A 57,671-nucleotide genomic window follows, 5' to 3' on the forward strand; every position below is an offset into this window, starting at 1 on the left:
GTAATAATATGTTATGTAATAATATGTTATTTTTTGTGGATAACCTTTGATCGCAATTAAACTATTCTACGATGTTAGGTTTGATGCATGCTTAGTGTGTTTTACATCGTTACAGATGTCTCAGCCGAGGCTGTCTCGCGCTGAAACGAAGATTTACATCGTTGCAGATGAAAACAGTGCTGGCTCCCGCGCCGCGTGCAACTTGTAACGATGTTTTACATCGTTGCAGATGTCTCAGCCGTGGCTGTCTCGCGCTGCAACGATGATTTTCAGCGTTGAGATGAAAACAGTGCTGGCTCCCGCGCTGCATGGTACTTGTAACGATGTTTTACATCGTTGCAGATGTCTCAGCCGTGGCTGTCTCGCGCTGTAACGTTGATATTCAGAGTTGCAGATGAAAACAGTGCTGGTTCCCACGCTGCGTGCAACTTGTAACGATGTTTTACATCGTTACAAGTTGCACGCAGTAGTTGGGAGGGGCTGTTAAACGAAGGACCTGGCTAATGTCCAGGGTTATCTTGACATTGATTTACGTAGAAGTTGGTGTGTGTGTGTGTGTGTGTTGGCACAAGGCTAGAAGCCATAGAAAAAGAAGCCTTCAACTCCACGTTAAAGTGGATTGAAAGGCTTCTTATTTGTATATTTTTAGGCTAGCTCATTCCACTTTTTGAGATACGGAACCATTTGCTTCATAACCAGCTTCAAGCAAATCGAGTCGACCTGACTCGGGATCCATGATGAGGCCGTGAACCGGTAAATTTTTTGGAAGCAAGGGATGATTTCGAATGATGTTAACGCTTTTCTCAATGCCTTCGCGCACATGATTAAAGCCTGTTAACCAGCGAGACAAGTCGATGCCTGAATGTCCCAGTGTCTCAATGACATCATCGGAGATGCCTCTGTTTTTCGCTTTCTCAATCACACTCTCTGAGTTTAATCCCGTCATACCGCAATCGTAATGTCCAATAACGAATATTTCATCCGCTTCCAACTGGTAGACAGCGACGATAATACTCCGCATAACACTCCCGAAGGGATGTGAGACAATCGCTCCGGCATTCTTAATGATTTTGGCGTCACCATTTTGAAGATTCATGGCTTTGGGCAGCAGTTCGACCAGCCGCGTATCCATACAGGTAAGAACGACCATCCGTTTGTCTGGGAATTTCGTAGTCAGAAACTCTTGATACTGCTTCGTTTCTACAAATTCCTTATTATAGTTCAAGATTTCGTTAATCAAAGACATGGTTTCCCTCCAGGTAAGTTGATGTGCTGCTTGTCTATATTCTTCGCAGCTTTATCTTTTGTCGACTAAGCTCATACCCGCATTATAAATTTGATTATTACTCTTAAGTATATAGGATTTATTTCCTTCATGGTAGTCGATTTTCATGTTTTCTTCAAAAAAGATTTCATCCTTAGCTTTATAAATGAGCTTGAAAGTCTCGGTTTCAGCGGTAAGATCATCATCATTTGCTTGGGAAACCAGCCAAAGGGTAGGCACTCCGTTTACGGAACAGCCGCAGTCTTCTGTATCAAAAACTAGCTTTAAGATAGCTTCATTCTGGTCAGAAGTAAATGGTGTCAATCTATGAATAGCTGTATCGGTAAACGTGATTTTCATAAGAGTCATCTCCTTCAAGTGTTTGCACAGTTAGGTTTCTTACCTAAGCTTGTCATTATTCTATCATACCCCAGCATAAATTTGATTCTGAGTAGGGGACGAAGTATGATAAAATAAGAAACTTTTGGGAGGAGATTAGAGCATGAGTGTGCAAGCAGCCCCAGCAAAGCTGGAATCTTTCAAGGCCTATGTCCGCAAAATGAAGCAGTACGAGGAGGCCATCGCCTTAATTTATTGGGATATGCGTACCGGCGCTCCAAAAAAAGGAATAGAAACTCGTTCTGAAGTCGTCGGAGAGCTGTCCACCGAAGTTTTCCGTATGTCTACATCCGATGAGATGGGAAGTTATTTGGACTTTTTCATGCAGCCTTCTGAATTAGAGAAGCTAGATGCCATTTCCAAAAAAATGGTCGTAGAATGTAAAAAAGAATATGATCGCAGTAAAAAAATACCGGCCGAGAAATATCAAGCCTATGTCGTCCTTACCTCGCAAGCAGAATCCGCTTGGGAAGATGCGAAGCATAACTCCGATTGGGCTTCGTTCCAGCCATATCTGGAGAAAATCGTTGCTACTACTCAAGAATTTATTGAGCTGTGGGGCTACGAAGGCAATAAATACAACACCTTACTGGATATGTATGAACCGGGAATGACAGTTGAGAAATTAGACGAAGTTTTCGGTGCGCTGCGTGAAAAAGCGGTTCCCTTACTTCAGCGTATTCAAGCTTCAGCCAATCAGCCTAGTCGATCCTTTTTGGATCAACAATTTGAAATTAGCAAGCAGAAGAAGTTCTCACTTTCCATTTTGAAGCAAATGCAGTATGACTTTGAAGCGGGCCGATTAGATGAAACGGTGCATCCATTCGCAACAGCACTGAACCCAGGCGATGTTCGGATCACAACACGCTATTTGCCGAATGATATCACATCCGCTTTGTTTGGAACAATTCATGAGGGTGGACATGCGCTGTATGAGCAAAACATTTCCAAAGATTTAGTTGGTACGAATCTGTGCACGGGGACATCGATGGGTATTCACGAGTCACAGTCCCGCTTCTGGGAAAATGTGATCGGACGCAGTAAAGCATTCTGGGATCGCTACTATGGCGAGCTGCAAACGACGTTCAGCGGACAAATTGATGATGTAGATGTGGATTCCTTCTATCGTGCTATAAACCATATCGAGCCGTCATTAATTCGTATAGAAGCTGATGAATTGACTTACAACTTACATATTATGATTCGCTATGAGCTGGAAAAAGGGTTATTCAACGGTACGATTGCCGTAGCTGATTTGCCTAAAGCTTGGAATACCAAATACGAAGAGTATTTGGGCGTGGTTCCAGCGAATGACGGCGAGGGTGTACTGCAGGATGTCCACTGGTCTGGTGGCGCATTTGGTTATTTTCCGTCCTATGCACTCGGTAATATGTACGCGGCGCAATTTACGCATACCCTTCGCAAAGAGCTCCCGAATTTCGACAGCTTGATTGCCGAAGGCAATCTGGTACCGATCAAGGAATGGCTAACAGATAAAGTTTACCAGCATGGCAAGCTTTTGACGCCGAATGAAATCATTCGCCAAGTGACTGGTGAAGATTTGAATCCCGACTATCTTGTCCAATACTTGGAAGAGAAGTACCAAACGGTTTACGGTATTTAAAGTGATTAAAGCAGCATCTTGAGGCAGGAATATTGCCTTGGGCTGCTGTTTTTTTTGCCAATAATTAGATAAATATGGATTTTCTCTTATCCGGATAGGTTTTATAATGAAATTGAGAGAAGTGTAACAAGTGAAAAGTAATATCCTGAAGAACGAAGTAGTTTCTTATCTGGGGTGGGTTTGAGGGGGCAGCTTCAAATTAGGAAGTGTACATGATCATTTAGTTCCAGTTTATACCGGGAAGTTATATAACATACAACAATTCGCACCGGTTTCTTCTCACGAAGCAGGAATTGTTGCATTTTCTGCAACAATTCAAGCCGTATTCTTTCCAAGTGGATCCTTTTGAAAGAAATTGTTGTATTTTTTACATCATTCGTAGGAATTAAGCTGTTTTGCTTGGCTAAAGTTGCACATTAGAGTCAATTTCATAATTCAAACCTCTTGCTACATAAGGACTTATAGCGCATTCAAAAACAGTCACCTACCCAAGGCATCCATTAGGTKCCAAGATATCATGTTATTCTCCGTTTAACTAAAACGGATAAATCCCTTTCTGAATTCTGTAACTACCGAAACTACACTTCACTTAAACGTTAAGAGTCTCTAGGGACTCCTATTTTTACAAAATACGGTGAAAATGAAGAAATAGCAGTCTCTAAAGGCTCTTATCCGATTGCTTTTCTACCGAATCTACACTTCACTTGAAGGTTAAGAGTCTCTAGGGACTCCTATTTTTACAAAATACGCTGGAAATGAAGTCTTATCCGATAGGCTCTTATCCGATTGCTTTTCTACCGAATCTACACTTCACTTGAAGGTTAAGAGTCTCTAGGGACTCCTATTTTTACAAAATACGCTGGAAATGAAGTAATAGCAGTCTCTAAAGGCTCTTATCCAACTGCATTTCTTCCGAAACCATACTTAGAAAAATCGGACTTTTATTATGAAATTGACTCCATTATACAACATTGCTTGAGTGATCAAATATGGCAGGATACGGCACTTGATCTTCTACCCTCCATATTTTCAGAAAACAATATTAACCGACTTCTGGGCTCCTGCATAGGATACATTACTACTTTTATCGGAGGGACGTCCATGAACAATCGGAAAAGATGGGGATTCACATTATCCGCCGTCCTACTGCTCAGTTTAATCGTTTCGGCGTGCGGAACGAAAAGCGAAGAAACAACAAAGGTGCGTATTGGTGAAGTCACGCGATCCATCTTTTATGCACCGCAGTATGTGGCTTTATCGCAAGGGTTTTTCAAGGATGAAGGGCTTGATGTTGAATTGACCACCACACCAGGCGGCGACAAAACGATGACAGCCTTACTGTCAAACGCTATTGATGTAGCTTTAGTTGGATCGGAAACTTCGATCTACGTATCACAACAAGGCTCGGATGATCCGGTTATTAATTTTGCGCAGCTAACCCAAACAGACGGGACCTTCCTGGTTGCTAGGAAGAAAGTGGATAAGTTCGACTGGAACTCGCTCAAAGGCTCTGTTTTCCTCGGTCAACGTAAAGGCGGCATGCCTCAGATGGCTGGCGAATTCACATTGAAGAAGCACAACATTAATCCTCAAAAGGATCTCCAGCTCATTCAAAATATTGAATTTGCTAATATCGCGTCCGCGTATGCATCGGGAACAGGGGAATATGTACAGCTCTTCGAACCGCAAGCTTCCATTATTGAAAAAGAAGGCAAGGGCTACGTTATGGCTTCCTTCGGTGTGGAGAGCGGACACCTGCCTTACACGGTATTTATGACCAAACAAAGCTTCTTGAAATCAAATGCAGGAACGGTTCAGAAGTTCACCAATGCGGTACAACGCGCTCAGCTTTGGGTTGCCGCGAAAAGTGTGGATGAAATCACGAATGCGGTTCTGCCTTATTTTAAAGATATCGATGTAGAAATTGTAAAAAGTGTTGTTAAACGCTATAAGGATCAAGGATCATTCGCGACGGACGGCATTGTTGATGAACAAGAATGGAACAATTTGCTAGATGTGATGACTTCCGCAGGTGAGTTGAAAGAAAAGGTAGCTTGGAAAAAGCTAGTGAACAATAGCTTTGCAGAGAAAGCGAAATCGAACGTAAAACCGTAGTATTCAGCATTAGGCATGTCGATGAATCGAACAAGAGGGGGGTACGAACATGGATACAGCTGTGACTGTAAAGGACGTAACACAAGTTTATGTGACCGAGGAACGAGCTACACTTGCTGTAGAGCAGATCAATTTTGCTATCCAGCGGGGTGAATTCGTTAGTCTGATCGGTCCAAGTGGCTGTGGGAAGACAACTCTCTTGTCGATCATTGCCGGGCTCATTCGTCCGACAGTGGGTACGGTGACTGTTGCGGGAGGGAACGTAGACGGTCCATCGACAAGGGTGGGGTATATGCTTCAGCAGGATTATTTATTCCCATGGCGGTCGATCGAAGACAATGCTTGTATGGGTTTAGAAATTACAGGAACGTTAACCAAAGAAAAGAAACAGGAAGTGCTTCATTTATTGGATGAGATGGGGCTGCTCGGCTTCAAAGATTATTATCCCGCTCAGCTATCCGGGGGCATGCGTCAGAGAGTCGCGTTAGTACGAACATTAGCCACTGAGCCTGAACTGCTTCTGCTGGATGAACCGTTCTCCGCGCTCGATTATCAAACCAAGCTTCAGTTGGAGGATTTGGTTGTAGAGACTCTTCGTGCGAAGAAGAAGACAGCACTCCTTGTGACACATGATATCTCTGAGGCAATAGCGATGAGTGATCGTATTATTGTGCTGGATCCTAATCCGGGACGAATTCGCAAAGAATTTATAATTCCGCAGGAAATTCGGTCCTCCGTGCCTTTCGCAGCGCGGGAATTGCCCGATTTCCATGTGCTTTTTCGATTGATATGGCAGGAGTTTGGGGGCGTGCATCATGAGTGATGGTCAGCAGCAGGCGCGTCTCAACGAAAATGCGGACGATACGCTTACACAGCAAGTTCATCAGCAATTTTTGGCTGAAAGGAAAAAGAAAACGAAGTATGTAAGACTTGTTCAACTAGCCATCCTGCTCTTATTTTTTATCTTCTGGGAAATGGCGGCCCGTCTGAAGTGGATCGATGTGCTGCTTTTTAGTTATCCAACGAAAGTTTTTAAGCTGCTCTGGGATAAACTCCTTGATGGCAGCCTCCTTCCGCATGTGGGCGTAACGGTCGTCGAAACCATTATCGGCTTTGTGTTAGGCACTTTGTTCGGTACGGCATTAGCGGTTGTGATTTGGTGGTCGCCGTTTCTCTCCCGTGTGCTTGATCCCTATATTGTCGTGCTGAATAGTATGCCTAAAGTAGCCCTTGGACCGTTATTTATCGTTGGTTTGGGACCAGGCTTGCTCTCGATTATTGCGACTACACTTTCGATAACTGTTATTATCACAACCCTAGTCGTCTATGGGAGCTTCAAAGAGGTGGATAACAACTATGTGAAGGTCGTCACTTTATTTGGGGGTAATCAGCGAAAAGTGTTCTTAAAAGCTATTCTACCCGCTTCATTCCCAGCCATCGTCTCGACTTTGAAAGTAAATGTAGGTCTGGCATGGATCGGTGTGATCGTAGGCGAATTTCTCGTATCGCAAATGGGTCTTGGTTATTTGATTATATACGGTTTTCAAGTGTTTAATTTTACACTGGTTATCTCTACATTGTTCGTCATTGCGATTGTGGCTACAGTTATGTATCAAATTGTGTCCAATTTGGAAAAAAGAATGACAAAACATAGATAAGTCTTGCCACAGTTTGCCCAAAATGAAATAATGAGCCCATAGTTAAAACCAATAACGAGGTGAAAAAGCTATGGGCTTTCGTGTGCTCAAAACAGCGCTAGCGGTCGTAATAGCGATGTATCTAGCGCACGTATTCGGGATAAAAACGCCTGCGGCAGCGGGACTTCTTGCTATTCTAGGTATAGAAGTGACGAAGAAAAAAGGGATTCAAAGCGCATTTCATCGGATATTAGCTTCCATGCTCGCGCTTCTCGCAGGCTCTCTTCTTTTTATGGTATTGGGGTTCCATGTGTGGGTTGTCAGTATATTCATCCTCGTCGTGTTTCCCGTCCTGCATAGGCTGCGGATTACGGAGGGGGCGGTGACCGGGGCAGTTGTTATGCTGCATCTTTTCGCCTATGAAACTGCTGGATGGATGGCGGTTCTGAATGAAATGTATCTTCTGCTCATAGGATTGGGTACAGCGACACTCATCAATATCGCCTATATGCCTAAGACGGATAAAGCGATCGAGGGACATAAGCAAAGAATCGAGGCGCTATTTTCGGATATTTTCGTAAACATGGCTAAGCATTTGAGAGATAATACAGTTGTGTGGGATGGCAAGGAGCTTTTGGAAGTTAGTGAAGAGATTGATCAAGGGGCAGGGCTAGCTAAACGTACGATGGAGAATACACTCATTTTCGGAGGAGACCCCTACTTGCAGGTATATTTCTTTATGAGGGAGGAGCAGTTGGAGTCGATCCACCGAATGATCGATCTGGTTGCCCAAGTGTATCAAACTTTGCCGCAGGGGGAGTGGGTGGCAGCGATTCTTGAAGATATTAGTCAAACCGTTAAGGAAGACTACTATACTGGTGAAGCGGAGAAAGAATTGCAAGTTCTGGATGCTCGTTATAAACAGCTGCCTTTGCCGGAAAGCCGGGAAGAATTCGAGGTGCGATCTGCCATTTTACAGCTTAACAGGGAGCTTATGCAATATTTATCTATAGCCAAAAAGCAAAAAAAACAGCGCCCAGAGGCGGGTTGACTCTTAAAGATATGAGTATTTTTATATCGTAAAAATAATATAAAATAATTGTCACTCTAGACTGCTGTCCTGCATACACTTGTAATGAATGATTGTATGGAGGAGGTTGAAAGGATGTCATTAGATAAAGATTTGCAAAGCAGAGAGATCATTACAAAAGCTGTCTGCGGTAAAGGTCGCAAATTTTCGCATGTAAGTCATACCGTGACTCCGCCCTTTTCTCCGACCAGTATATTGGGCGCTTGGATTATTAATAACCAATTCGAGTCGATCCAATCTGGAGAGGGCGTAGAGGTAGTTGGTACTTATGATATCAACATCTGGTATTCTTACGATCGTAACACCAAAACAGATGTAGCAAAAGAAACCGTTTCTTATGTAGAAATTGTTGGGCTAAGTTATCTGGACAAAAAACATAGGCCAACAACTGCTGAAGTATCTGCTGTCGCAACGCAAGAGCCGAACTGTGTGGAAGCAAGTATCTCTTCTAGCGGCGACAGCGTAGTCATTCGGGTGGAACGGGAGTTCCAAGTTGAGTTGGTCGCTGAAACGAAAGTCTTCGTCATTGTTAGCCCCTACGGCCCCAGTGACTTCGACGACAAGCATGTAGATTTCGATGACAACGGCGATGGAGATTTCGAGGATCTGGACGCCGATCTGCTTGAGGATGATTTGGATTAAGGAATCTTATACACCAGTGTATGCGGGTGAAAGAGGTTCGGCAGAGGGCATTTGCCCTCTTTTTTGTTTTATTTCAATAAATGGGCATTTCAACCAGATGCACGGACTGTGAGGATGGAATGAGAACGGAGAAGGGGCAAAATGGATGGAAACATTCTTACTGCACGCACAGGAAAAAGAAGCGCTGGAGCTAGCGGATCTCATTCGCATACCCAGTGGTTCAAGGCTGCCGGCCGATTGGCGAGGTCAGGTCATCATCCATTGGGGAACTGCTCATGATGAGTGGCCGCTGAAGCCGGCGCTGCAGCCAATCAGGGCGATTCTTAGAGCTCAGATACGTTCGAAACGGGAAGAACTGCTTCATTTGCACGGCATTAAGACGGTAGCTTGGCAGAATGGCCGAAGTGCCAAGGATGAGCGATTAGCATTCACACATAAATATAAGGTAGCTGTATTTCATTTACAGACATTGGCTGTTTATGAGAAGAAGGAGACACTTCTGTTGTCGGAGAAAGCTCTCTATGATCAAAGACAATTAAATGCCAGTTCGGTTTACATAGAAGTTACACCAGATCGTGCCAATTTTCATGTCCGAAGGGCTAGCCGTGAGTCTCTAAAAGCTGTCTATGCGCTCGGCCTAGACTATGGCCTTGTCACCATAGGTGTATTGCCTAGCGGGCACACCTTGGTATTGGATGTGGATCCCGTTCCTAAGCTGAACGGGAAGCTGGCCCAGTTGTTCGCGCAGGCGATTGATCGCTATGAGATCGCTATCGCGAAGGAGCTGCGGCGCAAGGAACGGGCGATGCTCGGCAGCGACCCTGAGTTCCTGCTGCTCAGCCCGCAGGGCAAGGTCGTCTTCGCCGACCGCTTCCTGACGCGGGACGGCGAAGTCGGCTGCGATGCCGTCGTGCTCAGCGGACATCGCCTGATCTTGCCGCTGGCGGAGCTGCGCCCGCAGCCAAGCATAGACCCGCGCGAGCTGGCGAGGAACCTGCGATCTACGATGCAGCTCGCCGCGCGGAAGATCGACGACGAGAGCCTCTCGTGGCTCTCGGGCGGCATGCCGGTGGGGGGCTACCCCCTCGGCGGACATATCCACTTCAGCCGCTGCTGGCTGAATGGGCATTTATTGCGCGCGCTCGATAACTACCTCGCGCTGCCTTTGATCTTGATCGAGGGCGACACGACGCGAGAGCGCCGCCCTCGGTACGGCTTCCTTGGCGACTTCCGCAAGAAGTCGCATGGTGGCTTCGAGTACCGTACTCTGCCAAGCTGGCTGCATTCGCCCGATATCACGCGCGGTGTGTTCGCGCTAGCCTCGCTTATTGTTGATAACTACTGGCTGCTGCCTCGGCAGCCCTTGCAGGATCCGGAGATTCAAGCGGCCTACTATCGTGGGGATAAGCAGCGGCTTCAAGCCACAGTTGCGAAGCTTTGGCAGGATCTTGAACAGCTGAAGGGCTATGACGTATTCGCTGCCGTTCTGGAACGTCTCCGAGCAAGAATTATGTCAATGGAGCCATGGAACGAAAGAGCTGATTTTCGCAAAGCTTGGAAAATTGCACCCTACCATCGTAAAGAAGCTTTTGAAGAACAAATCATGTTATAATAGTGTATCTATAAGAGATTTGAAATGGTTTTAATCTGTGCATGGGGATTCATATTTGGATGGTGCATTTACAGTTGGATAAGAGCCTTCATAAGCTGCTATTTTACATAAAAGCGTTGCTGGTTGATGGATAGCAGACTTTAGAGGCTCTTATTTCGAGAAATCATTGGAAAATGAAGCGTATCTGATAAGATAAGAGTCTTTAGAAGCTTCTATTTTCGCTAAAAGCAATAAAAGTGGATGGATAGCAGTCTTTAGGGGCTCTTATTCCAGGGGTTCATTGGGAAAAGTTATTGAATAACAGTCTGTAGAGGCTCGTCCTCTGACATTCTTTTTTGCACACATATGAAAATAAAGTTTGGTAGTTTCATAGATTTTGACAATGAATATAGTGATTGGTTGGAGGAACGCAAGGTGGCCCAATATACGCCGATGATTCAGCAATACTTGGCCGTGAAGGCGCAAGTCCCGGATGCTTTTTTGTTTTTTCGTCTGGGTGATTTCTATGAAATGTTTTTTGATGATGCGATCAATGCTTCACGAGAGTTGGAAATTACGTTAACAGGTAGAGAAGGCGGCGGCGACGAGAAAATTCCAATGTGTGGTGTCCCTCATCACGCTGCGGACAATTATATGTCTCGGTTAATCGAGAAAGGGTATAAAGTCGCCATATGCGAGCAAGTTGAAGACCCTGCAGAAGCGAAAGGTGTCGTGCGGCGTGAGATTGTTCGTATCGTTACGCCGGGGACCGTTATGGATAGCAAGCTGCTAGGCGAATCGAGCAACAATTACATCGTTTCCCTAGTGAGTCAGGAACACGGTTATGCTTTTACGGCATGCGATATTTCAACGGGGGAGTTATATACAACACGGCTTTCTAATTCATGGGAACTCGTCGTTGATGAACTCAATGTGTACAACCCTTCGGAGATTATTACGGATAATGGTTTATTAACGACAATTCGGGAAACAGGCCTCACTTGGGGACGCAGTACGGTGCTAACGGAATGGACGCAAGTGGATGAAAAGCTGCTGGATGAGCATTTTGCTGAGGATGCCGCACTGCCTACTTTATCCGCTTTGAACCGTCAAGGCGTTGCTTTGCTGCTTGCTTATTTAAAAGAAACGCAAAAACGAGCATTGACCCATGTGAAGCATATCCGGGTATATGAGCCCGATCAATTCATGACGATGGATCCTTTTACGCGTAGAAATCTTGAACTCGTTGAAACGGTACGTGAACGCGCGAAAAAAGGTTCTTTGCTTTGGCTGCTCGACAAAACAGTAACAGCGATGGGCGCTCGGATGCTGCGCCGTTGGATCGAAAAGCCGCTCATGAGTGTATCACGCATCGAAGAGCGGCTGGAAGCTGTCAATCTGCTCTACAATCAGCTCATTATCAGAGAAGATGTGAAGCAAGCGTTGAAGGAAGTCTACGATTTGGAGCGTTTAGTTGCTCGTATTTCCTACGGGAATGCGAATGCTCGCGATATGATCGCTCTCAAGCACTCTTTGCAGCAGGTTCCGCTGCTTCAAGAAGTATGTGCAGCTTCCGGTTCGGAAACGCTTCGCAAACTCGTCGAAAATATGGATGCCTGTGAAGATGTGATGTCGTGGATTGCTAGCGCCATTGAGGACGAGCCTCCTGTATCCATTCGGGATGGCGGAATGATCCGTGAAGGCTACCAGCCATACTTAGATCAACTACGGGAAGCAAGTAAGAACGGAAAACAGTGGATCGCGGAGCTCGAGCGTCAGGAGCGGGAGGCAACGGGCATCAAGTCGCTCAAAATCGGCTACAACAAGGTGTTCGGTTACTTTATTGAAGTCACCAAAGCGAACATGTCCGCACTGCAGGAAGGCCGCTACGAACGCAAGCAGACGCTTGCGAATGCCGAGCGCTACGTAACGCCGGAGCTCAAAGAGAAAGAAGCGCTTATTCTGGAAGCGCAGGATAAAATGGTTGATCTTGAGTATGAGCTGTTTACGGAGCTTCGCGACCGGATCTCCGAGCATATCTCCAGATTACAGAAGTTGGCGGAAGTGATCGCTACCGCCGACGTGTATCAGTCGCTGGCCACGGTCAGCGCGGCGCATCACTACCGCAAGCCGGAGATCGGCGAAGGCTTCGATCTCGAGATTGAAGAAGGCCGCCATCCTGTGGTGGAGGCGGTCATTCAAGACGGCTCGTTCATCGCGAACGAAACGAGCCTGCTGCTGGATGAGGGCCGCATTCTGCTTATTACCGGACCGAACATGGCCGGTAAGAGTACCTATATGCGGCAGGTCGCCGTGATCTGCCTGATGGCGCAGATCGGCTGTTTCGTACCTGCCAGATCTGCGCGCATTCCGGTCACCGACCGAATCTTCACGCGGATCGGCGCTGCCGATGATCTGATCGGCGGTCAGAGTACGTTCATGGTCGAGATGATGGACATCCAAGTGATGACCGAGAAGGCGACGAGCAAGAGCCTCGTCATCATCGATGAGCTTGGCCGAGGCACCTCGACCGGGGAAGGGATGGCGATCGCGCAAGCGGTCATCGAGTTCCTGCATGACCGGATCGGCTGCAAGACGCTCGTTTCGACGCATTTCCACGAGCTTGCGCATCTGGAAGAAAGCCTTGGGCATCTGCGTAATCACTGCATGGCTGTGAAAGAGAGCGGCAGGCAGGTGACCTTCCTGCGCAAGCTCATTCCCGGGGCAGCGAGTACGAGTTACGGCATCTACTGTGCCGAAATCGCGGGGCTGCCCGAAGACATCATTCAGCGCTCCTATGAGCTGCTGAATGGGTTTGAAGAGCGGGCGGCGGGCGCTGCGCAGATCGCCGCAACGACGGCTGCCGTCCCGCAGGCGGCAGCTCCCATCCAGCAGCTGTCCCTCTTCGAGGAAGACAGCACGGCAAACACGGCTGTCAAGAAGAAGCAGCCGGACAGCAAATCTCAGCTGGTGCTCGACCAGCTGAAAGGGATCGATTTAATCAATATGACGCCGCTGCAGGCGCTCAATTTAGTATACGAATGGAAACAAAAGCTGCAATAAGCTTGTTGATGTAAGTTTTTATGGTTTCGCAGTTCATTTTTACAACATTTCAGCCTAATCATATATTCGAGGAGAGACGCGCATGAAACAACCAAGCATGAAAACAATGAAGGTTACACTAGCACTGGCGTCGGCTCTTATGACGGTTCTGCCCTTAAATGCGTTGGCACAAGAAGATTTACAAACACAGCAAGTCAGAGAAATCATTGGGAAGCTCCATGTAAGTGGTGTAACAGAAGAAGCGCTAGCTAATCAAAGCATCAAGCAAATGGTAGAAGGTCTGAAAGATCCATATACGGTATTTTTCAGCCAAGAAGAATATGGTCAGTTCTCCAGCTCCTTAGAAAATAATTACGTCGGCATGGGTGCTCGAATCGGGATTGATGACAAAGGTGTGTATTTATCCGAGGTTTTTGCAGGTTCATCAGCTGAATCAGCCGGCTTGCAGCGTGATGACTATGTCCGCGCGGTGGATGGCGTCCCAGCTTCTATAACGTCTATCGATGAAGTCAGAAACAAAATCGTTGGTGTAGCAGGGACGAAAGTTAAAGTTACCGTACAACGCGCTGACAAAGAATTAACCGTTGAGATTACTCGTAAAGGGATTAATGTACCTGAAGTGTATAGCAAGAGCTTCACGAATGGTGTTGGTTACATTCAAATTACGGATTTTTCCAGCGATGCGGACGAGGATTTTGGTAAACAGCTTACGGATCTGCAGGCAAAAGGTTTGAAATCTTTGATTCTAGATGTTCGTAATAATCCAGGAGGTCTTGTGGATACGGCTCAGAACATTGCCAAGCATTTTGTTAAAGAAGGCGTTCTGATTCATACTAGAGACCGCAATGGCGTGGATGATCCGGTGTTGATCACGGGCGGAACGGAATTGTCCATTCCTGTTTACATTTTAGCCAATGAGTATAGCGCAAGCGCTTCGGAAGTGCTGTCAGGCGCTCTGCAAGACTACAATGTTGCTAAAGTGATCGGCATGCAAACGTATGGCAAAGGTAGTGTACAACAGCTTTATCAATTGGATAACAATAGTGCGCTGAAAGTGACCGTTGAAGAGTACTTAACGCCGAATAAGCGTAAAGTGAACAAAGTCGGAATCACTCCGGACATCAAAGTGGACGGAGCTTCTGCTCAATTAATTACAGCTTTACAGACAGTGGGGATTACAGATATTAACGTTGAGATTTCCAAGCACAGTGTGACTTATAACGGCGTGGAAATAGGAAGCGGATTCGGTAATTTCCGTGAAAATGGCAAATTATATGCATCAACACGCGGCCTGGCGGCACTTATTGGAGCTACAATTACATGGAACGAGACGACGCGTACAGTCGATATTTCCGATAATAAAGGAACGCATGCCATTCCTGCCCAGGCAGACAAGCTAATCATTGAAAACGGGACTAGCTACGTCAATGTTGATCTTTTCGATGATTATTTTCCGCAGCTGCAAGTGAAGGATCAAGGGGAGAATGTTTCCTTCCGCGCTGTAAAGGGGAACTAAGAATTATGGGTAAAATCCAACTCTTAAGCGAACATATTGCGAACCAAATCGCCGCAGGGGAAGTAGTTGAACGACCTTCTTCTGTGGTGAAAGAACTCGTCGAGAACTCGGTGGACGCCGGCAGTACTCGGATTGATGTGACGATTGAAGAGGGCGGTCTTCAGCTGATTCGGGTGTCCGATAACGGCTCCGGTATGGCTTTGGAAGATTGTGAATTAGCCTTTCAGCGTCATGCGACGAGTAAAATCGCGACAAGCAAAGACTTATTCTCGATACGAACATTAGGCTTCCGCGGAGAGGCTTTGCCGAGTATAGCGTCCGTGTCTAGGCTTGAGTGTGTGACTAGCTCTACGAATGATGGACTGGGGCGGAAAATTTCCATTGAGGGCGGCACGATTCGCAGTGTCGAAGAAACAGCTGCTTCACGCGGGACTGAAGTGTCGGTGAGGGAATTATTTTACAACACACCGGCACGGTTGAAATATATGAAAACGATCCAAACCGAGCTTGGCCATATCTCAGATTATTTGTATAGATTAGCGCTGGCTCACCCTGGTATCGCCTTTTCGTTGAAACATAACAGCAATCTCCTGCTGCAAACGTTGGGCAATGGAGACTTGCTTCAGGTCATCGCAGGCATCTACGGCACAGCAATCGGCAAGCAAATGCTTCCTCTCCAAGTGGAAAGCTTGGATTATACCATCACGGGCTTCGTGGCGAAGCCCGAAATGACCCGCGCGAATCGTGGCGGCATCTCGACCATTGTGAATGGTCGTTACGTGCGCAACTTCGCGCTGAATCAAGCGCTGCTGCAGGGATATCATACCCTGCTGCCGATCAACCGTTATCCGGTGGCTGTGCTTCACATCGGGATGGATCCTGCCTTAGTGGATGTGAATGTACATCCATCTAAGCTCGAGGTCCGCTTTAGTAAAGAAGCGGAACTAACCGCTTTAATCGAAGCCGAAGTGAAACGGCTATTTGGAAGGCAGGTGCTGATTCCGCAAGGGATGAAGCCAGCCGCACCTAAGGGCGCATACGTACAGGAACAGCTGGATCTTACTAGGACGGTTGAGCCGACAACTGGATCAAGCTCTTCCACGCCGGCAGCTTCTTCTGAGATACCTACACCGCTTCTTGATTCTACGATACAACGTGTATCCGTGGATTCGGACAGCATGGTTTTGCCGCAAGTGAAGGAGGCCGGTACAGCGTACCGACCAGAATCGGTGTCAACTTCCCGGCCACCAATCGTAGAGCCACTGAGAAGCTCCACAGCTTCCACAGCTTCTGTAACTTCCGGAGCTTCATATTCGAGCCGTCCGACATCACCATCAAACAACAGCTACTCGTCTGCTGCTGGGAGTAATCCCAGAAGTACGTCCATTCAGCAGCAGCGCCGGACGAACGAAGCGTTCATGGACCTACTGCCTTCCAAACAGGAAGGCGAGGCTCCAGCGCTTCCCGCTTTTCCAAGATTGGACCCGATCGGTCAAATGCACGGCACTTATTTGGTCGCCCAAAACGAAGAAGGCTTGTTCCTGATTGATCAGCATGCTGCGCATGAACGAATTAATTATGAATATTATTACGAGCGTTTTGGCAATCCTGCTGAGGCAAGCCAAGAATTACTCGTTCCTATTACTTTAGAGTTTACACCGTCTGAAGCAGGTATTATTGCCGAGAAGCTGTCGCTTTTTGAGCAAGCAGGGGTGTATATGGAGGCTTTCGGAGGGAATACGTTTCTGGTCCGTGCGCATCCTCACTGGTTTCCATCAGGAGAAGAGAAGGGGATCGTCGAGGAAATGTGTGAGTGGGTTCTCAGCGAGAAAAAAGCTGTAGACATCGCCAAACTCAGAGAAAAGGCGGCTATTATGTGTTCTTGCAAAGCATCGATCAAAGCCAATCAAGGACTAAGTGTTCTTGAGATGGAAACGCTGATCGATCGGCTAGCAGGCTGCCGTAATCCTTACACTTGCCCGCATGGACGACCGATTGTCGTCAGCTTTACGACTTATGAACTGGAAAAAATGTTTAAGAGAGTGATGTAAACCTGTGCTAGTGACAACTTCGTATAATCCGTCCAGTGATTTATTGGACAAAGCCGTGCGATTGGCTGCTGCGTATGATGGCCGAGTCGTATCCCGAAGGAAGTATTCTTTGGAACATCTTAGGAATAATTATAAGGATGATTCCCTTCTGCTTGTGACCAGAGATGAGATCAGGTACTATGGAGAAGACCAACCTGCATACTTTTTTCATCCCAGTATGGCCCTCGTTCGAGTCAAACGTATGCAGCGAGGCGAAGTCGATTTATTAATTGAGGCTTCTGGTGCAGCTTTTGGCGATGATATCTTGGATTGTACAGCAGGTTTAGCGTCGGATTCTATCGTGTTCTCCTTTGCTGTTGGCCCCCAAGGAAGCGTCACAGCACTCGAAAGCGAAAAGATTCCAGCTATGCTGATACAAGAAGGTTTAGCCGTTTATGAATCGGAAATTCCCGAGCTAAACGAGGCTATGAGGCGCATCACGGTTAGAAAGACACATCACCTCGCGTATTTGCAGCAATTGGCACCGCAAAGCGTAGATGTTGTCTATTTTGATCCGATGTTTCGCAGTCCGATTGAGGAATCTCAAGCGATTTCTCATCTTAGACGCAATGCGAACGATGAAGCTATCAGTATGGCATCTATCGAAGAAGCTAAAAGAGTTGCACGCAAGAGCATTGTGCTCAAAGAAAACAGAGACAGTAAAGAATTTGCCCGGCTCGGATTCGAGCATGTATTGCGATCGACGACCAAAACAACGTATGGAGTGATTCGACTGTGTTAGCCCCATCAGCCAAGCCGAAATTACTCGTGCTACTAGGTCCCACGGCAGTTGGTAAGACCAAGCTAAGCTTAGAAATCGCTCAGAAGTTTGGCTGCGAAATTATTTCCGGAGATTCCATGCAGGTGTATCGAGGTATGGATATTGGAACTGCCAAAGCGAGTGAAGCTGAGCAGAAGCTTGTCCCGCATCATTTGATTGATATTCATGATCCTTCCTATCCCTTTTCGGCGGCTGAGTTTCAAGAACGTGTTAAGGCTTTGATTCTGGACATTCATTCGCGTGGAAAGCTTCCATTTATTGTAGGAGGTACAGGCCTTTATATCGAGTCTGTATGTTACGATTATCAATTCACCGAAGTCAGTATGGATGAAGCGTTCCGCCAAGAACAGGAAGCGTATGCCACTGAGCATGGGGATGAGGCGCTGCATCAGAAACTGCGTGATATTGACCCTGAGAGCGCTAATCGACTTCATGCCAATGATCGTAGACGTGTAATACGAGCTCTTGAGATTTACTATATCTCAGGTGAAACGATGACAACCCATTTGGCGTCCCAGAAAAAAGAGTCTCCTTACGAACTATGTATCATTGGACTGACGATGGATCGTGCACTGCTGTACAAGCGTATTGAGGAACGTATCGACGCGATGATGCAGGAGGGGCTTATCGAGGAAGTTCAATCGATCCTTGCCGCAGGCTGTCCCAAGCAAGCGATTTCCATGCAGGCTCTCGGATACAAAGAAATCGTCAGCTACCTGGAGGGTGAGTTGAGTTTAGAGGAAGCGGTAACGCTGCTCAAGCGTGATACGCGCCGATTTGCGAAGCGCCAATTGTCATGGTTTCGGCATATGAAAGACATTCATTGGGTGGATGTGACGGAATCAGCAAATTTTTCTGCCCATTTCCAAATTATTAATGATATACTAGCAGGAAAGTTTGTACATAAAATTGAATATAATTAACAAATACACCAATAGAAAATAGCGCCTTCTGGCGATAGTTTCATTCCATTAAGGGGGACCACTGATGAACAGATCCATTAATATCCAGGACAATTTTCTTAATCAACTGCGTAAAGAAAGCATTCCCGTTACCGTATATTTAACCAATGGGTTTCAAATCAGAGGACTAATTCGCGCATTTGACAACTTCACGATCATCATTGACAGTGAAGGACGTCAACAAATGGTTTACAAACATGCCATCTCCACCTTCACGCCGCAACGAGCTGTTTCTTTAATGGCTGCCGCTGAAGCTTCGGAATAATCCGTACTCGTACGTTTAGTTTTGCAACTTTTCTATGGACTGAATCGTCTAACCGAATAGAAACTTGTGGGAGCAACCTTGTTTAAGGTTGTTCTTTTGTTGGTTACTACTAGAGAAATGAACAGCGAGGGAGTCGATGGATTTGGAGAAACCTACGAGCAAGAAAACAACTGCGAATGCAAAGACGAAACCACAAGGAAGCAACAAAGGCTCTAAGAAAAAGGGGTTTAATGTTCGACAATTTATTATGGGTTCGATTATTGCTGCCATTTTGGCTATTATTTGTGCAATGGGTATTTATATCGTCGTTATTATGAACGGCTTTAAGATTCTCGATAACAACATTGATAAGATTGATACAGCGAGTGAATCTACACTCATTTATGCGCAAGAAGAAGGAAAAGACAAGGAAATTGGAAAAATATATAAAGGTGAAAATCGAGAGAGTGTGAACATCAAAGATGTTCCCGATCGATTAAGGAATGCATTCATTGCCACGGAAGATCGTCGGTTTAACGAGCATTCGGGTGTTGATTTAAGATCCATTGGCAGAGCGCTTGTCAAAGATATAATTCATATGAGCGCTGTAGAGGGTGGAAGTACAATTACCCAGCAGCTCGCTAAAAATGTGTTTCTAAGTTCCGAGAAAACAGCTTTTCGTAAAGGGACGGAAATGTCTATCGCTTTTGCTTTGGATGAACGGTTTAGTAAAGATGAAATACTCGAAAAATATTTAAATCGTATTTACTTTGGCAGTAATGCTTATGGCATTAAAGCGGCAGCGAAGGTGTATTTCGGTAAATCCAACCTGAATGAATTAGAGGTATGGGAAATTGCGACGCTAGCTGCTCTGCCAAAAGCTCCGTCGAGATATTCGCCACTAACTCATCCGGACTTATCGAAGGAACGTCGTGCTGTCGTTCTTAAGCTGATGACCGACCAAGGCTATATTACAGAGGCCGAGCGTGCGAAAGCAGAAACAGTGGATTATGTACCGCCTGCAGCGGCTAGTCAAGGCGCCAAAGATTACGCGAGTTTCTTGGATTATGTTGTAGATGAAGCGGAAAGTATGTATGGCATCGAAGAAGATGAGTTGCTCACCAAAGGCTACCGCATCTATACGACAATGTACCCAAAAGCGCAAAAAGTGATGGAGCAGACTTATGCGAATGCAAGCTTTTTCCAGAAGGACGCTTCTGATGGTCAAAAGATTCAAAGTTCCATGGTTATCGTGGATAACAAAACAGGCGGGTTGATGGCGTTGATAGGCGGCCGGGATTACAAACAAAAAGGCTTCAGTCGCGTGTATTCCAAAAGACAACCAGGCTCTTCGTTCAAGCCGATAGCGGCATACGGTCCTGCACTTGAGAGCGGGAATTATACGCCGTATTCCATTCTCGATGATACGCAGACGAGTTTCGGTAACGGGACTTACTCCCCGCGTAACTATGACCGTGTGACGCATGGGCAAGTCACGATGTTTGAGGCAGTTAAAAAATCTTACAATTTGGCTCCTGTTTGGTTATTAGATCAAATTAAAGTGCCTAAAGCGATTGAATTTGCGAATAAGATCGGGACTCCGCTCAATAAAGAAAAGGATCAAAACTTATCCATTGCGCTTGGCGGACTTACAGATGGCGTTTCTCCTTTACAAATGGCGACGGCTTACACAGCTTTTGCTAACCAAGGGATGCAAAATAAAACACATGCGATTCTACGCATTACAGATGCGCACGATAAAGAAATAGCCGTTTATAAACCAGAGAAGAAGCAGGTAATTCAACCTAAAACTGCTTATTACATGACGCTGCTGCTTCAGGGTGTTGTAGAAACAGGCGGTACGGGGACCAAAGCGAAGTTCAATCGTCCTGTAGCCGGCAAAACGGGTACAACTGGACTGGACATCAAGGGCATTGAACAATATGATCGTGATGTTTGGTTTGTCGGCTATACGCCGGAGTGGACAGCTGCTGTCTGGGAAGGCTTCGATAAAGTGGATGCGAAGCACTATGTCACAATCGGCAGCGGAAGTCCATCAGCTATCTTTAAAGAAGTGATGTCGAAGTCGCTGGAAGGCCGACCTGTGACGAACTTCGTGAAGCCTGATAGCGTGCCTAATCTTACGGAACCGCCAAAAGGGATTACGGATTTAGCTGCGGTGTATGTACCAGAAACGAAGTTGGTTAAATTAACTTGGTCATCACTGGGTGAGAAGATCGCTTATCAATTGTATCGCAAAGGTGCTAGTGAAGCAGAGCCAAAGATGCTGACTCAATCAGTTGTACCTGGGGTGAATGATACTACAATTAGCAGTGAAGAGACGTATCAATATTACGTTGTACCGATTAATTTGGACTCAAATACAGAGGGCGCCAAATCCAATGTAGCTTCTGTCGAAATACCGAAGGATGGCACACTTCCTGACGGTACCAAGCCGTCACCTTCACCATCGGTCTCGCCATCTACATCACCAGGCAAGAATCCGCTAGAGCCAACGCTGTCACCGGGTACGAAGCCTACGCCATCGCCCGGAAGCACCAATAAGCCTGGCACAAGTCCAACGCCAAGCATCAACCCAAGCCCTACCCCATCACCGGCTGATAAGCCGGTTGATGGTTCCGAGGGAAAGCCGAAGGATGGCAAGCAAGACGGGGGACAGATTATTGTGCCGAAGATATAGTGACTTGTTGCTTGACCGGAGGTCTTTTGGACCGAAATGATACGAACACGGTTTGATCTTAAGTAGAGATGAACATGCTAGTTAGGGATGAATTTCATTCTTAAAGTCCATAGGACTAGCCTAAAATCCTATTTTAACGATGAAAAGCAGCTTTATGAGGGAACAGCAGACCCGCATTTCGCGGGTCCCACACTAAACCTACATACTATTGACGGAGGAATTTTCAATGAACTTGCATTTCAACATGCTTAAATCAACTAAGCTATTACCGGTAACGTTGATCGCGTTAACTTTAATCGCGTCGGCTTGCGGCAACAAACCTACCGAATCTGCCGGCGGCACAGCAACGCCTAAGAGCGGCGCAACAGCACCTGCTCCTACTTCAGCAGCATCTCCGGCGGCATCGCCAACTGCAGCTCCTAAGCAATGGAGCAAAGCGCCGGATATGACGATTGATCCTAACAAAACCTATCAAGCTGAAGTAACAACGTCCAAAGGAACGTTTACCATAGATCTTTTCGCTAAGGAAGCTCCGAAGACCGTTAACAATTTTGTATTCTTGTCCAAAGAAGGCTTTTATAACAATGTGACGTTTCATCGCATTATCAAAACGTTCATGATTCAAACAGGAGATCCGCTTGGAACAGGCAGAGGCGGTCCAGGCTACAAGTTCGCGGATGAGCTGAAAACATCGCATACATATGAACCCGGCATTGTCGCAATGGCGAATTCCGGTCCCAATACGAATGGCAGTCAGTTTTTTATTTGTTCAGGAGAAGACTGTGCAAATCTCAATAAAAAGCCTGACTATTCGATTTTCGGCAAAGTAACGGCCGAAGGCATGGCAACAATATCTAAAATCGCTGAAACACCTGTTGAGATGGGTGGCGAGTCCTCGCCAAGCAAGCCAAAAGAAAAAGTCACGATTAACGCAATCGTCATTAAAGAAAAATAGAATATCATATTCTAAAAAGTGAAGGATGGATAGGAGAGAAAACCGCGTGAAACAACCATGTTTATTGTTCCATGGATTCACCGGTGGACCTTATGAGGTTGAGCCGTTAGCACGGCATTTACGTGAACGCGGGCAGCTATGTGAGGTTCCGCGACTTCCATGGAACGGAGAATCCAGTCATCAATTAAAAGAAGGACATTGGGAAGATTGGGTACGCGAAGCTGAAAAGCATGCAGAGAGAATGACGATCCAGTATGGATCATTTGATATGGTAGGCTTCTCGATGGGAGGTCTGCTGGCCGCTTATTTATCCGTACGATATCCGGTTCGTAGACTGATTCTTTTGAACACGGCAGTCATTTATGTCAGCCCTAGAAGGATGCTGGATGTCATTCGAGATGAGTGGAAATATCAAAGGAAAATCAGCTTTATTAAAGCGAAAACCACGCCGCTGCGAGCTACCTGGCAGTTTACGCGACTTGTACGCCATTTGAAACCAGAACTAAGTCAGGTAAGCATACCAACACTCATCGCACAGTCTGAAAAAGATCAAGTTATTCATCCGCAAAGTGCGCGATACATCTATAGTAAGCTAAAAGGACAGCGCGAGCTCCATTGGCATTCCAGATCTAATCATTTGATATGTCTGAGTGAGGATGCAGGCACGTTGTTTCGTCAAGTTAGTGCATTTTTGGATAAGGAGTAGCAAGGATGACTGTACAGCCAAACATGAATAAGAAACAACGAGCCTTTACTCCAACACCGAAAAAACGCCGACGAACTGGGCAAAAATCTACATTTAACCGAATGCTTGTGAGAGTGTTCCGAATCGTGGTTACCGTGTTCCTCTTGCTTGTCGCTTGGATCGTCTATATCCAGTGGAAGGTTCAAATCGCTCCTGATCAAACACTGCCTAAGCAAGTAGACGTGGGTATCGTTCTTGGTGCTTCTTTACGCCAAGATATCCCGAGCCCTGGTCTCCAGGAACGTCTAGATTTGGCTGTTGATCTTTATAAAGAGGGTCGGTTCAAACAACTGATCGTCTCCGGAGGTCTGGATCATAACGGCTCCAAGCTAACGGAGGCAGAGGGAATGCGTAATTATTTGGTTAAAAAAGGGCTTCCTGCCAAAAGCATTTTGTTAGAGCCGCGGGCGACAAGTACCTATGAGAATTTGCTATACAGCAAGCAAATTATGGACGAGCAAGGTCTTGTAAGTTCGATTATTATGACCCATCAATTTCATGGTTCTCGTTCACTCGATATTGCGGAAACGATCGGCTTGAAGCAGCCTCTCATTTCATCAACGAAGTCAGAGGTTCTTTTCATGCCTTACCATGAAGCGAGAGAAACGTTAGCTTATACCAAGTGGTATTGGACAAAGCTGTTGTTGATGGCAGGCATATGAGATAACAAAGAAGCATGACCTGTAAGCGGGATTTTCCCGCTTGCTGGCCATGCTTTTTTTGATTGTTCCTTGGTTATCCGTTTACAATGGCTCCACCGTTCACATGTAAGATTTGACCAGCCATATAGGATGAATCCTCACTTGCGAGGAAAACATAGCTGGCAGCGAGTTCACTTGGCTGACCGGCACGTTTCATTGGTGTAGTCGAGCCGAACGTGGCAACTTCCTCTGCGGTGAACGTAGAAGGAATGAGAGGCGTCCAGATTGGACCTGGAGCTACGCCATTCACTCTTATGCCTTTAGCGTTCAGTTGAAGAGATAGGGAGCGTGTGAAGGTGACAATGGCCCCTTTCGTAGCGGAATAATCGAGCAGCTGCTCATGGCCGTGATAAGCCGTAATAGAAGCCGTGTTGATAATTGCGCTCCCGGATTTTAGGTGGGGTAGTGCAGCCTTGGTTAAATAAAAGAAAGAGAAGATATTGGTTCGAAACGTCCGCTCCAACTGCTCCGAAGTGATATTCTCGATGCTAGGCTGAGGATGCTGTTCTGCTGCATTGTTAACTAAAATATCGAGTTTGCCAAACTTCCCGACAGCTTGCTCAATGATTTGCTTGCAGAAATTCTCGTCGCCAATGTCTCCCGAGACATGCAGACACTTACGCCCTGCCTTTTCTACATGACGCTGCGTCTCCTCCGCATCGGTATGTTCGTTCAAATATACCAATATAACATCAGCACCCTCTTTGGCATAGGCAATCGCGACCGCGCGGCCAATTCCGCTATCGCCACCTGTAATCAGGGCGACTTTATCCTTAAGCTTGCCGGCTGCTTTATACCCCGAATGCTCAAAGACAGGAGGAGGATTCATCTGTGACTCAATGCCTGGCTGCTGGTTCTGATGCTGGGGCGGGAATGCTGGTTTCTTTTCTGTTGCTGTTGCCATGTGTATTGCTCCTTTCATCCTAGACAAATTCTTTGTTAGGATGATACAAGGGGCTGCAAATCATACTTAATTCGGTAATGATAGCCATATCTGGCTTGGTAACCAAGCTTTTCATATAATGTTACCGCGGGAATATTAGAAGTAATAACCTGCAAATATTGTTTGGTTGCACCGTGCTCCAGACTCCATTCCGTCAGTGCGTGCATGAGGACGTACCCAAGTCCTTTGCCTCGATGGCCTTCATGGATAACGACGTTTACAAAGCCTGCCCATTCGCCCTCTACAATAGCTGTACCTAACGCGATGATTTGGTCATTTAGTTTCAGCTGGAGAAACCCTTTCTGAACTGGCATTCGCTCAAAAAGACCGCTATAGAAACCTCTGCGCTCTTCGGGAAACTGTTCAAGCATAAGGAAAGCGTCAAGCCACTCTGCATCCGCTGCATCTGCCCATTCAATTTGAATAGACGACTTCTTATGCATCATCTTATTGTTCGCGTTATCGGAAACTTGCCGACTGGTTGCAGTCATCAACAGACATGGCGTATCAATCGCATAGCCTTTTGTTTGAAGAAATCCATCTAAACCTTCAGGAGAAGCATCGCTAATATGAAAAATTGCGGGTAGACCTAATTCTTGATAGAATTGCTCAATCCTTGCAAGCCAATTAGGATCATTTGGATATTCGCCAATGGCAAGCACACTGTTTGCACGTTTAGTAACTCCACGGGAGGTCCGTAGGAGCCAATTGTCAATGGAAGTGGATGACTCGGCAGGCCACGTGTTTGATGCCACCTTATCGATGGCGATATAAAAATCTATTTTTTCGTTCATTTCTAGCGATCTCCTCTTCAAGTAAGTTTCCAATATTATAAATAAATTTATAGAGTTATGTATATAAAATAATCATTTGCCTTTTACGCTGTTAAACATCCTTTAGGATGTTCGATGCTCACTCGCCCCCCCGCAATCTGCTGCTTTAACGATGAAAAACATCGCTAACTCGCCAGGCAGCTCATATATTCCGATTGTAACGATGTAAAACATCCTTAAAGTCGCTCATTCCTCACTCGCCCCCCGTCATCTGCTGCTTTAACGATGAAAAACATCGCTAACTCGCCAGGCAGCTCATATATTCCGACTGTAACGATGTAAAACATCTTTAAAGTCGCTCGATACCGCAACTCAGCAACATCGATTTCCTCAACTTTATTCACGAAACCCAATCACCCTCGCCCGCCCGCCAACGCGCTCCGCCAAAGTGGAAAAATTTCATCCTTTGATGTAAGCTATGAAACAACAGGAGGAGGATTTTTTTCTTGGAACTTATCATTCGTACCGCACAATTAGAAGATTACGAGGCCGTAAATGCCATTATTCGAGTAGGGCAGGAAGAACATGCGGATGCATTGCCGGAGCGTTTTGCCAGGTTGGATCACGTTGTGGCTATGGGTTGGTACCGAAGCTTTTCAGACCAACAGAACAAAGTGATTTTAATCGCGGAGAAAGAGGGCTTGGTCGTTGGAGTAGCTATGCTGGAGATGAAGAAATCTCCTACCTATGAAGCGTTAGTTCCTCGTACTTATGCGTATTTAAATGAACTAGCCGTCTCAGCGGACTTTTTGCGTCAGGGCATTGGTACAAAGCTATATGAAGCTTCTATAGCCTGGGCTAGGGAGCGTTCTGCTGCTTCACTAGAATTAAACGTGTGGGAATTTAATGAGCGTGCCATTGCCTTTTATAAATCCTTAGGGATGCTTACCTTAAATCGCACCATGACGACACATATATGATCAGTAATGAAGGAGCATGATTATGCTATTTATCGATAACGAAGGAATCACAGATCCCCGGATTAATTTAGCCATTGAGGAATATGCCCTAAGACAACTCCCTAACGATGAGAGTTACTTGCTTTTTTACATCAACGAACCGTCCATTATTATTGGCAAAAATCAAAATACAATCGAAGAAATCAATCCCGAGTATGTCAAAGAGAATAACCTGCATGTGGTTCGCAGATTATCGGGTGGCGGAGCCGTGTATCATGATTTGGGCAATCTGAATTTCAGCTTCATTACACGGGATGACGGGAACTCTTTTCACAATTTTCAAAAGTTTACTGAACCCGTTGTTGAAGCACTTCGTAAGCTTGGTGTTGAAGCGGCTTTAACGGGCCGCAATGATATCCAAGTCGGTGTGCGCAAAATTTCGGGCAATGCACAGTTTGCAACTAAAGGCAGGATGTTCAGTCACGGAACACTACTCTTCGATTCAGAAATCGAAAACGTTGTATCTGCCCTTAAAGTTAATCTTGATAAAATTCAGTCCAAGGGCATTAAATCGATTCGCAGCCGGGTTGCTAACATCATAGAGTTCCTGAACGAGCCTATTACGATGGAGGAATTCCGAAATAAGCTGCTTGCTTCTATTTTCGGTGCCGAGGAATCCGAAGTTCCCATGTACAAGCTTTCTGAGGAAGACTGGGTTCGTATTCACGAGCTATCTAAGGAGCGCTATCAGAACTGGGACTGGAACTACGGAAAATCCCCCAAAAGTACCGTGCAAAACTCTAAACGCTTTGAAGGCGTTGGTACAATTGATGTGCGTTTAGATATTGAAGAAGGCCATATTCATGATTTAATAATATATGGTGACTTCTTTGGAGCTAGCGATGTAGCAGAACTGGAGGAAACGCTGCGTGGTTCGCGGTATGAGGAATCTGCAGTACGAGAACGGCTATCAGGTATGGAATTGCAGCGTTACTTTGGTGCGCTGGATTTGGAGTCTTTTGTAGCTTTAATGATGTTAAATTAGTGCAAGGAGGGGGGCTGGCGATGACAAAGCTTTATTTAATCCGACATGGGGAAACGATGTGGAATGTGGAGCGCCGAATGCAAGGTCACTTGGATTCACCACTTTCAACTTTAGGGGAGCAGCAAGCCTCCTGGTTGTCAGATGCTTTGAAAGATGTTCACATGGATGTTCTATATGCGAGCAGCAGCGGTCGTACTTTGCAAACGGCGAATATCGTGAAAGGCTCGCGTGACTTGGCGATACATACCTCGGATGAGTGGAAAGAAATGAATCTAGGTGCTTGGGAAGGACGGATATCTTCAGAAATTGCGGATTTGGATCCTGACAACTTCCATGCCTTCTGGCATGCGCCTGATCTGTATAGACCAACGCAAGGTGAGTCCTATGCAGATTTACAGGCACGCGTTTTACCTGCAATTGTGCAGCTGTTAGAGGAACATGCAGGGAAAACAATAGGCTTAATTTCACACACAGTCACATTGAAAATCATCATGGCTTTCTTCGAGCGAAGAGCTTTAGCAGACTTGTGGAACCCGCCGTATTTTCACCCTACATGCTTAAGTCTTGTCGAAATGATTGATAACGAGCCTCATATCCGGCTTCACGGTGATACGTCCCATTTTCAAGAGGAAGCATTCGGTTTCTAAAATACGATATCAATAGGAGGAATTATTCATGATCTTAGAAGTAGCCATCCTTCCTGTAATTGCAGGGAAAAATGCGGAGTTCGAAGCAGCATTCCGCCAAGCATCATCCATTATTTCATCGATGAAAGGTTATATTTCTCATGAGCTGCAAACGTGTATCGAGGATAGCAATAAATATTTGCTGCTCGTTCACTGGGAAACACTGGAGGATCACACTATAGGCTTCCGCGGCTCTGAAGAATACCAGGAATGGCGGAAGCTGCTGCACCATTTCTATGACCCATTCCCAGTGGTCGAACATTATACGCTGTCACAAAAGTATCATTAATGGCTGTTGCGGTCTAAAATGCATCAAACGAGCGTAGGATGGATTGATACGAACCATCAAACCATCCTGTAAACGAGGTGATCCTCATGAGTGGTCGAAGCTTGCCATCCAGACAGATCAACATCGTCTTACGGCAGCCAGAGCCTGGCATGCAAAGGCGAGCCGTTGATGGAGTAGGCAACCAGACTCACGCTTCGCCGCTAGCTGATGCCGAGCCGCAGCTCACAGGAAAGAAGACGCCTCTCGAGGGTCCGCTTTCGGATGTTTTCAAAGAGCTGAATCAACTGATTGGCCTTGATAATGTCAAAGAGTTGGTGCATGAAATCTATGCGCTCTTACAAATTTCGCAATTTCGCGCAGAAGCCGGCCTGCTCAGCAATGCGCACGTGTACCATATGATTTTCAAAGGAAGTCCTGGAACTGGTAAAACGACAGTGGCTAGACTGATGGGTCGTATGTTTCATGCCATGGGTGTTCTGAGCAAGGGTCATTTTATTGAGGTGGAACGTGCAGATCTGGTAGGAGAATATATTGGACATACTGCTCTTAAGACTCGTGAGTTGATGAAAAAGGCGATGGGTGGCATCCTTTTTATTGATGAAGCCTACAGTCTGGCACGTGGAGGAGATAAGGATTTTGGCAAAGAATCCATTGATGCGCTGGTCAAAGGTATGGAGGATAAGAAGAATGAATTCATCCTTATTCTAGCAGGGTACAGTGACGAAATGGAGCAATTTCTGGCTACGAATCCGGGACTCCCTTCTCGATTTCCTATCCAAATCGATTTCGAGGACTATCCGATTGAACAATTGATTCAAATTACCGAACTCATGGCTAAGGACAGAGAATATGTTCTTCTTCCGCAAACGATTGTGAAGCTGAAGCAGCATCTAACCGATGAGAAAGCCGCTACATGGCGTGCATTTAGTAATGCGAGGTATGTTCGAAACATTCTGGAGAAAGCGATGCGGCATCAAGCCGTAAGGTTACTTAGTCAATATGTAAACGCACCTTCCAAATTAGAATTGATGTCAATAAGGCCTGAAGATATGAAATTTAAATGAAATTTATAAAGCCATTTAACTACAAACAGTTAAATGGCTTTTTTTTCTTGAATAAAACAATTGACAGATTGCTTGAACGTAGTAAAATAGACAGAGTGATTAAATGATTGATAATGATTATCAATATTAACTTGGTTGAATTTGGGTTTTATTTTTCTATAGGGAGTCGTGATTCATGCGCAAAGTCATCATAGTGAGTTGGATAGTGCTGCTAATGCTGCTATCTCTTCCTTTAACAGTAGCTGCTAAGGCAGAAGATGATCTGGCCAAAGCTGATGAAGGTATCGTTCACGCCATTCAAGCTGCAGAAAGCGGAAAGTTGGAGGATGCCTCCAAGATGTTCGAAACATTTCAACTAAATTGGTTGTCCTATGAAAGTGGTATTAAAGAGCGTTCATTGGCAGCCTATCAGAAGATTGAGCAAGCGATGGGTGAAGTATCCTTCCAAACGCTCAAGCAGCCAATTGATTCGCAGAAATTGGTTGCAGGATTGAATAATCTTCACAATTTGAACAAGAGTTTTATAGATGGCAACATGGATGCTTTCGGTAAAGTGGTTCAGGGCAGTGGTGATATTACTGTGAGTTCATTAGTTGAGTTGCTGGAGAAAGCGGCGGATCAAATGAAGCAGAATGATATCCAAGGTGCTTCCGCAAGTATCCAAAAGCTTCGAAATTCCTGGTTGCAAATCGAAGGTATTGTGCTTACACAATCCTCATCCGTCTATACATCGATGGAACGAGACATGGTTACTGCTTACGCACAGCTGACCGCTGTTCCTGCTCAGTCAAGTGAGGCTTCCGCTACAATTGCGCGAATGCACGCTGAACTGCAGCCTTTAGCGGCCAAAACAAGCTACTCCATGCTGGATGCAACAACTATTTTGCTCAGAGAAGGGTTGGAAGCTTTGTTAGTGGTTATTGCTTTACTAGGTTTCCTTAATAAATCGGGTCATGGTGATAAGAAACAATGGATTTGGTATGGCGTACTCGGAGGCTTGCTCGTCAGTATGGCGCTTGGTGTTGTCGTTCAACAGTTGTTTTCTACAAGTGCATTTGGGAACAACAATTTCTTAATTGCTGGATGTACGGGGATTTTCGCCGCTGTCATGCTGCTATATATGAGCTACTGGCTGCACAGCAAATCGAGTGTCTCTAATTGGCAAAAGTACATACGGGATCAGAGTGTAAAAGCATTGGCAACCGGAAGTCTAGTTTCTCTCAGTTTGCTAGCTTTTCTAGCTGTTTTCCGTGAAGGCACAGAAACCGTCCTCTTCATGATCGGTATGGCGTCTTCGATTTCCTTAAGCTCTCTTGTAGGAGGCATTGGGATTGGTGTTGTCATCCTACTTATTGTAGCCTTCTTAATTCTAAAAATTGGCCTGCGTATTCCAATGCGTCCATTCTTTCTAGTTTCAAGCTTCTTTGTATTTTATCTTTGCTTTAAATTTGCGGGGATGGGTGTGCACGGGCTTCAATTGGCAGGTTATTTGCCTGCGACGACAGCTTCCTGGCTGCCAAGTTGGGACTTTATCGCGCTGTATCCAACGTTAGAAAGTGCTATACCGCAATTTGTTCTCCTGTTATCCGCGTTGTTCGCGGTCATTTGGGACCGTCGTAAAACGATCCAAATGCGAAATATGGCATTATCCAAATAATATTATTAGAGAAAAGCGGAGGGAACCATCCCATGAAGAAACGTCAAAACCTTATAATTCTAGCAGCTGCTACAACACTTATTCTCGCAGGGTGCGGTAAAACAGAAACAACAGAAACAACAGAAGTGACCAAAGTACCAGTCAAAGAAGGCTCAGCAGCGCTTCTTACAAGTCTTGATCAGTTGAAGGGTCAACTGGACTCAAGTAAGGTTAAAGATCCGAAGAAGCAATCCACCCTACTTGAGAATCAGTGGGCCAGCTTTGAAGATGAAGTAAAACCGAAATTTCCAGAGTTGTATTTTAAAGTAGAGAAATTTCTGACGCCATTAGAAGCAGGATTGAAACAAGACAAGCTGGATTATGCAACATTAACTGCACTCAATAATAATTTGAAAGCAGCAATTACGGAGCTCAGCACCTCACTCGCTGATAATAAAGGTGCGGTTAATAAAGATGTCATCACCGCATCCAAAGAGCTGCAAGAGGCTGCTAAAGCTTATAATAAATACGTTCAGGAACAAGGGAAACAATTAGTCGCTGGACTCGAACAGCTGGATGCTGCTGTGAAGAGCGGCGATCTGAAAAAGGCACAAGATTCCTATGGACAATCGCGGATGCCCTATGAGAGAATTGAGCCTATTATTGAGACTTTTAGCGAGCTTGATGGTGTAATGGATGCTCGTGTGGATGATTTTAAGAATGAAAAGGATCCTGAGTTTACAGGGTATCATCGTATAGAGTATTTGTTGTTTGTTAAAAAGAATGTGAAAGAAGCTGAAGCTTTCTCCTCACGTTTACTAGAAGACGGCAAGAAGATGCAGCAAGCAATCGCGGCAACTACCATAGAACCTTCTGATTTTATCGCGGGTGTCGGCGAATTGATGGAAGAAGCACAAGCCACCAAAATAACAGGTGAGGAAGAACGCTGGAGTGGAGCTACTATACCTGTTATCCGAGCTAATGTGGAAGGTGCGCAAGCCATCTATGATCTTGTCAAAGGTGAGCTGAAGAAGAAAGACGCAGCGCTAGATGAGAAAATCAGCAAAAGCTTAACTACAGTAATCGAAACGATGAACTCACTTTCACCTGTTGGTGTTACTTGGAACGATTTCAGCAAAATAGAACAGGCCAAACAAATCGATTTGAAAAATAAACTGGAAGCACTTGCAGAGCCATTAGTGAAAATGCCAGGAACGCTAAGTAAATAAGGGAATGGAAAGGAGAACAACGGTATGGGTGATAAAATGAATCGCCGTGCTTTCTTAGGAATGACAGCGGCAGGTGCTGCAGGCGTTATCGTAGGGGATCTGCTTGGGAAAGCACAGAAAGTGATACCTACTGCTTCCAACAAGCAACTAGGTACTGCAACAGCAAGCGCAGCGAATGAAACCATCTCATTTTATGGTGCTCATCAGACCGGTGTTGTGACTCCGGCCCAGAACTTTGCGAATGTGGCGGCATTTGATGTAACCACGCAGGATGTGAAGGAGCTAAAGGAGCTTCTGCAGCAATGGACCGAAATGGCAGCGTCTCTCATGGAAGGCAAGCCTCTTGCGGCTGAGCCTCAGGAAGGGAAATTTCCGCCATTGGATACAGGGGAGCAAATCGGCCTCGAGACGGGCAAATTAACGATTACCTTCGCTGTTGGTGCGTCTTTGTTCGAAAAAGATGGTGTCGACCGCTTCGGACTTCGTTCTCGTAAACCATCTGGCCTAACAGAAATGCCTATTTTTCATAAAGACTCGCTGCAGGAACAATTGACTCATGGAGACATCATTATTCAGGCTTGCGCGGATGATCCGATCATCTGTTTCCATGCGATTCGTAACTTAGCTAAAGCGGCACGCGGCGTTGCCCATTTGCGTTGGCAGCAAACCGGACAGTTAGGCGTGAAGTCTCAAGGGACAAAGAGAAACTTGTTCGGCTTCAAGGACGGTACGGCTAATCCAGACTTGCAAGATGAACAATTTATGAAAAATAATGTTTGGGTCGAGGCGGGAGACAGCGCATCTTGGTTTGCTGGAGGCACTTACATGGTTGTTCGCCGTATTCATATGCGAATTGAGACCTGGGATCAACAACCATTTTCGGATCAAGAAGAGATTATCGGGCGCCAGAAGGTTTCAGGAGCTCCAATGGATGGACAGAGTGAATTCGATAAGCCGAATTTCGCCGGGGATGTGAAGGGGGAGGTTACTGCCCTTGATTCTCATATCCGTCTTTCAAATCCGCGTACGGGAGAGAGTTCAGAACGTGAGCGTATTTTGCGCCGCGGGTATAATTTCATGGATAACCTCGATAACGTTGGACGAATCAATGCTGGTCTGTTATTCGTTTGTTTCAATCGGAACATCCAAACGCAGTTTGAATCCATTCAGAAAAGATTGACGAATCCGAAGCTTCCTGACAAAATGCTTTCCTATACGGACACAACAGGCGGCGGTTATTTCGCTGTGCTGCCAGGTGTTCCTTCTAAAGGTTCGTTTTTGGGACAAAGTTTATTTACTTAAAATAGGTGGAAAGCTACCGAGAGGCCTTTGGTCTTTCGGTATTTTTGTGTCTGATGATGGGAACACCGTTATAATCGAATTATCCGCTCCTGTAAATTGACTTTCCCAAGCATTTCCTACACAATGATGAAGGAATAAGCCCACATGGGGGCTATTTCGATTGCCTGAATGCAGCGTAAAGGAGACACTTATGAAAACAACTTCACATATGGTTGAGAAAGAAATCGATGACCGCGCGGTGCTCGTTAGTCTAGTCACTCAGAAACAGAAGAAAAATGAATTATTAGCGGAATACTCATTGCAAGAGCTGGTTAAGTTAGCGGAAACAGCAGGTGTGCTTGTTTTGGAGACAATGACACAGAACAAAGAAACAAAGGATACCAAATGGTTTATTGGTAAAGGGAAAGTTGAAGAGCTAAAGTTACGTTTAGAGGAGCTTGGCGGGAATACAGCCATCTTTGATCAAGAGTTGTCGGGTGCACAAGTCCGTAACTTAGAGGCTGCCTTAGATGTGAAAATCATCGACCGGACGCAGCTGATTCTGGATATTTTTGCGCAGCGTGCCAAAACACGTGAAGGTATTATTCAGGTTGAGTTGGCGCAGCTTAGTTATCTGCTGCCAAGGCTATCGGGACAAGGTAAGAACTTATCACGTCTGGGTGGCGGTATCGGGACGAGAGGTCCCGGGGAATCGAAGCTGGAGACCGATCGCCGGCACATTCGCGGCCGTATTGACGAGCTGAAGGCACAGTTAGAAGAGGTTGTTCGTCATCGGACGTTGCATCGTGAACGCCGTAAGAAGACTGGGGTGTTTCAAGTTGCCCTTGTTGGTTACACGAATGCAGGAAAATCAACTTTACTGAAACAATTGACTCAAGCGGACGTCTATATTGAGAATCAATTGTTTGCAACACTAGATCCGACTTCGCGGACAATGGAATTGCCAAGCGGCAAAGAGATCGTTTTAACCGATACTGTTGGCTTCATTCAGAACCTGCCGCATGATCTTGTTGCATCGTTCCGTGCAACGCTGGAAGAGGCTAATGAGGCTGATTTGATCCTTCATGTTGTAGATAGTTCAACAGATATGAGAAATGAGCAAATGCGGGTTGTCGCTGAGGTCTTAGAAGAACTAGGCGCACATCAAAAAGAACAGCTAACCATTTTCAATAAAATTGATCTTTGTTCGCAAGAAGATAGGGAGATGCTTTCGACCGAAGGTGAATTTCTGAAAATTAGTGCTTACACCCCTGATGATCTTGAACGTCTGCGGATCGCTATTCAAGAGAAGCTGATGGGTGAGAGTAAAGAGTTTCGCATTCCGGCTGACAAGGGAGACATCATTTCCCTGATGTACCGAATTGGCGACGTCCTGGAGACGGATGTGGACGGAGAAGATATGCTGTTCAAGGTCCGCGTGAATAAGGATGATTACGTCAAATTGGCTTATCAATTGGTCGCTTATGATCAACATGCACAGCAAGAGGCTCAAGATAGTGAGGGAGAGATTTACTAATTATGCAATTCGGGGATAAAGTTATTTCATTAATGGAGAGCGCAGAACGCCAGGTAGAGAGCGCTTTTTGCCAGATTGAGAAAACGATTGATCTTAATCAGTGGAAAGTGATTAGCGCTTTCCAAAAACATAAGGTAAGCGATTACCACTTTGCTTCTTCGACAGGCTATGGCTACAATGATCGCGGCAGAGAGGTGCTCGATCTTGTCTATGCGGATGCGATGGGAGCAGAAGCAGCACTCGTACGCCCGCACTTTGTCTCAGGTACACATACGATAGGTACAGCTTTGTTCGGTGTTCTGCGGCCAGGGGAACATCTACTTTACATAACGGGTAAGCCTTATGATACGTTGCATAAGGTCATTGGCAAGCCTGGCGACGGTATGGGGTCGCTGCAGGACTTTGGCATCGCGTACAGCGAGGTTGCGCTGACTGGGGAAGGCGCGCCGGACTGGTCGGCCATAGCGGCTGCCATACAGCCGAATACGAAGGTGATCGGCATACAGCGCTCGCGAGGCTACTCGTGGCGGCCTTCGTTCACGGTGGAGCAAATCGGAGAAATGGTCCGATTCGTCAAAGAAGTGAACCCGGCCCTGATCGTCTTCGTCGATAATTGCTACGGCGAGTTCACCGAGCTGCAGGAGCCGACGCAGGTTGGCGTCGATCTCATGGCCGGCTCGCTCATCAAGAACCCCGGCGGCGGTATCGCCCCATCCGGGGGCTACATTGCCGGGCGGCGCGACCTTGTGGAGCTCGCCGCCTACAGACTGACCGCCCCCGGTATTGGGGGCGAGGTCGGTGCCATGCTCGGCGCCACGCGAGCGATGTTTCAAGGGCTTTTCCTTGCCCCTCACTTGGTGGGGCAAGCTGTCAAGGGCTCGGTCTTCGCCGCCGCGGTGTTCGAAGAGCTGGGCTTCGAGAGCCATCCGCGCTGGCAGACGCCGCGCACGGACTTGATCCAAGCGATCCGCTTCACGTCGGCGGATCACTTGATCACGTTCGTGCAGGGCATCCAGAAGGCGGCTGCCGTGGATTCGCACGTTGTGCCGGAGCCGTGGGATATGCCCGGCTATGAGCATCCCGTCATTATGGCGGCCGGGACGTTCATTCAAGGCGGCAGTCTGGAGCTGTCCGCAGATGCGCCGATTCGTGAGCCCTATATCGCCTATTTGCAGGGCGGGCTTACCTACTCACACTGTAAGTTAGGGGTACTTACAGCAATCCAACATATGGAAGACAAGGGATTGTTGTGAAAAATAAGACTGTGAACAAACCTGACACTCCTTGACACATTCTTGTTACAAAGGTACAATAAGATAGAGGTATTTACTGACCAGGAGTGATTAGCATGAGTGATGAAATACGTAGAAATATGGCGTTATTCCCAATCGGGATCGTCATGAAGCTGACTGATTTAACCGCAAGACAAATTCGTTATTATGAGCAGCATGAACTTATTATTCCAGCTAGAACGGCTGGTAATCAACGACTGTATTCGTTTAATGATGTAGAACGACTTCTTGAAATTAAAGATTTAATTGAAAAAGGTGTAAACATCGCTGGGATCAAGCAGGTTCTTATCCCTGTCGATAAAGATTCAGAAGATGCCACAATACTGAATGAGCACACAGAAGTTAAGCGTAAAGAATTAACCGACTCCCAACTGCACAAAATGCTTAAGCAGCAGTTGATTGGCGGAGGTAAACGCCCTGATCAGGTTTCCCTGATTCAAGGTCAGCTTTCCCGATTTTATAAATAGCATTTCTTAATCGCTCGTAAATTGAGAGGAGACTGCACACGTGAGCTACAACAACAATTTTTCCAAAGAAGATATCTTACGCATTGCCAAAGAAGAAAATGTTCGGTTCATTCGTTTGCAATTTACGGACTTGATGGGAAGCATCAAGAACGTAGAAATTCCTTACAGCCAACTCGAAAAAGCACTCGACAACAAGATGATGTTCGATGGTTCTTCCATTGAGGGTTATGTGCGTATTGAAGAGTCTGATATGTATTTGTATCCTGATTTGGATACATGGGTTATTTTCCCATGGGTTACCGAAAGCAAAGTAGCACGTTTAATCTGCGATATTTATATGCCAGACGGCAGACCTTTCGCAGGAGATCCGCGTGCTATCTTGAAAAATGCATTGAAACAAGCTGAAGAAATGGGCTTTACGGCCATGAACGTAGGTCCTGAACCAGAATTCTTCTTGTTCAAAACGGATGAAAAAGGCAATCCAACAACGGAACTAAATGACCAAGGCGGTTATTTCGATTTGGCTCCGATGGATTTGGGCGAAAACTGCCGCCGCGATATCGTGTTGACGCTTGAAGAGATGGGTTTTGAAATTGAAGCATCCCACCACGAAGTGGCGCCAGGTCAACATGAAATCGACTTTAAATACGCAGATGCGATTAAAGCGGCTGACCAAATTCAAACCTTCAAGCTCGTCGTCAAAACCGTTGCTAGACAACATGGTTTGCATGCGACCTTTATGCCTAAACCTTTGTTCGGTATGAACGGTTCTGGTATGCACTGTCACCAATCCTTATTCAAAGGTGATGTAAATGCTTTTTATGAAGAGAACGATAAATTAGGTTTAAGTAATGTAGCTAGACATTATATGGCGGGTGTTCTTCGTCATGCACGTTCTTTTGCTGCGATTACGAACCCTACTGTTAACTCTTACAAACGTCTTGTGCCTGGTTATGAAGCGCCTGTATATGTAGCATGGTCCGCAAGTAACCGTAGTCCAATGATCCGTATTCCAGCATCCCGCGGTTTGAGCACTCGCGTTGAAGTTCGTAACCCGGATCCGGCTGCTAATCCATACTTGGCTCTCGCTGTTATGCTTGCTGCCGGTCTAGATGGCATTAAGAACAAAATGCAGCTTCCTCCTCCTACTGATCGTAACATCTATGTGATGACCGAAGAGGAAAGAGAGAGCGATGGTATTCCTACCTTGCCATTGAACTTGAAACAAGCGTTGGACGAGCTGCTTCGCAATGATGTGATTTGCGATACACTTGGCGAACATGCTCTGGCTCATTTCTATGAACTTAAAGAAATTGAGTGGGATATGTACCGCACACAAGTTCACCAATGGGAAAGAGATCAATATCTGTCCCTTTATTAATCGCCTAGCAAGTTGATATTAAGCAACAATTAGATATGAAAAGCCCGTCAGCCTTCAGGAACGATTCTGAACTGATGGGCTTTTTCACGCGAAGGAGATCATAAGTATGTTGGACAACTTTCAAATTAATTTGGAGAAGTACGCTGAGCTTGTAGTTAAGGTTGGGGTTAACCTCCATAAAGGCCAGGATCTGATGATAGAGTCGCCGATAGAATCCTTAGATTTAACTAGACTTATCGTGAAAAAAGCCTATGAGGCAGGGGCAAATTTTGTCCAAGTGCACTGGCAGGATGATGTGATAACTCGCAGCAGATTTGAATATGCCAATGATGAAGCTTTTGATTATTATCCAGAGTGGTATACGAGTATGTTAGAACGCTTTGTAGAAAATGGTGGAGCTTTACTGAATATCAAAGTACCGGATCCTGATTTGTACGCAGGTATTGATGCAAGCATGATTTCTAGAGCATCCAAATCCATGGCTACGGCTAGAGCAAAGTATCAACACTATGTGAGAACAAGTAAGTTCAGTTGGTGCTTAATCAAAGCGCCTACGGTAGCGTGGGCATCCAAAGTGTATGCCGATTTGCCTGAAGAACAGCGGATCGATGCAATGTGGGAGGCAATCTTCCGTATAAATCGCGTTTATGAAGAGGATCCGGTAGCTGCTTGGCGAGTTCATATGGATCAATTGAAGCGCGTTCGCAGCGTGTTAAATGAGAAGCAATACGAGGCGCTTCAATATCGAGCGGCAGGCACAGATTTACGAGTCGAATTGCCGGAGGGTCACATTTGGCTTGGCGGTGATACGGAGAACGCAAGTGGAATACGATTCGTGGCGAATATGCCAACCGAGGAAGTTTTCACGATGCCTAAGCGAACGGGTGTTCATGGGACGGTGTCGAGCACCAAGCCATTAAATGTGAATGGGGCGCTTGTGGATCGGTTTTCGTTTAAATTCGAGGACGGGAAAGTTGTGGATTATCAGGCAGAAGTCGGCTATGAGCATCTAGCAAGGTTGCTGGATATGGATGAGGGCGCACGCTATTTGGGAGAAGTTGCGCTCGTACCTTTTGATTCGCCGATCTCTAATCTTGACCGCATTTTCTACAATACGGGCATCGATGAGAATGCATCCTGCCATCTGGCCTTAGGCAGCTGCTACCCGATCAATTTGCAGGATGGCGTATCTTTATCAAGTGAAGAGCTGAAAGCTCGCGGTGGGAACACCAGTTTGATTCATGTGGATTTCATGATCGGGACGGCTGATCTTGAGATCGATGGTGTTCTTGGTGATGGTACAGTTGAGCCTATTTTCCGTCGTGGAAATTGGGCGCTTGCATTTTAGTTGTATTTATCTGATTTGTTAGCTTAATTCCAAAGGTGTGAGTACTCCTGAGTTTATCAAGGGGTTAGATAGCAGATAGCAGATAGCAGATAGCAGATAGCTGATGAAGACCGCAGAAGGAAAAAGGAAGCTAGAAGCTAGAAAATAGAAAATAGAAGTCTCTAGAGACCGCTAATTTGTCCAAAAGTGTGGAAATATTAAGAATAGAAGTCTTTAAAGATTCCTATTCCTTAAAGTTGAATCAAATAGGGCCAAATATTACCGAATAGAAGTCTCTAGAAGCTTCTATTTACGCAAAATTTGATCTTAATGACGTAATAGCAGTCTCTAGAGGCTCTTATCTGAATCCACAGTTCAGCCTTTTTGGCTATGACGGGATTAAAGCCCATTTCATTAACTTTGAAATATCTATATTTGGATCGATTGCCTCACTATCTTTTAAGTTCCTCAATTTGCCCCATTGCTCCATGTAATTTAAGGCTGTTTACATCCAAAAGAACCGAGGGACTATTGTCCTCTCGGTTCTTTATCATTGGCATTGTATGTAGAATAAGGGCTGTAGTGCTATTACATATCCCGGAACAAACCAATGACACGGCCAAGAATCGTAACATGTTTCAAAAGGATTGGCTGCAAAGCCGAGTTCTCCGGTTGAAGACGAATATGATCCTTCTCCTTGTAAAAGCGTTTCACCGTTGCTTCATCATCTTCCGTCATTGCTACAACAATATCCCCGTTATTAGCGGTTTGCTGTTGCTTTACGATGACATAATCGCCATTATGAATACCGGCTTCGATCATACTGTCACCCATGACGCTAAGCATGAACACATTATTATCTCCTACCATGCTGACAGGAAGAGGGAAGTAGTCTTCGATGTTCTCTGTTGCTGTAATAGGCACACCGGCTGTAACTTTACCAACGAGAGGTACACGAGCTACAGAAACTGCAAAATGCGTTTCCGCACCGTCAAGTCCTAGAATTTCAATAGCACGTGGCTTTGTAGGATCTCGACGAATCATACCTTTCTTCTCAAGACGCTCCAAATGTCCATGAACTGTAGAACTAGAAGCTAGTCCAACTGCCTCGCCGATTTCTCTAACGGAAGGTGGGTACCCCTTATCTTTCACTTCATTCTTAATGAATTCCAATATAGCTTGTTGACGCTGCGAAATCTTACTCAATAGTTATCACTCCAATACTGGGAATCATTACCCAAAGTATAACATAGAACCCGAGTTCGTACAAACATAAGTTCGAGAAAAGGGTTGACTCAAACATGTGTTCGTGTTATTCTAATACCAGAACAAATGTTTGGGAGATGATTATTCATGTATATGGCTTATTCAAACACTAACACAACAAACGCACCTCATAGATCTGCTAGCACATCCAAAGGGATGACATTTCATTCTAGTTATACAAAAGCTATTGTTCGCTTCATTTTATTAGCAGTTATTCTTGGTACTTTGTTTTCATTTGGTGCTATGGTTCAAGCCTATGCAGGGGATGGGGCTGCAACTGCGAAGACCGCAGTTTCCAAGACACCTATTAACATCACTCCGAAAGCTGTCGTACAAGATCAAGTCGTTATTCAACGTGGAGACACACTCTGGGATATTGCTTCCACACATAAAAAAAACGATGAGAACGTTCGTTCCTACATACATAAATTAAAGACAATCAATCATTTATCCACCAGCTCCTTGAAAGAAGGACAGGTTTTATTGCTTCCTTAAATTCACTCTGCTATTTTTAATAGACTCTAAATATGATGAGGCTTGGACACATGTTCCTATGCCTCTTTTTGTTGTCTCTTGACATTCCTTAGTAGGGATGGCAAAGTAGTACTCATATTGAATTTTTGACTGGGAGGATCATTATGAGTGACAACATGGAACAGAATATCGAACGTATTAATGAGCTTGCTCGTAAAGCGAAAACAGTTGGCTTAACAGATGCGGAAATCGATGAACGCAACGAACTCAGAAAGAAATATATTGAAGCATTCCGCGGCAATCTTAAAGTTCAACTTGATTCCATCAAGTTTACGGACGAAGAGTAATCGCTGCTCATATAGATACAACATTCAAAAGGGGAAATGAATGATGACGTTGAAAGCTGTGCTTTTTGATTTAGATGATACGCTTCTGTGGGATGATCGCAGTGTGCAGGAAGCATTCGAAGCGACAAGTGCTGAAGCTGCAAAGCACGTTGCGGTGAATCCCGCGGAATTGGAAGCCTCTGTTCGCAAGGAAGCGCGTTCTTTATATGAATCTTTTGAAACCTTTGCGTTTACGAAGATGATTGGGATTAATCCCTTTGAAGGCTTATGGGCTAATTTCACACAAGGTGAGAATGAGAACTTTCGTAAGCTTGAGAAACTAGCGCCAGGATATCGTACGGAGTCTTGGACAAGAGGGCTTGCGGCGTTGGGGATAGAGGATCGTGAGCTCGGGTATAAGCTTGGAGAACTATTTCCAGCAGAACGCCGACGCCGTCCTTACGTATATGAGGAAACGTTTCGAGTATTGGACGCTTTGAAAGGCAGCTATCAATTACTGTTATTAACGAATGGCTCGCCAGATCTGCAAAAGGAAAAATTAGCAGGTGTCCCCAATATCGCACCATACTTTGATCATATTGTGATCTCGGGTGAATTTGGCGTAGGTAAGCCAGCGACATCGATTTTTAACCATGCTCTGGGACTTCTTGGGATAGAAGCTGAGGAAGGAATCATGATCGGAGATAAATTGACAACCGATATCCTTGGTTCTAGCAGCGTAGGTATGCGCAATATTTGGATTAATCACCATGGGCTTCAAAGTGGAGATGAGATCGTTCCTGTATATGAGGTTTCCCGTCTTCAAGATATTTTACCGATTATTGCTAACGGATAACACAGAATAAATAAAAACCCAACGGCTGCATAGGACGTTAAGTCCAGCGCTGTTGGGTTTTTGCATCATATAATAGAATTAGGCTTTGCTAAATTCTGGATCATCAATGTTATAAGCAACCCAGCCATCTTTTTCGATGAAGAGACGAACGGCAACGATTTCACGATTATCCATAAGTGTGAAGAAATGGTTCGTGTTCTCAGGAACTGAGATCACATCGCCTGGTTCAAGTTCAACATCAAAATAGCCAACTTCGCTTTCGGATTTGATAATGAAAATTCCTCGTCCAGAAACGATTGCACGAATTTCATCTTCCGTATGTGTGTGTACTTGTTCGAATTTCTTCAGAAGCTCTTCGATGTTAGGCGTTGAATCGGAAAGCGCGATTACATCCCAAATTTCATAACCGCGTCTAGCAGCCAAATCACGAATTTCTTCTTCATAAGTACTAATAATTTCAGCTTTCTCTTCATCACTTAGAATGAATTTCTCACGTAGTGCTACCGGAAGCTTGTTAGCATCCCAGTGTTCATATACAACATTTTGACTATCCAAGAAGGCTTTGACCTGCTCTTCGCCTTCAATACGTTCATTCGTATTGCGAATTCTAATTTGTGCCAAGCTGCATCCCTCTTTCTGAGTAAATATAATATAGGGATCTTTGATTGGAGATCAAAGTCTCTCCTTATGTATTATAGTGGAAATATAGCTAGCTGTCGATGGTCGAACATAAGAATTTCCGATAAAACCTATAGGTAATTGTGATAATTCAAATTCTTTTCATAGAAGCCGGATTCTGTTACACTAAAGCATAACATAATTTGTCGTTTTTTTTATTCTCTATTGCTTTAGGATAAGTTGAAAGGGAGTCATGCAATGACCAAAACACCAATACAAGAGCAGCTTAAAAAGAAAATCATGATCCTAGATGGTGCCATGGGTACAATGATTCAGCAAGAGAACTTAACAGCTGAAGATTTCGGGAGCGATGATCTGGACGGTTGTAATGAAATTCTTTGCGTTACTCGGCCAGATGTTATTCGCAAAATTCATGAAGCTTACTTCGCCGCTGGCGCTGATATGATAGAAACAAATACATTCGGGACCACGAGCGTGGTACTAGCGGAGTATGATTTGCAAGATCGTCATCGTGAATTAAATCTTGCGGCAGCCAAACTGGCTATCGAAGCAGCGAATAAATATTCGACACCGGAGTGGCCTCGTTATGTTATCGGAGCCATGGGTCCAACAACCAAAACGTTGTCGGTAACCGGTGGAGTCACATTCGCTCAGCTAGAGGAGAGTTATTATGAGCAAGCATTAGCTCTGGTTGAAGCGGGCGTGGATGCACTACTATTGGAAACTTCTCAAGATACTCTGAATGTAAAAGCAGGCAGTATTGGAATTCGCAGAGCTTATGAAACATTGGGTGTTGAACTTCCAATAATGATCTCGGGTACGATTGAGCCGATGGGCACAACATTAGCCGGTCAAAATATTGAATCCTTCTATATTTCTTTAGAACATTTGAAGCCTATTTCAATGGGGTTGAACTGTGCTACAGGACCTGAATTTATGAGGGATCATATCCGAACATTGTCTGATATTGCTGAAACAGCAATTAGTTGTTATCCGAATGCCGGTTTGCCGGATGAGAACGGACATTACCACGAGTCTCCTGAATCTTTGGCTAAAAAGATGGCCGGATTTGCAGAGCAAGGCTGGCTCAATATTGCCGGTGGGTGCTGTGGGACAACGCCGGATCACATTCGTGCAATGGCGGAGACGCTTTCTCAGTATAAGCCAAGAACGCAATATGGTTCGCATTTACCTGCTGTCTCCGGGATTGAAACGTTATTTATCGAGCCAGAAAATCGTCCGATCATGGTTGGCGAACGGACCAATATTTCAGGTTCCCGAAAATTCAAACGCCTGATTAAAGAAGGGAAGTTTGAAGAGGGCTCTGAGATTGCGCGTAATCAAGTTAAGAACGGCGCTCACGTTATTGATATTAATCTGCAGGATACAGACATTGACGAAGCTTATGCCGTTGAAGAGTTCATGCAGCAGGTTGTGAAGAAAGTCAAAGTTCCGTTAATGATTGACTCGACATATGACCATATTATTGAGCTAGGACTTAAGTACTCCCAAGGTAAGGCGATCATTAACTCCATTAACTTGGAGGATGGCGAAACGAAGTTCGAAGGAATTTTACCTTTAATCAAACGTTATGGGGCTGCGGTTGTTTGTATTCTCATTGATGAACGAGGCCAGGCTGTTTCGCGAGAAGCGAAGATCGAAGTGGCGACGCGGTCTTACGAGCTTTTGACACAGAAGTATGGCATGAATCCGGAGGATATTATATTTGATCCCAATATGTTCCCAGTAGGCTCCGGAGATCCGCAGTACATCGGTTCCGCCGTAGAGACGATTGAGGGCATCAAGCTGATTAAAGAAAAGTTTCCTAAAGCCAAAACAATTCTAGGATTAAGTAATATCTCCTTCGGTTTACCGGATGCTGGGCGTGAAGTGCTGAATTCCGTATATCTGTACCATTGTACGAAGGCAGGCCTAGATTATGCCATTGTGAATACAGAAAAATTGGAGCGTTATGCTTCCATCCCGGATACAGAGCGTCAATTAGCTGAAGAACTTATTTACAATACGAATGATGAGACACTGGCACAATTTGTTGCTCATTTCCGTGAGAAAAAAGTGGAAAAGAAAGAGAAGATTTCGAATCTGACTCTAGAAGAAAGACTTGGCTCTTATGTCGTGGAAGGGACCAAGGAAGGGCTGATCCCTGATTTGGAAATTGCTTTACAGACTTATTCGCCGCTTGAAGTCATCAATGGGCCGCTCATGAAGGGGATGGAGGAAGTTGGACGCCTTTTTAATGGGAATGAACTGATTGTGGCTGAGGTTTTACAAAGTGCGGAAGTCATGAAGGCTTCAGTTAATTACTTGGAACCATTCATGGAGAAATCCGAAACAGCGGTTAAGGGGAAAATTATTCTTGCAACCGTTAAAGGTGATGTACATGATATCGGTAAAAATCTGGTCGAAATTATCCTATCGAACAATGGTTATAAGATCATTAATCTTGGGATTAAAGTACCGCCGGAGCAAATCATTGAAGCCTATCGAAGAGAGCTTCCAGACGCGATTGGTTTATCTGGATTGCTCGTGAAATCGGCTCAGCAAATGGTTATCACGGCCCAAGATTTACGTACAGCAGGTGTGGATGTACCGATTCTGGTTGGCGGTGCTGCTCTAACACGTAAATTTACCAAAACACGTATTCAGCCTGAATATGAAGGTGTAGTTCTTTATGCAAAGGACGCGATGGATGGGCTGGATATTGCAAACAGACTGAGTGACCCTGAACAACGATCACGTCTCATTCAGGAGCTAAGAGAGAGCTTGGAATCTGATGTGATGGATACCGGTAAGAAGGAAGAGAAACTGCCACAGCTCACACGTGTGAGTTCGTCTGCTGTATCCAAGGATCTTCCTGTGCAAGTGCCGCAGGATACAGAACGCCATATTATGAGGGATTACCCGATAAGCCATCTAATGCCTTATGTCAACATGCAGATGCTGCTTGGTCATCATCTTGGTTTGAAAGGTAAAGTAGAGCAGCTGCTTAGCGACAAAGATACGAAAGCCCTTCAATTGAAGGATACAGTGGATTCAATTCTATATGCTGCACAGCATAATGGGATTATCAAAGCCCACGGGATGTACCGTTTCTTCCCAGCACAATCCAGCGGTAACGATGTCATCGTGTATGACCCGCAGGATCACAGTAAAGTGCTTGAAACCTTCACATTCCCGCGTCAAGATAAAGAGCCTTATCTTTGCTTATCCGACTACCTGAAGTCAGTAGAAAGCGGGCAAATGGATTACGTAGGTTTCTTACTTGTTACGGCAGGGCATGATATTAATGAATTGGCTAAAGAATGGCGGGATAAAGGGGATTATTTGAAATCCCATGCCCTTCAAGCTACAGCACTGGAAATGGCTGAAGGCTTTGCCGAGCGGATTCATCACATCATGCGCGATGTATGGGGGATAGCCGATCGTGTAGATATGACCATGCAGGAGAGATTTGGGGCCAAATATGTCGGACAAAGGTTCTCTTTCGGTTACCCGGCATGTCCGAATCTCGAGGACCAAGCGAAGTTGTTCAACTTGCTGAAGCCAGAGGATATTGGCGTAGAGCTAACGGAGTCGTTCATGATGGAGCCGGAAGCATCGGTTTCTGCGATCGTATTTGCCCATAAGGAAGCTCGTTACTTCAACGTAGGATAGAAAGTTTATGTATAAAGCGAGGCAGCTTGTGCGAACTACATGGTTCGTCGGCGTCCTCGCTTTACATTTTGGCATTGTGATTTTAGATAGAATGGAGTTTAGATCGTGGACTTGTATTTTTTGGGCACGGGGGCGGGTATGCCTTCCAAACAACGAAATGTCACCTCAATCGCTTTAAACCTGCTGGATGAACGCGGAACCTACTGGCTGTTCGACTGTGGGGAAGGGACGCAACAGCAGATTCTGAACTCTCCAGTGAAATTGGGACGAACGGAGATGCTTTTCATCACGCATCTGCATGGGGATCATTTGTACGGTCTACCTGGTTTGTTAACGAGTCGTTCCTATTTAGGAGGGGATACACCTCTTACGCTATATGGACCGCGGGGTCTTAAGAGTTTTGTTGAGACGGCCCTCTCAGTTAGCGGGGCTCATTTAACGTATACGCTTCAGATTGTGGAAATCGAGGAAGAAGGTTTGATTTTCGAAGATGAAAGCTTCCAAGTCGAGACGGCACGATTAGAGCATCGTATCGAATGCTTCGGTTACAGGATCGTAGAGAAGGATCAACCTGGCAAGCTTATGCAGGAAAAACTAATGGAACTCGGCGTACCGGCAGGTCCGCTTTATGGTAAATTGAAGCAAGGCCAATCCGTCCAGTTGGAGGATGGTCGTACGCTTCATGGGACTGATTTTCTAGGTGCGCCGATACCCGGACGTATTGTCGTTATACTTGGTGACACGCGCTACTGCAGCGGAGCTCAGCACTTGGCACGAGGCGCTGATGTGCTTGTGCACGAGGCTACATTCGCCATGGATAAGCAGGAGCTTGCGTATTCGTTTGATCATGCCACTTCAATTGATGCGGCAAGAACTGCTCAGGAAGCGGGAGCGAATGCGCTGATCATGACACATATTAGCTCGCGATATCAGGGTGATGCCGTAATGGAGCTTTTGCAAGAGGCTCAGAAGATTCACAGCAATAGCTACATAGCTAAGGATTTCTGGAGCTTTGAAGTACCGCGTAAAGGGTAATAAAGAAAAGCCACCCCCGATTTTTGGAAGTGGCTTCTCGCTTTTCTTATCTGTTCGATTCGTCTTTTTTCTCTTCGATGAAGCCGCTGATGCTTTCTTTGCGGCGTTCATTCTTGGATTCGATGCTTTGTTTTTCCTCGGCAGTTATTTCATCAGCATGTTCGTCCAAGTAGTCCTCAGCTTCGTGCAGATTGGCTATCGTATGATCGATGGCGTTCTGCAAACGGGCTGGATTATCTTCGCGATTATCTGGCTTTGCCATAGTATTTCTTCCCTCCCTTTGAGGCGATAGATTGACATCCTGTTATACGATTCCACAAGGTCAATAAGATTATTCACTGTTTAAGAAGTCAATTTCCCGGATTTCCTTCATACAATAAACATAATCCCACGTTAACCGAGGTGATCATATGGAAATTTCACTTGCCGAAGTGCTGCTTTCTATTTTTATGTCCTCGATTTTTTGTGTTATGTTTAGGGAAATACGAAATTATTACAGAGACTCAGGATAGTGCTGCACGCAGCTGAAATGGAGAATATTTATGCTCGGTTTTGCTATATTACTAGGCTTTAATTTCTTAGGTTATGTGATTCAGTTGAGCCTGCACCTGCCGCTACCCGGCAACGTGATCGGGCTCATTCTTTTTACCGCGGCGTTGTTTACTAAGCTCGTAAAGCTAACTTGGGTGGAAGAAGCGGCTTCACTGTTGACGAGGCATATGATGCTCTTTTTTATTCCTTTTACGGTTGGCGTTCTAGCATTTATTCCGATCATTGGAGCTAATTGGCTTGCTATTTGCGGAGGGACTGTCGGTGCAACGGTGGCTGTTCTTGTAGTTACAGGTTGGGTATCGTCAAAGCTAGGACAGGAGAGTGCCGAACATGGCGAATAGCATACTGCAGCATCCATTGTTTGGTCTTTCTCTAAGTGTGATCAGCTATGCGTTAGCCAATTTGATGTACCAAAGATGGCGGTTTATGCATCCTCTTTTTAGTTGTACGGGTTTCATTATCATTGTACTAGTAAGTTTGCGTATTCCTTATGAGGACTTTAAACGAGGGGCTGACGTGCTAACGCTTTTATTAGGGCCTGCAACAGTTGCGTTAGGCGTACCTCTTTACAAATATAGAGAATTGATACGTAGAAATATGGCGCGTGTCTTGATAAGTGTTTTAGCGGGTTCAATTACGGGTATTGCAGCAAGTGCAGCCATTGTGGGGTTATTGGGAGGAAGTCAGTCCATTATCCTAAGTATGCTTCCCAAATCAGTAAGCTCGGCCATCTCCATTGAAATAGCCGCACATTTAGGCGCGATTCCTGAATTAACAGCGGTATTAACCACTTTAACTGGGCTGCTGGGCAGTATGTTTGGTACTCGAATCTTGAGTTGGTTTCGAATTAGAGATGATATCTCGATCGGCATTGCAATTGGAACAGCGGCACATGGCATTGGAACAGCCAGAGTATTCAAGGATTCTGAACAACAGGGTGGATTTGCTGGATTATCCATGGGGATTTGTGGGATTATGACTTCGATTTTATTTATACCCATTTACATGTGGTTAAAATAGTGCCGTGTATGTTGAAGAGCAGAGCTCGTAATAAGAGCTCTGTTCTTTTTTGCATCCCAAATATGGAAAATGCTGAAAGAAGAATGATAGTCTGCAGGGAATCATCCTACGTTAATTAGGTAATTTCACCACATACGTAAGACTATCTGCCTTGAGAATAACAGGAACGTCATGTCTTGAAATATCCAGACGCATCGGCGTATCCGAGAGATGAAGCTGTTCCCAGCCCTCGTAATTTGATTGAAGGATTGTCAGGGCATTCTCTTTCGGCATGACAACTTCGATGAGCGTTTCACGCTTTCTGCCAGTTTGATGGTTGAATTCTTCAATATTCGTATTCATCATAATAAAGTTAATGCCACCTGGCTTGGTGCCCGCGGCCATCCTTCGGAGTACTTGTTTGAAAGCTGTGTCGGATTTCACGTGCTCCAGGCTAGAGGCAGCAACGATATAATCGTAGCTATTTGGCGGGATCTCATACGTACTAATATCTGCTTGTTCAGTACTGATCAGATGCTCTACGCTAAACTCCTTGCTATAAGTATGCAGTTTCTCTAAAGCCATATCAAGCAAATCTACACCATGAACATGGCCTAAAGATGACTTGAGCCATTGCGCGAGAGGAATACTATTACGCCCTACCCCGCAGCCCAAGTCCAGTATGGAAAGCGGGTGGTCATGATCAATCAGCTTAACGAGTTCCATGATCAGCGGAATGGGTTTGTCCAGCCACGACCCCTTGGTATAAAGGCGATGCTGCTCGAAGCAATCTTCATGATATTGCTTTTCTTCTTCACGAATTCGTTGTAAACGGGCTGTGTTCATCAGGATACCTCCACTTTTGAAATAGAAAGGTTTGTATACGTTTATATACCTCAAGTTATCAATGTCTAAACAACGATGATGACGTTTTTAGTGCGAAATTCACGAAATATTACAAATTCTTAATAACACGAAAACGAACACTTAATAATCCTCTGCTAATCTTGAGTTATTAGACTCCAGTTGAAAGGCGTGAGGAAGATGAGTGGACCACTTCTGAATACGGCGCCCCAGCATGCCAAGCTGTCTGTTAGGCTTGCAAGCAGCGCACAAGAGATTGAGCAGGCTATGCGACTTAGGTATCAAGTTTTCGTCGAGGAAGAGAAGAACATGAAGATGCTGAATGAGCAAGGGCTTGAGAAGGACGTCTACGATGCTTACTGTGATTATCTCATTGTGAAAGATATCGAAACCGAGCAGGTTATTGGTACTTATCGGTTGCTGCCTGGGGATCGAGCATTGAATGGGATCGGATTTTATTCCGAAACTGAATTTGATCTTACTGCCTATTCAGATTTGAAAAGTCAAACGCTGGAGCTTGGACGGAGCTGTATTGCTCCCGAATATCGGGGTGGCAAAGCGATTCAACTCCTTTGGGAAGGAATTGCTGGTTATATTAGCGAGCGAAATTATACGCATTTAATTGGTTGTGCGAGTGTGCATGTGGGCAATTTGGAGGAGCTAAATTTGATCTACTCGATGCTGCGCCAAAAGCAGGTGATAACGGACCGATTCGGCATTGAACCGCTTGCCACGCATCGAATCCCTGGCCTTACTCAAATAGAAGTCGATAGCAATGAGAAAGAGCTATTCCGTAAACTGCCGCCTCTGATGAAAGGCTATCAATGGCTCGGAGCAGAGATTGGCGGAGACCCGGCATATGATGAGCTATTCGAGACCGTTGATTTCTTTATTATTTTACAAAAAAATCGGGTTACACGTCGTTATAAACGCCATTTTCTGACTACTTAAGTAGGTAAGGAGGACTTACCTTGTATGAATGGATTGCCAAGCTGACATTGAATGAATGTAGGCTGCATCGCATCGAGAGAGTGCTCCGCGTTTTTCCCATGTGGATGATGTCAGCTGCTTGTACTATGTTGGCGTTTGCGCTTTATCGGGTATTCCGAAAAGGGTTTCTAAAGCGAGTGGAACACAATTTAATAGACTTGCTAGGTGCAATGCCTAAGAGTTCATTAAAGGTTATCTCCAAGCATTATGTTCAAAATATCGTGTATACGCTTTATGAAATTCTCTTCCTTTCTGTTCGGTTGAAAGAGCTTCATGCAAGTCATTTTGACGTTCAAGGTGAGGAACATCTACAAGAAGCACAGCGTCAAGCGAAGGGTAAGGGATTCATTGTCTATGCACCGCATGTTGGCAATTTCTTCAATTATTATTGGTATTTGACTCAGAAATTCGATTGCTTAACGGTGGCTTCAGCGGGAAGTCCCGAACTTAAACCTCTGTATATGAAGTTTGCCGCTATGGGCTGTAACGGCTTAGATTACGATAGTGTCCCCCCGCTTGCGCTATATCGTACATTGAAAAAGCATGTGCAGAGCGGCGGGGTCATTTTCATCCTCGGCGACTTCTGGAGACCGACATTTCCTTTATCCAGGTTATTTGGCCGACTAACTCGTACACCTGAAGGTGCTGCCATGTTAGCGCTTGAGCATCATGTGCCAGTTGTGCCGTTCTATGGGTTTCGTCTTAAAGGGTTTAAGCATCGGTTAGTTTTTGGATCTCCAATTCACATACACGAACAATTTGAGCGTTCAGGACGTTCAGAACGTGCTGAGGCAAACTTACTTTTGAATGCGTTCATGGAGCGGGTTATCCGTGAGCAGCCTTCGGCGTGGTTTTATTGGTTTAATGTTCATGAACGGTGGGAGAGGGGCCCATCAGCAACAGCCGTTACTACAAGGGACGATGTGATCGGAAGTATAGATTTAACCACGGAAGCAGCAGGATGACTCACACAACGACCAAAAGGATTGGTGATCGGCACATGGACACAGGAAGCCACTTATTGTTCGGCGTCACGTTAGCGGGATTGGCATGTTTGGAACCGGCCGTTGCACAAGAGCCTGAGCTGGCTCATGCCATACTTGCAGGAACACTCATTGGTTCGCATGCCCCTGATTTTGATACCTTTGCGCGTCTGAGAGGATATGCGAACTATGTTCGCGTTCATCGAGGGATCACTCATTCGCTGCCGGCTTTGTTCATTTGGCCCATCCTTATAAGTCTGCCCCTCGCTGCCATGTTTGGTGTATGGGAGCATCTAATTAGCTTATATCTATGGACATTTGCAGCTGTTGTGTTCCACGTATTTCTAGATTTATTCAATGTGTATGGCGTCCAGTGCTTCCGTCCATTTTCCCAGAAATGGTTCCATCTCGATACCCTCTGTCTCTATGAACCATTTTTATTTGGTCTTCATGGTCTTGGTGTCCTACTATGGTTGTTCATTTGGCAAGGAAATGGCGGCAGTCATATCGGAGAGATGTTCGCTTTGATATATGCGGCAACCTTCCTCTATATTGCTATTAGAGCCTCGCAGCGCAATCGATTCGTTAAGCTAGTAAAAAGTGAATTGAACATCGCAGATGGCATCTGTCATCTCATTCCGAGTCTAAGCTGGTTTCAATGGCAGTTTGTTCTTGAGGGTGACAAATGCTTCTATCTAGGAGAGATCCAACATGGCCGCGTTTTGATTCAAGAGGAGTACAGCAAATCGGATTACAATCAGAACGAATCGCATCCTATTGTTAAGGCTACTATGGCTACGGATGGCGTTCGCGCATTCTTGCACTTCGCGCAACGGATTCATGTGTGTTGGAAAGAGAAGAACGACGGTTATGAAGTGCAGTGGCGTGATGTGCGCTTCTGGCACAAACGCAAGCTGCCTTTCGGTGTCAATGTGCTGCTGGACCGGGACATGAACGTGGTCAGTGATACGCTCGGTTGGGATAAGAAGGCTTGGGATCCGCCGTATGTTTGAATGTGAAGCCTTGCTCCTTCAAGGAGTGAGGCTTCTTTTGGTAGATTTGAAGCAGGTTGTAACATCTGGTCTCCCATATAAAAAGAGAGAACACCTCATGACATGATTTCAATCATGTCGTGAGGTGTTCTTATATCAAAAAATTAAAGTGTCTGACCAAATTCTCCATCATATAAAAGCTCGCTTAACTCACGTCTGCCTGATGGGATTTCACGTTCTTGGAACTTCTCATCGAGAGCGCTGACCGGGCCACGGTAACCAATAGCGATCACGGCATGTATATCGTACTCTTCAGGGATTTGAAGGGCTTCACGGGCTTGATTCCGGTCGAATCCGCCCATAGCGTGAGTGACTAGACCTTGATTATTGGCTTCTAAAGCGAGGTAGCCCCAAGCAGTACCAGCATCGAACGCGTGACTTGGGTTATCGCCGCCTTTTGGCGTTTTGGTATGTGAAATGACGAGGGTGAGGACGGGAGCTTTTTCGCACCATTCTCGGTTACCCGGCATAATGAAGTTGTGAAATTTGGCTCTTTGCTCGGGTGTACGGGCAATAATGAAGCGCCATGGCTGCAGGTTGCTTCCTGATGGTGCCCACCTAGCGGCTTCAAAAAGACTAAGGAGAACATCTTCAGTCACTTCTTGATCGGTAAAGGAACGTGGCGACCAACGTGTTAGGAATTGAGGATTGATTTCGTGGTCAGGTTGACGATTGGATTCGACTTCAGCAGGTAAAGAAGTTGTCACTATGAATTCCTCCTTATTTTGTAATCTTCCTAATATTACCTGATTTCAATGTGAATTACGAGTTTCTGAAAATTCCCTTGAACTGTATGGTTTTTCATGATTATGGAAAAACTAGTTGTTATGAAATGAAGGACCAAGAAGAGGTGCGAGAAACCGTGAATTTTACTAGTCATGATGTTATTATAATTGAAAGAGCGCTAAGAACAGCGATGAAACATGATAGGGAAGAGCATCGTTCAAGAGATTATCATGAGGTTTTGCTCAAAATGCAAGAGAATGTGGAGCAGGCGCTCACTGTCAATGCTCAGCTGGCAACTATAGAACATGAAGGAATTCGGTATGATTATGATGATTCATCCGATCTCATGTAGACATACTTATATTACCTGGCGTTCGCTTCTGGGTACTGCCGCAGCTGTCGGGAAATTGAAGCAAAAAAATGAATAGTAGGTTACATAAGAAAAGGTCCCAGTAAATAAATGGGGCTTTTTTATTTTGTGTGAGACGTTTATAATAGGGGAACAGTCGTTCTATGCGGAGTGGTGAAAATATGATAAGAAAAAAATCCCTATCGGATCTAATACAAGGATTAAAAAGCAATGAAAATATAGTTAATTGGCATGAAGTTGAACCGCAAGAAGCAAAGACCCGTTCAATGCCTGAAAGTGTAGACCTAAGAATAAAGGCTGCATTAGCTCAAAGAGGAATAGAACAGTTGTACACTCACCAGCACACAGCTTATGAAACTGTACGTAAAGGTGAAAATATTGTTGCTGTCACTCCAACTGCTTCGGGTAAAACACTTTGTTATAACCTTCCTGTATTACAGGCAGTAGCCGAAGACGACGGAAGCCGTGCGCTTTACTTATTCCCAACGAAAGCCTTGGCGCAAGACCAAAAAAGCGAATTAAACGAAATCATTACTGAAATGGGCATTGATATAAAAAGCTTTACATATGACGGCGATACTGCCCCAGCCATTAGGCAGCTTGTAAGAACAGTAGGGCATATTGTAATTACTAACCCAGATATGTTACATGCCGCAATCCTTCCCCATCATACGAAATGGGTAAGTTTATTTAGTAATCTTAAATACATTGTCATTGATGAACTACATACGTACAGGGGCGTTTTCGGCAGCCATGTAGCAAATGTTATACGTAGATTACAACGAATCTGCAAATTTTACGGCAGTAATCCACTTTTCATTTGCACTTCTGCAACTATAGCGAATCCGAAGGAACTAGCTGAACAGCTTACAGGAAAGCCTATGCGGCTAATTGACGATAACGGCGCACCAAGGGGAAGGAAGCATTTTGTTTTCTATAACCCGCCAATTGTAAATAAGTCGTTAAACATTCGGAAAAGTGCAACAGTAGAAGTAAACCAGTTAGCCAAAGAATTTTTATCAAATAAAGTACAGACTATTGTTTTTGCCCGCAGTCGGATAAGAGTAGAGTTAATATTAAGTCATCTGCAGGAACTCGTAAAAAATGAACTAGGGGCCAAATCCATAAGGGGATACCGGGGTGGCTACTTACCGAATCAGCGCCGGGAAATTGAAAGAGGATTAAGGAACGGGGAAATTTTAGGCGTAGTAAGTACGAATGCTTTAGAACTTGGGGTAGACATTGGGCAGCTTCAAGTCTGTATTATGTCGGGGTATCCGGGTAGCGTTGCGAGCACATGGCAGCAAGCAGGTCGGGCTGGAAGACGGCATGGAGAAGCCCTGGTGGTTATGGTAGCCAGTAATACCCCTATAGACCAGTATCTCGTCTTAAATCCAGAATACTTTTTCGAACGTTCCCCGGAATCGGCAAGAATTAACCCAGAGAATTTATTAATCCTGGTAGATCATTTGCGTTGTGCAGCGTATGAACTTCCCGTAAAAATTGGGGAAGAATTCGGCCCATTGGAGATAACCGATATATTGGAATACCTTGTAGAAGAAAGGGTACTTACTCATGCTGGGGATTCGTTTTACTGGGCAAGCCAGTCATTTCCTGCCCATGAAGTAAGTCTTCGATCCGCAGCGCAGGAAAATGTAGTAATTATCGACCAGTCAGACGTAGCGAACGTAAAAATTATTGGCGAGATGGACAGATTTAGCGCCATGACCCTTTTGCACGACGAAGCAATATATCTTCATGAGGGAGTACAGTTTCAAGTAGAAAAATTAGACTGGGAACATAAGAAGGCATACGTACGGGAAGTCGATGTAGAGTATTACACCGACGCGAACCTGGCAGTAAAGCTAAAAGTCTTATCTATAGACCGAACGGGAAAAAGGCGTACAACGTCAATTCATTACGGCGATGCTGCAGTAAATGTTATGGCAACCATGTTTAAAAAAATCCGTTTGACCAGTTTCGAAAATATTGGATACGGCCCGATTAAGCTTCCCGAAGAAGAACTGCATACCAGCGCGACCTGGGTAGAAATAAATGAGGTTGACCCGGCTTTAGAAATAAAAACACTAGAGCAGCTATTAATGGGAATATCCAATGTAATAAGGCATATTGTACCTATTCTTGTAATGTGCGACCGTAGCGACATTCACGTAGTTTCACAAATAAGGGCAGAACATTCTCAGCTGCCTACGATCTTTATATACGACCATTACCCCGGTGGTATCGGATTAGCGGAAGACGTATATAAACGATTCGACGAAATAAAAGAAGCAGCCAGAAACTTAATTCGAAAATGCCCCTGTGAAGATGGCTGCCCTTCATGTATTGGAACTGAAATAGAAGGGATGGATGCAAAGAAAAAATCCCTTTTATTAATGGAGGGATTATAAATGCGAGGTTCAGTACCCTACTACATAAAAAAAACGAATGAGAACAAACGCTCCGGTCCTATACGGTTAGCTGAAGAAGAGCTGCATACGAGCTTTTATTGGTTTACCTTCGACGAGGAGATGTCGGCGGGGCGTTCGGCCAATGATATGCAGCATGCGCTGGAGCTGCTTGCGCAGCTCGAAGGCGGTGCCCGATGAGCGGGCTCCGTGAGAGGCTGGGCCGTCTGCGGGGACCTTCAGCGGCTCAGACGGCAGCGCCGACGCTGCCTGTGGCAGACGGCGAGTGGACGCAGCTAGGCGCCCATGTAGAAACGAGTCCAGCTGGCTCGTTCGTGATGCGGCGCCGTGTATACGGCGCGGACAGCGTGCACGGCAAGTATCGGCTGCGTGAGCTGGCCGATGTTGCGCAGCAGCTGTCCTGCTT

At 45.3% G+C, this 57,671-nt stretch carries 54 protein-coding genes (1 of these 54 running past the window's edge); 44 read left to right on the forward strand and 10 right to left on the reverse strand.

The annotated features are described in order from the left end of the window. Window positions 1-655 precede the first annotated feature (655 nt). Together ASG85_RS10265 and ASG85_RS10270 are read right to left on the reverse strand one after the other, a co-directional pair. Window positions 656-1,246, reverse strand: a complete 591-nt coding sequence (locus tag ASG85_RS10265; RefSeq protein WP_057302328.1) for a beta-class carbonic anhydrase — start codon at window positions 1,244-1,246, stop codon at window positions 656-658. Window positions 1,247-1,297: 51 nt separating this feature from the next. After that, window positions 1,298-1,624, reverse strand: a complete 327-nt coding sequence (locus ASG85_RS10270) for an iron-sulfur cluster biosynthesis family protein (protein ID WP_057302329.1) — start codon at window positions 1,622-1,624, stop codon at window positions 1,298-1,300. A gap of 142 nt (window positions 1,625-1,766) precedes the next feature. On the opposite strand from ASG85_RS10270, the gene ASG85_RS10275 reads away from it, so the two are divergent. The 17 genes from ASG85_RS10275 (at window position 1,767) to ASG85_RS10355 (ending at window position 24,081) form a co-directional block, all read left to right on the forward strand. After that, window positions 1,767-3,287 (forward strand): carboxypeptidase M32, encoded by a 1,521-nt coding sequence (locus ASG85_RS10275; protein WP_057302330.1) that lies wholly within the window; start codon window positions 1,767-1,769, stop codon window positions 3,285-3,287. Between the two features lie 1,101 nt (window positions 3,288-4,388). Continuing rightward, window positions 4,389-5,402, forward strand: a complete 1,014-nt coding sequence (locus ASG85_RS10280; RefSeq protein WP_057302331.1) for an ABC transporter substrate-binding protein — start codon at window positions 4,389-4,391, stop codon at window positions 5,400-5,402. Between the two features lie 49 nt (window positions 5,403-5,451). Then, entirely contained in the window at window positions 5,452-6,225 is a 774-nt protein-coding gene (locus ASG85_RS10285) for an ABC transporter ATP-binding protein (protein WP_060646153.1), read from the forward strand. Beyond that, window positions 6,218-7,060 (forward strand): ABC transporter permease, encoded by an 843-nt coding sequence (locus ASG85_RS10290; protein ID WP_057302333.1) that lies wholly within the window; start codon window positions 6,218-6,220, stop codon window positions 7,058-7,060. The genes ASG85_RS10285 and ASG85_RS10290 overlap by 8 nt, the downstream gene beginning before the upstream one ends. Before the next feature lie 70 nt (window positions 7,061-7,130). Beyond that, on the forward strand, window positions 7,131-8,090 hold the full coding sequence (locus ASG85_RS10295) for an aromatic acid exporter family protein (protein ID WP_057302334.1): 960 nt from the start codon (window positions 7,131-7,133) through the stop codon (window positions 8,088-8,090). Between the two features lie 114 nt (window positions 8,091-8,204). Next, window positions 8,205-8,771: an outer spore coat protein CotE gene (cotE, locus tag ASG85_RS10300; protein WP_057302335.1), complete on the forward strand. Its 567-nt coding sequence runs from the start codon at window positions 8,205-8,207 to the stop codon at window positions 8,769-8,771. Between the two features lie 145 nt (window positions 8,772-8,916). Then, window positions 8,917-10,383, forward strand: a complete 1,467-nt coding sequence (locus tag ASG85_RS10305; protein WP_060646154.1) for a putative amidoligase domain-containing protein — start codon at window positions 8,917-8,919, stop codon at window positions 10,381-10,383. 414 nt (window positions 10,384-10,797) lie between these two features. Further along, window positions 10,798-13,425, forward strand: coding sequence for a DNA mismatch repair protein MutS (gene mutS / locus ASG85_RS10310; RefSeq protein ID WP_060646155.1), 2,628 nt, complete (start codon window positions 10,798-10,800; stop codon window positions 13,423-13,425). Between the two features lie 82 nt (window positions 13,426-13,507). Further along, complete coding sequence (locus tag ASG85_RS10315) at window positions 13,508-14,941, forward strand: S41 family peptidase (protein WP_060646156.1); 1,434 nt, start codon at window positions 13,508-13,510, stop codon at window positions 14,939-14,941. 5 nt (window positions 14,942-14,946) lie between these two features. After that, complete coding sequence (gene mutL / locus ASG85_RS10320; RefSeq protein WP_057302339.1) at window positions 14,947-16,992, forward strand: DNA mismatch repair endonuclease MutL; 2,046 nt, start codon at window positions 14,947-14,949, stop codon at window positions 16,990-16,992. A gap of 4 nt (window positions 16,993-16,996) precedes the next feature. Then, complete coding sequence (locus ASG85_RS10325; RefSeq protein WP_057302340.1) at window positions 16,997-17,773, forward strand: class I SAM-dependent methyltransferase; 777 nt, start codon at window positions 16,997-16,999, stop codon at window positions 17,771-17,773. Continuing rightward, window positions 17,767-18,735, forward strand: coding sequence for a tRNA (adenosine(37)-N6)-dimethylallyltransferase MiaA (gene miaA / locus ASG85_RS10330; RefSeq protein WP_057302341.1), 969 nt, complete (start codon window positions 17,767-17,769; stop codon window positions 18,733-18,735). Before ASG85_RS10325 ends, miaA begins: the two co-directional genes overlap by 7 nt. Before the next feature lie 64 nt (window positions 18,736-18,799). Continuing rightward, window positions 18,800-19,039, forward strand: a complete 240-nt coding sequence (gene hfq / locus ASG85_RS10335) for an RNA chaperone Hfq (RefSeq protein WP_029193229.1) — start codon at window positions 18,800-18,802, stop codon at window positions 19,037-19,039. 142 nt (window positions 19,040-19,181) lie between these two features. Continuing rightward, window positions 19,182-21,719 (forward strand): transglycosylase domain-containing protein, encoded by a 2,538-nt coding sequence (locus tag ASG85_RS10340; RefSeq protein ID WP_162251201.1) that lies wholly within the window; start codon window positions 19,182-19,184, stop codon window positions 21,717-21,719. Window positions 21,720-21,945: 226 nt separating this feature from the next. Then, complete coding sequence (locus ASG85_RS10345; protein ID WP_235549174.1) at window positions 21,946-22,674, forward strand: peptidylprolyl isomerase; 729 nt, start codon at window positions 21,946-21,948, stop codon at window positions 22,672-22,674. A gap of 46 nt (window positions 22,675-22,720) precedes the next feature. After that, window positions 22,721-23,380: an alpha/beta hydrolase gene (locus tag ASG85_RS10350; RefSeq protein ID WP_235549175.1), complete on the forward strand. Its 660-nt coding sequence runs from the start codon at window positions 22,721-22,723 to the stop codon at window positions 23,378-23,380. A gap of 5 nt (window positions 23,381-23,385) precedes the next feature. Next, entirely contained in the window at window positions 23,386-24,081 is a 696-nt protein-coding gene (locus ASG85_RS10355; RefSeq protein WP_235549176.1) for a YdcF family protein, read from the forward strand. A 73-nt stretch (window positions 24,082-24,154) separates the two neighbouring features. Here the strand turns inward: ASG85_RS10355 and ASG85_RS10360 are convergent, their stop codons facing one another. From ASG85_RS10360 to ASG85_RS37750, 3 genes are all read right to left on the reverse strand, one after another. Continuing rightward, complete coding sequence (locus ASG85_RS10360) at window positions 24,155-25,024, reverse strand: SDR family oxidoreductase (RefSeq protein ID WP_057302344.1); 870 nt, start codon at window positions 25,022-25,024, stop codon at window positions 24,155-24,157. Between the two features lie 35 nt (window positions 25,025-25,059). Then, window positions 25,060-25,857 (reverse strand): GNAT family N-acetyltransferase, encoded by a 798-nt coding sequence (locus ASG85_RS10365; protein WP_057302345.1) that lies wholly within the window; start codon window positions 25,855-25,857, stop codon window positions 25,060-25,062. Window positions 25,858-26,072: 215 nt separating this feature from the next. Further along, window positions 26,073-26,240: a hypothetical protein gene (locus ASG85_RS37750; protein ID WP_156396524.1), complete on the reverse strand. Its 168-nt coding sequence runs from the start codon at window positions 26,238-26,240 to the stop codon at window positions 26,073-26,075. 102 nt (window positions 26,241-26,342) lie between these two features. Between ASG85_RS37750 and ASG85_RS10370 the strand changes: the two genes are divergently transcribed. From ASG85_RS10370 to ASG85_RS10430, 13 genes are all read left to right on the forward strand, one after another. After that, the gene (locus tag ASG85_RS10370) at window positions 26,343-26,816 is read left to right on the forward strand and encodes a GNAT family N-acetyltransferase (protein ID WP_057302346.1); all 474 of its coding nucleotides are present in this window, start codon (window positions 26,343-26,345) and stop codon (window positions 26,814-26,816) included. Between the two features lie 22 nt (window positions 26,817-26,838). Then, entirely contained in the window at window positions 26,839-27,840 is a 1,002-nt protein-coding gene (locus tag ASG85_RS10375; protein ID WP_057302347.1) for a lipoate--protein ligase, read from the forward strand. Between the two features lie 20 nt (window positions 27,841-27,860). Beyond that, window positions 27,861-28,487 (forward strand): histidine phosphatase family protein, encoded by a 627-nt coding sequence (locus ASG85_RS10380; RefSeq protein ID WP_235549177.1) that lies wholly within the window; start codon window positions 27,861-27,863, stop codon window positions 28,485-28,487. A gap of 28 nt (window positions 28,488-28,515) precedes the next feature. After that, window positions 28,516-28,815, forward strand: coding sequence for an antibiotic biosynthesis monooxygenase family protein (locus ASG85_RS10385; protein WP_057302348.1), 300 nt, complete (start codon window positions 28,516-28,518; stop codon window positions 28,813-28,815). An 86-nt stretch (window positions 28,816-28,901) separates the two neighbouring features. Further along, window positions 28,902-29,879 (forward strand): AAA family ATPase, encoded by a 978-nt coding sequence (locus ASG85_RS10390; protein ID WP_057302349.1) that lies wholly within the window; start codon window positions 28,902-28,904, stop codon window positions 29,877-29,879. A 175-nt stretch (window positions 29,880-30,054) separates the two neighbouring features. Beyond that, window positions 30,055-31,536 (forward strand): FTR1 family iron permease, encoded by a 1,482-nt coding sequence (locus tag ASG85_RS10395; RefSeq protein ID WP_057302350.1) that lies wholly within the window; start codon window positions 30,055-30,057, stop codon window positions 31,534-31,536. 32 nt (window positions 31,537-31,568) lie between these two features. Continuing rightward, the gene (locus tag ASG85_RS10400) at window positions 31,569-32,744 is read left to right on the forward strand and encodes an EfeM/EfeO family lipoprotein (protein ID WP_060646157.1); all 1,176 of its coding nucleotides are present in this window, start codon (window positions 31,569-31,571) and stop codon (window positions 32,742-32,744) included. Window positions 32,745-32,768: 24 nt separating this feature from the next. Then, a complete protein-coding gene (gene efeB / locus ASG85_RS10405; protein WP_060646158.1) occupies window positions 32,769-34,046 on the forward strand; it encodes an iron uptake transporter deferrochelatase/peroxidase subunit in 1,278 nt (425 codons plus the stop codon). Window positions 34,047-34,236: 190 nt separating this feature from the next. Next, complete coding sequence (hflX, locus tag ASG85_RS10410) at window positions 34,237-35,562, forward strand: GTPase HflX (protein WP_057302353.1); 1,326 nt, start codon at window positions 34,237-34,239, stop codon at window positions 35,560-35,562. A 2-nt stretch (window positions 35,563-35,564) separates the two neighbouring features. Continuing rightward, on the forward strand, window positions 35,565-36,815 hold the full coding sequence (locus ASG85_RS10415; RefSeq protein WP_060646159.1) for an aminotransferase class I/II-fold pyridoxal phosphate-dependent enzyme: 1,251 nt from the start codon (window positions 35,565-35,567) through the stop codon (window positions 36,813-36,815). 95 nt (window positions 36,816-36,910) lie between these two features. After that, on the forward strand, window positions 36,911-37,321 hold the full coding sequence (locus tag ASG85_RS10420) for a MerR family transcriptional regulator (protein ID WP_047676992.1): 411 nt from the start codon (window positions 36,911-36,913) through the stop codon (window positions 37,319-37,321). A 40-nt stretch (window positions 37,322-37,361) separates the two neighbouring features. Continuing rightward, window positions 37,362-38,702 carry a type I glutamate--ammonia ligase gene (gene glnA, locus ASG85_RS10425; protein ID WP_057302355.1) on the forward strand — a complete coding sequence of 447 codons (1,341 nt, stop codon included), beginning with the start codon at window positions 37,362-37,364 and terminating at the stop codon, window positions 38,700-38,702. 109 nt (window positions 38,703-38,811) lie between these two features. Further along, window positions 38,812-40,050, forward strand: coding sequence for an aminopeptidase (locus ASG85_RS10430; protein ID WP_060646210.1), 1,239 nt, complete (start codon window positions 38,812-38,814; stop codon window positions 40,048-40,050). Between the two features lie 567 nt (window positions 40,051-40,617). Here ASG85_RS10430 and lexA read toward each other — a convergent pair. Beyond that, window positions 40,618-41,235 carry a transcriptional repressor LexA gene (lexA, locus tag ASG85_RS10435; protein WP_047676998.1) on the reverse strand — a complete coding sequence of 206 codons (618 nt, stop codon included), beginning with the start codon at window positions 41,233-41,235 and terminating at the stop codon, window positions 40,618-40,620. A gap of 147 nt (window positions 41,236-41,382) precedes the next feature. On the opposite strand from lexA, the gene ASG85_RS10440 reads away from it, so the two are divergent. From ASG85_RS10440 to ASG85_RS10450, 3 genes are all read left to right on the forward strand, one after another. Continuing rightward, a complete protein-coding gene (locus ASG85_RS10440; protein ID WP_060646160.1) occupies window positions 41,383-41,790 on the forward strand; it encodes a LysM peptidoglycan-binding domain-containing protein in 408 nt (135 codons plus the stop codon). A 143-nt stretch (window positions 41,791-41,933) separates the two neighbouring features. Next, window positions 41,934-42,116 (forward strand): DUF896 domain-containing protein, encoded by a 183-nt coding sequence (locus ASG85_RS10445; protein ID WP_047677001.1) that lies wholly within the window; start codon window positions 41,934-41,936, stop codon window positions 42,114-42,116. 43 nt (window positions 42,117-42,159) lie between these two features. Beyond that, entirely contained in the window at window positions 42,160-42,951 is a 792-nt protein-coding gene (locus ASG85_RS10450; RefSeq protein WP_060646161.1) for an HAD family hydrolase, read from the forward strand. Between the two features lie 78 nt (window positions 42,952-43,029). Here ASG85_RS10450 and ASG85_RS10455 read toward each other — a convergent pair whose 3' ends face one another. Next, window positions 43,030-43,572, reverse strand: a complete 543-nt coding sequence (locus ASG85_RS10455; protein WP_060646162.1) for a 1,2-dihydroxy-3-keto-5-methylthiopentene dioxygenase — start codon at window positions 43,570-43,572, stop codon at window positions 43,030-43,032. A gap of 255 nt (window positions 43,573-43,827) precedes the next feature. On the opposite strand from ASG85_RS10455, the gene metH reads away from it, so the two are divergent. Then, window positions 43,828-47,265, forward strand: a complete 3,438-nt coding sequence (metH, locus tag ASG85_RS10460; protein ID WP_060646163.1) for a methionine synthase — start codon at window positions 43,828-43,830, stop codon at window positions 47,263-47,265. Window positions 47,266-47,370: 105 nt separating this feature from the next. Beyond that, window positions 47,371-48,300, forward strand: a complete 930-nt coding sequence (rnz, locus tag ASG85_RS10465; protein WP_060646164.1) for a ribonuclease Z — start codon at window positions 47,371-47,373, stop codon at window positions 48,298-48,300. A gap of 46 nt (window positions 48,301-48,346) precedes the next feature. On the opposite strand, the gene tlp is transcribed toward rnz, so the two are convergent. Next, window positions 48,347-48,562 (reverse strand): small acid-soluble spore protein Tlp, encoded by a 216-nt coding sequence (gene tlp / locus ASG85_RS10470; protein WP_057302361.1) that lies wholly within the window; start codon window positions 48,560-48,562, stop codon window positions 48,347-48,349. 280 nt (window positions 48,563-48,842) lie between these two features. Between tlp and ASG85_RS10475 the strand changes: the two genes are divergently transcribed. Together ASG85_RS10475 and ASG85_RS10480 are read left to right on the forward strand one after the other, a co-directional pair. After that, complete coding sequence (locus ASG85_RS10475) at window positions 48,843-49,193, forward strand: CidA/LrgA family protein (RefSeq protein WP_057302362.1); 351 nt, start codon at window positions 48,843-48,845, stop codon at window positions 49,191-49,193. Continuing rightward, window positions 49,183-49,872, forward strand: a complete 690-nt coding sequence (locus ASG85_RS10480; RefSeq protein WP_060646165.1) for an LrgB family protein — start codon at window positions 49,183-49,185, stop codon at window positions 49,870-49,872. Before ASG85_RS10475 ends, ASG85_RS10480 begins: the two co-directional genes overlap by 11 nt. A 111-nt stretch (window positions 49,873-49,983) precedes the next feature. Here ASG85_RS10480 and ASG85_RS10485 read toward each other — a convergent pair whose 3' ends face one another. Further along, window positions 49,984-50,697 carry a class I SAM-dependent methyltransferase gene (locus tag ASG85_RS10485; protein WP_060646166.1) on the reverse strand — a complete coding sequence of 238 codons (714 nt, stop codon included), beginning with the start codon at window positions 50,695-50,697 and terminating at the stop codon, window positions 49,984-49,986. 198 nt (window positions 50,698-50,895) lie between these two features. Between ASG85_RS10485 and ASG85_RS10490 the strand changes: the two genes are divergently transcribed. The 3 genes from ASG85_RS10490 to ASG85_RS10500 are packed head-to-tail and all read left to right on the forward strand — an operon-like array spanning window position 50,896 to window position 53,701. Continuing rightward, window positions 50,896-51,666 (forward strand): GNAT family N-acetyltransferase, encoded by a 771-nt coding sequence (locus tag ASG85_RS10490; protein WP_060646167.1) that lies wholly within the window; start codon window positions 50,896-50,898, stop codon window positions 51,664-51,666. A gap of 20 nt (window positions 51,667-51,686) precedes the next feature. Continuing rightward, complete coding sequence (locus tag ASG85_RS10495; protein WP_060646168.1) at window positions 51,687-52,670, forward strand: lysophospholipid acyltransferase family protein; 984 nt, start codon at window positions 51,687-51,689, stop codon at window positions 52,668-52,670. Beyond that, a complete protein-coding gene (locus ASG85_RS10500) occupies window positions 52,667-53,701 on the forward strand; it encodes a metal-dependent hydrolase (protein ID WP_321166579.1) in 1,035 nt (344 codons plus the stop codon). Before ASG85_RS10495 ends, ASG85_RS10500 begins: the two co-directional genes overlap by 4 nt. Before the next feature lie 143 nt (window positions 53,702-53,844). On the opposite strand, the gene ASG85_RS10505 is transcribed toward ASG85_RS10500, so the two are convergent. Beyond that, window positions 53,845-54,447 carry a nitroreductase family protein gene (locus ASG85_RS10505; protein ID WP_057302367.1) on the reverse strand — a complete coding sequence of 201 codons (603 nt, stop codon included), beginning with the start codon at window positions 54,445-54,447 and terminating at the stop codon, window positions 53,845-53,847. A 155-nt stretch (window positions 54,448-54,602) separates the two neighbouring features. Between ASG85_RS10505 and ASG85_RS10510 the strand changes: the two genes are divergently transcribed. From ASG85_RS10510 to ASG85_RS10525, 4 genes are all read left to right on the forward strand, one after another. Next, window positions 54,603-54,818 carry a hypothetical protein gene (locus ASG85_RS10510; protein ID WP_063860253.1) on the forward strand — a complete coding sequence of 72 codons (216 nt, stop codon included), beginning with the start codon at window positions 54,603-54,605 and terminating at the stop codon, window positions 54,816-54,818. Window positions 54,819-55,000: 182 nt separating this feature from the next. After that, window positions 55,001-57,247 (forward strand): DEAD/DEAH box helicase, encoded by a 2,247-nt coding sequence (locus tag ASG85_RS10515; protein WP_060646212.1) that lies wholly within the window; start codon window positions 55,001-55,003, stop codon window positions 57,245-57,247. Next, the gene (locus ASG85_RS10520; RefSeq protein ID WP_057302369.1) at window positions 57,248-57,445 is read left to right on the forward strand and encodes a hypothetical protein; all 198 of its coding nucleotides are present in this window, start codon (window positions 57,248-57,250) and stop codon (window positions 57,443-57,445) included. It abuts the gene before it with no gap. Then, window positions 57,442-57,671 carry the beginning of a ribonuclease H-like domain-containing protein gene (locus tag ASG85_RS10525; protein WP_060646169.1) on the forward strand. 1,231 nt of this gene lie beyond the right edge of the window, so the window shows 230 of its 1,461 coding nt (coding positions 1-230); the start codon lies at window positions 57,442-57,444; its stop codon lies off the right edge, out of view. Before ASG85_RS10520 ends, ASG85_RS10525 begins: the two co-directional genes overlap by 4 nt.

It is taken from the genome of Paenibacillus sp. Soil724D2 (assembly GCF_001427935.1).
Classification (GTDB): Bacteria; Bacillota; Bacilli; order Paenibacillales; family NBRC-103111; genus Paenibacillus_E.

Excerpts from the sequence above, each read along its gene's own strand:
- ASG85_RS10265 (WP_057302328.1), bottom strand. The coding sequence starts at position 1,246 with ATGTCTTTGATTAACGAAATCTTGAACTATAATAAGGAATTTGTAGAA.
- ASG85_RS10270 (WP_057302329.1), bottom strand. The coding sequence starts at position 1,624 with ATGAAAATCACGTTTACCGATACAGCTATTCATAGATTGACACCATTT.
- ASG85_RS10275 (WP_057302330.1), top strand. The coding sequence starts at position 1,767 with ATGAGTGTGCAAGCAGCCCCAGCAAAGCTGGAATCTTTCAAGGCCTAT.
- ASG85_RS10280 (WP_057302331.1), top strand. The coding sequence starts at position 4,389 with ATGAACAATCGGAAAAGATGGGGATTCACATTATCCGCCGTCCTACTG.
- ASG85_RS10285 (WP_060646153.1), top strand. The coding sequence starts at position 5,452 with ATGGATACAGCTGTGACTGTAAAGGACGTAACACAAGTTTATGTGACC.
- ASG85_RS10290 (WP_057302333.1), top strand. The coding sequence starts at position 6,218 with ATGAGTGATGGTCAGCAGCAGGCGCGTCTCAACGAAAATGCGGACGAT.
- ASG85_RS10295 (WP_057302334.1), top strand. The coding sequence starts at position 7,131 with ATGGGCTTTCGTGTGCTCAAAACAGCGCTAGCGGTCGTAATAGCGATG.
- cotE (WP_057302335.1), top strand. The coding sequence starts at position 8,205 with ATGTCATTAGATAAAGATTTGCAAAGCAGAGAGATCATTACAAAAGCT.
- ASG85_RS10305 (WP_060646154.1), top strand. The coding sequence starts at position 8,917 with ATGGAAACATTCTTACTGCACGCACAGGAAAAAGAAGCGCTGGAGCTA.
- ASG85_RS10315 (WP_060646156.1), top strand. The coding sequence starts at position 13,508 with ATGAAACAACCAAGCATGAAAACAATGAAGGTTACACTAGCACTGGCG.
- mutL (WP_057302339.1), top strand. The coding sequence starts at position 14,947 with ATGGGTAAAATCCAACTCTTAAGCGAACATATTGCGAACCAAATCGCC.
- hfq (WP_029193229.1), top strand. The coding sequence starts at position 18,800 with ATGAACAGATCCATTAATATCCAGGACAATTTTCTTAATCAACTGCGT.
- ASG85_RS10345 (WP_235549174.1), top strand. The coding sequence starts at position 21,946 with ATGAACTTGCATTTCAACATGCTTAAATCAACTAAGCTATTACCGGTA.
- ASG85_RS10355 (WP_235549176.1), top strand. The coding sequence starts at position 23,386 with ATGACTGTACAGCCAAACATGAATAAGAAACAACGAGCCTTTACTCCA.
- ASG85_RS10360 (WP_057302344.1), bottom strand. The coding sequence starts at position 25,024 with ATGGCAACAGCAACAGAAAAGAAACCAGCATTCCCGCCCCAGCATCAG.
- ASG85_RS10365 (WP_057302345.1), bottom strand. The coding sequence starts at position 25,857 with ATGAACGAAAAAATAGATTTTTATATCGCCATCGATAAGGTGGCATCA.
- ASG85_RS10375 (WP_057302347.1), top strand. The coding sequence starts at position 26,839 with ATGCTATTTATCGATAACGAAGGAATCACAGATCCCCGGATTAATTTA.
- ASG85_RS10380 (WP_235549177.1), top strand. The coding sequence starts at position 27,861 with ATGACAAAGCTTTATTTAATCCGACATGGGGAAACGATGTGGAATGTG.
- ASG85_RS10385 (WP_057302348.1), top strand. The coding sequence starts at position 28,516 with ATGATCTTAGAAGTAGCCATCCTTCCTGTAATTGCAGGGAAAAATGCG.
- ASG85_RS10390 (WP_057302349.1), top strand. The coding sequence starts at position 28,902 with ATGAGTGGTCGAAGCTTGCCATCCAGACAGATCAACATCGTCTTACGG.
- ASG85_RS10395 (WP_057302350.1), top strand. The coding sequence starts at position 30,055 with ATGCGCAAAGTCATCATAGTGAGTTGGATAGTGCTGCTAATGCTGCTA.
- ASG85_RS10400 (WP_060646157.1), top strand. The coding sequence starts at position 31,569 with ATGAAGAAACGTCAAAACCTTATAATTCTAGCAGCTGCTACAACACTT.
- efeB (WP_060646158.1), top strand. The coding sequence starts at position 32,769 with ATGGGTGATAAAATGAATCGCCGTGCTTTCTTAGGAATGACAGCGGCA.
- hflX (WP_057302353.1), top strand. The coding sequence starts at position 34,237 with ATGAAAACAACTTCACATATGGTTGAGAAAGAAATCGATGACCGCGCG.
- ASG85_RS10415 (WP_060646159.1), top strand. The coding sequence starts at position 35,565 with ATGCAATTCGGGGATAAAGTTATTTCATTAATGGAGAGCGCAGAACGC.
- ASG85_RS10420 (WP_047676992.1), top strand. The coding sequence starts at position 36,911 with ATGAGTGATGAAATACGTAGAAATATGGCGTTATTCCCAATCGGGATC.
- ASG85_RS10440 (WP_060646160.1), top strand. The coding sequence starts at position 41,383 with ATGTATATGGCTTATTCAAACACTAACACAACAAACGCACCTCATAGA.
- ASG85_RS10445 (WP_047677001.1), top strand. The coding sequence starts at position 41,934 with ATGAGTGACAACATGGAACAGAATATCGAACGTATTAATGAGCTTGCT.
- ASG85_RS10450 (WP_060646161.1), top strand. The coding sequence starts at position 42,160 with ATGACGTTGAAAGCTGTGCTTTTTGATTTAGATGATACGCTTCTGTGG.
- metH (WP_060646163.1), top strand. The coding sequence starts at position 43,828 with ATGACCAAAACACCAATACAAGAGCAGCTTAAAAAGAAAATCATGATC.
- tlp (WP_057302361.1), bottom strand. The coding sequence starts at position 48,562 with ATGGCAAAGCCAGATAATCGCGAAGATAATCCAGCCCGTTTGCAGAAC.
- ASG85_RS10475 (WP_057302362.1), top strand. The coding sequence starts at position 48,843 with ATGCTCGGTTTTGCTATATTACTAGGCTTTAATTTCTTAGGTTATGTG.
- ASG85_RS10480 (WP_060646165.1), top strand. The coding sequence starts at position 49,183 with ATGGCGAATAGCATACTGCAGCATCCATTGTTTGGTCTTTCTCTAAGT.
- ASG85_RS10485 (WP_060646166.1), bottom strand. The coding sequence starts at position 50,697 with ATGAACACAGCCCGTTTACAACGAATTCGTGAAGAAGAAAAGCAATAT.
- ASG85_RS10490 (WP_060646167.1), top strand. The coding sequence starts at position 50,896 with ATGAGTGGACCACTTCTGAATACGGCGCCCCAGCATGCCAAGCTGTCT.
- ASG85_RS10500 (WP_321166579.1), top strand. The coding sequence starts at position 52,667 with ATGACTCACACAACGACCAAAAGGATTGGTGATCGGCACATGGACACA.
- ASG85_RS10520 (WP_057302369.1), top strand. The coding sequence starts at position 57,248 with ATGCGAGGTTCAGTACCCTACTACATAAAAAAAACGAATGAGAACAAA.